This is a genomic window from Streptosporangium sp. NPDC051023 (assembly GCF_040689595.1).
Taxonomy (GTDB): domain Bacteria; phylum Actinomycetota; class Actinomycetes; order Streptosporangiales; family Streptosporangiaceae; genus Streptosporangium.
Window position 1 is genome coordinate 1 of record NZ_JBFBCE010000023.1, and the last position, 57671, is coordinate 57671.

Here is a 57671-nt window from a genome sequence, read left to right on the forward strand (position 1 = left end):
TGTTGTGCGCCCTGCGTTCCGTCTCCCTGCGCGAGGGCAGCCAGCGGGCGGGCGCCGCCGCCCAGGGGTGGGGTCCAGGGCGGGGGTCAGACCCCGACGGTGTCCGGGGAGTCCTCGCGCCTCCCGGGGGACCGCTCACCGTTGAGGCTCTCGCCCTCGATGTCGAGGTTGGGCAGCACCCGGTCGATCGGGCCGGGCAGCCACCAGGCGGCCCTGCCGAGCAGGGACATCACCGCGGGCACCAGCGTCATGCGGACGACGAAGGCGTCGACGAGCACACCGACGGCCAGGGCGAAGCCCATGGACTTGATGATCGGGTCGTTCATGAACACGAAGCCGCCGAAGACGGCGGTCATGATCAGTGCGGCGGCGGTGACGACGCGGGCGTTGTGCCCGAGGCCGTTCACGGTGGCCTGCTGGGCGGTGTCGCCGTGGACGAAGTCCTCGCGCATGCGCGAGACCAGGAAGACCTCGTAGTCCATGGCCAGGCCGAACAGGATGCCGATGAGCAGGATCGGCAGGAAGCTGACCAGCGGCCCGGGCGTGTCGACGCCGAGCAGGCCGGCCAGGTGGCCCTGCTGGAAGATGGCCACGGTGATGCCGAACGTGGCGCCGATCGTGAGCAGGAAGCCCAGCGCCGCCTTCAACGGCACCAGCAGCGACCGGAACACCAGCAGGAGCAGCAGGATCGACAGCCCGACCACGAGCAGCAGGTACGTCGGCATCGCGTCGGCGAGTTTGGCCGAGACGTCGATGCCGATCGCGGTCACACCTGACAGCGCGATGTCGGCGCCCTGGATGCCGCTCACCTTCTCGCGGATGGCGTGCACGACGTTCTCGGTTGCGACGTCGGTGGGGCCGGTCTTGGGGATGACGGTCAGCAGCGCGGTGGTGCCCTGCGCGTTGGCCTGCGGCGCGGTGACGGCCAGCACCCCGGGGGTGGTCTGGATGACGCCCGCGGCCTGCTTGGCGGCGGCACCGGTGGCCTGGGCGTCCTTACCGGTGACGACGGCGATCAACCGGCCGTTGAAGCCGGGCCCGAACCCCTCGCTGATCAGGTCGTAGGCCTCACGGGCCGACGATCCGGCCGCCGCGGTGCCCGCGTCGGGCAGGGCCAGGCGCATGTCCCGGGCGGGCAGCGCCAGCGCGCCCAGCCCGAGGACGGCGACCAGCAGCACCGGGACGCGCAGGTGGGTGACGATTCGGCCCCAGCGGAAGCCGAACCCCTCACTCTCGTCGTGGGACGCCCGCCCGGTGCGCTGCTTGCGCGGCAGCACCCGCGGACCGGCGAAACCGAGGATGGCGGGCAGCAGGGTGAGCGCGACGAGTACGGCGACGGCCACCGTGGCGGCCGCGGCCAGGCCCATGACGCTCAGGAACGGGATGCCGACCACGGCCAGGCCCGCCAGGGCGATGACGACGGTGGCGCCGGCGAAGACGACGGCCGAGCCCGCGGTTCCGGTCGCCCGCCCGGCGGCCTCCTCGGCCTCCATACCCTCGGCCAGGTACTGGCGGTAGCGGGAGGTGATGAACAGCGAGTAGTCGATCCCGACGGCCAGGCCCAGCATCAGCGCCAGGATGGGCGCGGTACTGGTGAGCTCCAGCACGCCGGAGAGGGCGAACAGACCGGCCATTCCGGCCCCGACGCCGATCAGCGCGTTCAGCAGGGTCATACCGGCCGCCACCAGGGAGCCGAAGGTGATGACGAGGACCGCGGCGGCGACCAGGACGCCGAGCGCCTCGGTTGAGCCCACCTCCACCTGGGCCTTCATGACCTCGCCGCCGGGCGCGACCCGCAGACCCCGCGCGGAGGCGCCGACCCGCTCGTAGGCCGCGCGCTGGGCGTCGGTGACCTCGTCCACGGGCGCGGAGAACTGGACCTGGACCAGCGCGTAGCGGCCGTCGGGGGAGACCGAGCGGACCTGGAAGGGATCCAAGGCGGCGAGCACACCGGGTACGGCGGCGGCCTCGCGCACGATCGGCGCGAGGGCGGCTGGATCGAGCCTGCCCCCTTCGGGCGCGGCGACGACGATGGTGCCGGTGGTGCCGCCCGCCTGCGGGAACTGCCGTCGCAGGGAGTCCAGCGCCTGCTGGGACTCGGTGCCGGGCATGGTGAAGGCGTCACTGGTGGGCCCGGCGAAGGCGGCGGCCAGCCCGCCGAGCAGGGCGAGCAGGAGCAACCAGACGGCGAGCACGCGTCCGCGCCTGCGGAAGGAGAACCGGCCGAGCCGGTACAGCACAGAAGCCATGGGAAGTGGGGTCCGTTCAGCGGAGTTCGAGGTGGTTCACGAGACGGGCTCACGGCCCGGGGTCGGGTGGTTCGGAGGGGCGCGGCCGGGTCCGTGGTGCTTCGAAGAGTTCACGGCCCGGGGCGGGGTGGTTCGGGGCTGTGGTTCTAAGGGGGCTCGCGGCCCAGGGGGGGGCGAGGCGGTTCAGGGACGGGCGGGCTCACGGCCCAGGGTGCGCAGCGCGCTGTGGATCATCTCGGCGCGCAGGACCTCGTCCGGCAGGTCGAGGTCACCGGTGACGGTGATGCAGACGGCACCCAGGACCATGTAGGCGGCCACCGTGTCCGCGGGTGCGGCCGAGCCGCCGGCCAGCGCCGTCAGCAGCCGCCCGACAGCGGAGGGGATGGCGCCCAGCGCCGGATGGCTGGTCATCGCGGGGAGGTCCTGGAACAGGATCTTCAACTCCAGCCGGAAGCGCATGGCCAGATCCACGTAACCGGTGACCGCCGTCCACGCGGCCGGCTCACCGTCCAGGCCGGTGAGCTGGGTGTCCAGCGCGGCCAACTCCTCACCGGCAGGGGTCAGCAACTCGGTGAGGATCGCCTCCTTGCCGGCGAAGTGATAGAGCAGCGCCGCCTTCGAACACCCGGTCACCTGGGCGATGTCGTGCAGCGAGGTGCCCTTGTAGCCGCTGTCGGCGAACAGTCGTAGCGCCGACCGCAGGATGTGGTCGCGCAACGCGGAGGGAGGGCGTGCCATATTCCGATGATAACTATCCGATCGGTCAGATCTGACCGATCGGACAGGAAATGAGAGCGTCCGGGGGTTTCTCCCCCGGGAGGCGGGGGAGTTTCGTGAAGAATGCCCGTTTCGAGAGCCGGTGTGATGCCCGCCGACGGTGTTCGGGGCGGCCCGTGCCGAGCCGTCCGCGGCGATGTGTGCATAGCCGGCGCGGCTGTCGCCGTTCGGCGCGACGAGGTCGGTATGGTCGGCGGTGAACTCACACCGACGGCGACCACGCCCGGTGCCGGTCCCGCTGTCGTTCGTCGTCCGGCCCGTCCGGCTCTCTTCGCCGGTGCCGGTGAGGCCGCTGATCCCGGCGAAGGCGGTACTGCCTGCCGTTCGACGCCCGCTCAAGCGCGAGCGTCACCCGGAACCCGGGTTCACGGGAGGCGCGACCGGGGGTCCGGCTTCGAGGGAACCTCGTGAAGTCAGCACGCCGCCGGTGGGTGCGGCGTGCCGGGGGGTGAAGGCCGGGTCTCTACGTCCGGATCGGGAAGCCTGCGTGGGGGACGGGCTTCACCGTGGCGTGGAGGGCGGGGCCGCTACGTCCGCGTCAGGAAGCCGGTGAGGGGGACGGGCTGCCCGAGGGGAACGGGGGGAACGGGCCGCCGGGCCAGTCCTGGCCGTCGTGGACGGCGTCGGGGTCGACCCCGAGGGTGATCGAGGCGCCGATTCCCCTGGCCAGGTGCCTCGGGTCGTACTTCAGGCTGAGCATGCCGTCGGCCGGGGTGTCACCGGTGTAGAGCATGTCCTTGGCGTTGGTCGTGCGGGGCTTGCTGTTGGTCGAGTACGGCTTCGTCAGGGCGACGGCCTCGATGGCCTTCTCGGGGAAGTAGAGCTGGCCGGTGTGGCAGTCGTCGCCGCCCACGTAGGCGCCGTGCTTGAAGACGCCGTTGACGTGGACCTTGGTGTGGATGTGGATAGCCCGGCCGATGTACCAGCCGGGGAAGACGGTCCTGAAGGTGACCCAGCCGTCCCGGTCGGTCATCTGGAAGCCGCGGAAGTAGGTGGTGCTGCTGTCGGGCTCGGCGTGCATGCCGCCGCCACCGGGAGGAGCGGTCGGGGAGCCGGTGGGGGAACCGGTGGGAGGGGCGGTGGGGAAGGCGGTCGGGAAGCCGCCGCCGTCGCCGGACGACTGCTTCTCGTAGCTGGAGTAGATGCCCAGGGCGTCGCAGTGCCAGATGTCGACGGCCACGTTGCGCAGCGGCCTGCAGTTCTCGGAGTCGACGACCCGGATGCGGAGCAGCACGGGAACGCCCGGCTTGTGCTCGGTGATGTCCGAACGGTACTTGTCGTAGTCCAGGTAGTAGGGGCCCTCGATGGTCTCCTTGGTGAGCTTCAGGCAGGCGTTCCCGGTCCCGGAGGGGGTGGGCGTCGGGGTGGGGCCGTTACCGGTCGTCGTGCTCGCGGACGCCGTCGCGGCCAGGTAGCCGCTGCCCAGACCGGCTACGGCGATGCTGGCTCCGCCCGCGAGAAGGATCTGGCGACGGTTCGGTTTCGGTGTGCTGGTTTCTTCCATGCGGAGGAACATTAGGGGCGTTATGTGAAAAAAGTCTAAGAAAGAGGGTGGGGTTCTGATGTGCCGTAATGGAACTGTGATCATCTGTCGGCGAAGGTGCCCTCAAAGGGCATTAATCGGATTTAATCCCCAAAAATAGGACGATTCAGACAAGAATGATTACTTTGTGTCAAGGGCAGAGTTTCTCCGGTGACAGTGTGACGAAGGCCGTAGGTGCTGGGAACGGGAGTGGCCCCGCCGGTCCTCGGAGAGGAGGGCGGGGCGTCGTGCTCCGGATCAGGCGCGCTTCCAGCGCCACTGCCCGTTGGGGTACTGCGAGCACCTGTACCTGCGGTTGGTGGCCTTGGCGTAGCCGTACCTGCCGTGCGCGGCGGCCGGGCAGTAGGCGCCGGGGGTGACGCAGTTCCAGTGGTCGCCGGACCGCTGGTAGGTGCACGAGGCCGTCGCCGTGACGGTCGCGCCCTGGGTGACGGCGGCTGCGGGAAGGGTGGCCGCAGGGACGAACGCGGAGGCGACGAGGGCGGCGGAGACTACGAGACGTCTGAGCAAGGAGCGCTCCCGGCTGTGGGGGATGAATCCCAGGGAATGTGAACGATGAACACATGAGAGACGAACGGCGTCCATCCACGGGTTGACCTACGAGAGTGTCCTTATCCGGACAATTCCCGATCATCGGCTCTCGGGCGGAGCCGGGCCCGGAGCGTCGGCGGAAACGCGGGAACGTTGCGGGAACGTGGGAACGACGCGGGACACGGAAATGCGGAAACGCGACAGCCCGGTCCGGACGCGAGGGTGGGTGGATCCTGCCGGGCGTCCCCGATCGCGTGGACCGGGAGGCGTGCGCTCACGGTCGGGTCGTCGGCCCTCCTGGCACCGTCGATCCCAGGTGGCGCGGGCAGGAGGCACGGGTCGTCCTTGGTGAGCCTGCGAGTCGGGACCCCTCGGCCGGATTGTCTGATAGATGAGGATATGTTCGGGGCGCCGGAGTTCCTGTGATCCCGGCGTCCGGGGGATTCGCAGGGGAGTGACCGCTGGTGATGGATGACTTTCGCGTGACGCTTGAAGAGCTTGCCAGGGACTACAACCAGCAGGCCCAGCTTCTACGGGACATGCACGGCAAGCTGGACGAGCTGTCGGTGACCGCGCAGTCGGGCGACCGGATGGTGGCTGTGACAGTGGGCCCGCGTGGCCGGGTGCGGAGCATCGAGCTCGATCCCCGGATCTACCGGAAGCTGTCGCCGTCCGAGCTGTCACAGTCGCTCATGGAGCAGATCGACGCGGCCACGGACGAGCTCTCCGCGCGGATGCGGGAGCTGATGGCGCCCTTCGCGCCGGAGGGCCTGCCGTACGACGAGATGTTCGGAGAAGGGGTGGGTTTCGAGTCGTTTCTTCCCGACCCGCCGAACCCGCCGTCGCGGGGGCATGGATGAGGGCCTGCGCGGTGTGAGCCGGGTCAGCTCTCGGCAGGGACGATCTTGAGGTAGCCGTTGCTCCAGAAGGTCAGCCCCTCGAACGCCTCCTGCGGACTGGCCCGCCTGGCGCTCGCCATCTGCTCGATCATTTCCTGGATCTCGGGCGGGCTGGCCGTCAGTTCGCCGGTCTCCGTCAGTTCGATCGTCCCCACGACCGTGTCGGTGCTTACCTCAACGACTTTTAGCGTTGGTCCTGTCATAACTGAAGTCTCCGTTCTGTAATCGGTGCTGATCTTTGGAGTCCGACCCGATCGCTCCTATGGGTCGAGAGGGTTTCTCTCGGGGCGTGTGATCACTGTTGGGGGCCGGGGCATCGGCATCGTCACCCCCGTCCCCCCCGCATTCTGTTCGATCATGTCAAGCTGACCGAGCATGTTCTCGTACCAGTCCCATCGCCCCAAGCTTTGGAACGCCGTTCTCACCCTCCAGGACGTGAGCGCCGCCCTGACCCCCTGAACGTCTTCCGGACTGAGCGAGTTGGGTGTCCAGGCGTAGGGCGGCGCATCCTCGGTCACGTGATCCAAGGGACGAACGAACTGCGTCCCGAACCTCCCTCTGGGCTGCCAGTCCATCGGGGGGACGAACGTACCGTTGTGATCGATGCCGACGATTTTCCCCTCAGGACTCACGAGCCAGTTGGAATTGTGGCGATCATTGTTGCCGACCAGTACGTCGAGCAGGCTGATGCGCATGCCACTGGCTGTCAGATGAGGCCGCGATATTCTCTCGTCCGCTGAGAGAAGGAAATTGAATTTCCCCTCCTTGAACTCCATGTAGACGACGTTCTCGTCGGCTCGGTAGACCCGGGGGACATCTGCGCCGATGGCCACCCCCACCAGCGAGGCCAGCACTTCGGCGTCGGCCTCTTCCTTGCTCTCCATGACCTTGCGGATGATGTGGGAGCCGTCGTTGAACGTCCATTTCTCCACCAGCAGGGACCAGGTCTTCTTACTGGTGCCCAGTGTCCGGCCGCCCAGCGTCACGGGTCCTCCGTCGATGCCGGAGTGAAGCGCGCCTGCCAGCCACCCCGGGCGCGGGCCGCCCCAGTGCTCCGGTGCAGAGGCCGCTTCGTTCAGGAAGTCCGCCATGCGGATCTGTGCGGTTTTCTCGTCCCAAAGGCTTGGCTGTGCCCTCTCGTCGGGGGGACGCAGCCACGGCGTCTTCGCGTCGGATCCGTCGTGGTTCGACTCCGACGACCGGGGAGGATCCGCGGGGGGAGGCGCTCCGTCCCCGGGTTCTCGCGGTGGGACGGCGCCGGACGCGGTGGGATCGTGAGGGACCGAACCCGCCGCTGGATCACGGGGGATCGGGGCGGGGGTGTTGCGCGGCCCGGTGGAATGCGAGGAGTCGTCGCCCACGTGGGCGGCGGCCCTCGACGGCTCCGAGAGCGGATGGGGGTTGAGCAACCTCTCGATGGCACCCGGTGGAGGAACGATGTCGGGGCGGGCTGCGACGAGGACGTCAGGGTGACCCGTGCCAGGGGTGCCGGGGTGACCGGAGGTGCCGGCGGGAGGGGTGGCGGGGGTGTCCGCTCGTGGTTCCGGGTGGGCCGTGCCGGGGGTTTCGGGGTGGCCTGCGACAAGGGTGTCGGGTGGCGGGGGCGTCCGCTCGTGGTTCCCGGTGGCATGTTCCAGAGGGGCGGGGTGAGCGGCGGCGGGGGCGTCGGGGTGGCTCGTGCCAGGAGTGTCGAGGTGGGCGGGGGCGGGGGCGTCCGCCCGGGGGTCGGGATGGGCCGCGGGAGCGGTTTCCGTGTGGACCGGGATGTCCGCCTCGCCGTTCCTCGGCTGACCTTCCGGAAGCCCGGCCCTGTCCCCCGAGGTCACTCCTGAGCCGTCGAGGTGGGACGGCGTCGCGGGATCGGGCCGTACGGAGTCCTGGGCGGCGGTGTCGTGGTGAGCGGAGGCGATGCCCGGGTCGGCCGCGCCCTGATGGGCGGGCGGCCCGGCGGGATCGCCCGTGGCCGGACGGGCCACGGAGGGAGTCGGGTCGTTGGCGGGATGGGCGGTCGGCGGGGACAGATCGACGGTGCCGATGTGGCCGTCGCCCAGGGCGGTGAGGTTGCCCGTTTCCGGGAAGTGGCCGACCCGTGCGGCAAGAGAATCGGGGCCGCGATGACCGGTCGGGGCGATGAGGTGGCCGTCGGCGCCTCCGAGGAAGCCCGAGGTGACGCTCTTGGCGAGGTGTTCCCAGTCCAGTTGGCCGCTCGCCGCCAGCATCGGGATGCCGGCGGCGGTGTTGGCCACCATGCTCTGCGTCGCCATGCCCAGCGCCGAGCCGTCCAGGAAGGCGGCGGCCTTCTCCCTTCCCGACATCGCCACGCGTTCCACCATCTCGCTGGTGATACGCGCGCCGCCCAGTTTGCCGATCGCCGCGGCGAACCCGGTGAACGTCAGTCCCGCCAGGGCGCCCCCGGCCAGTGACGTGCCCGTCTTGGTCCAGTCCCAGTCCTCGCGCCGCCCGCCTACCATCTGGACGCTCTGGATGAGCACGTCCATTCCGCCCATCACCCCGCTGAACAGGGCGATGTTGCGCAGCAACCTCATGGCGATCTGCCGCACGGTCATCTGTGTCAACCTGCACGCCATGGGCACCAGGGCCAGCGACCGTCCCCCCGAAGGGACCGCCATCCTGAGGAAGTAGAGGATCTGCGCCGCCAGCAGGAACAGGGACAACAGGATCATGTACTTCGCGTACTCGATCTCCAGGCCGATGGTGTTGAGCTGGTCGCCCGCTTTCTCACAGGCCTGCTTCAGGCGGGGCAACACGAGCGGGTCGACCGTGGTGAACGTCTTCCAGTACTCCCCGAAGGCGTCCGAGGCCGCCCCATCCATGCATTCGCGCGCGTCGAGACAGGAGACATGGCCGTCCTCGATCAAGGTCGTGATCGCCGCGGCGACCTCCCGGTAGGCGTCGGCCAGCCGGAAACACCCCTCCTCGTCACCCTCCGGCCAGTCCATCCCGACGATCCAGCCGACGTAGGGCCGCACTATCGGAGGGACCAGCGTCTCAAGACGGTTGTCCACCCCGGGTCAAGGCCCTAGTGTGCTTTGCCGCTCGGCCTCCTCGTAGCACGACGCCATCGTGTCGAGACCGGCCTTGATCTCGTGCAGCGCCTCGGACGTCTCGCCCAGCCGCTGCAGGACGGCTTCCATGAGCGGCGTGTATCCCTTCTCGAACTGCCTGCCGTAGTGGTCCTCGCCCCAGGGAGAACCCGCGGCGGCCAGCGCGGCCTTGAGCCGCGCCTTGGCGTCCTCAAGGGTCTTGGCGTGAGAGGTGAAGGCGGTGGCACGCCGCCGGAGAGCCTGCGGTCGCACCTCGTAGCCGTTGTAGGTCGTCATCTGGCTCCGTTCGGGTGTTCGCGGCCAGGTTCGCCGGGTCGCGGACATCGGGACACGGGCGTCGGGGCACGGGGCCGTCAGCCGCTTTCCGGGGGTGGCGACGGCGGCAGGAAGGCGGTCTGGGAGAGGCGGGCGCCCTGCTTCCTGTCGACGAAGTAGCCCCGTCCCGGTGGGAGCGGGTGCGCGCGGACGTTGCCGAACAGGAAGCCCTCGTCCTTGTTGCCGGACAGGATCACGGCCGGGCTGGCCATGTCCTTGACGCGCTGGACGATCGGGTCGAACATCGCCCTGCCGACGCCGCCCATCGCGCGGGACATCACCAGGTGCAGCCCGATGTCGCGGGCCTGCGGCAGCAGCTCCGCCAGCGGCAGCAGCGGGTTCGACGAGGTCGCGACGAGGTCGTAGTCGTCCACGACGATGTACAGGTCGCAGCCCTGCCACCAGTTCCGCGCCCGTAGCTGCTCGGGGGTGAGGTCGGCGGGAGGCAGCCGCTTGAGCAGCGCGTTGCGGGCGTCGTTGATCAGCGCGGCCGCCGCCGCGCTTGAGGCGGCGTAGCCGATGCGGTGCTCGGTCACGGCGGAGTCCAGCAGCGACCGCCGGTAGTCGATCACGATCATCATGGCCTCCTGCGGCGTCTGCCGCGCGACGAGGCCCTCGGTGATGAGACGCAGCAGGTTGGACTTCCCGCTCTCGGTGTCGCCGACCACGATGAAGTGCGGGTCGGCCTCGAAATCGAGGAGGACGGGCGACAGGGTGGCCTCGTCGATGCCGATCGGGATCCGGTTGGGCCCGGTCCGTTCCGCGTCGGGCAGCGTCTCGGCGGGCAGCACCGACGGCAGCAGCCGTACGGCGGGCGCGGGCGCTCCCTGCCAGGCGTCCCTGACCGCGTGGACCAGGGCGCGCACGCCCGCCGACAGGTCGTCGGCCTTCCTGACGCCGTCGATCCTGGGCAGTGCCGACAGGAAGTGCAGGCCCTCCTTGGTGAGCCCGCGTCCGGGGACGCCCTCGGGTACGGCCAGCGACGACTTGCGGTTGACCTCCGACTCGTAGGCGTCGCCGAGCTTGAGCTCGATCCGGGTGCCGAACAGGTCCCGGATGCCGGGACGGAACTCCGACCACTTGTTGGTCGCGGCCACCACGTGGATGCCGTACCCCAGGCCGCGCGCCGCCAGGTCGGTGATGACGGGTTCGAGCGACTCGAACTCCTGCCGGATCGTCAGCCAGCCGTCGACGACGAGGAAGACGTCGCCGTAGCCGTCGCCCTCGATGCTCCCGTCGGCGAGTCGCTGCCGGTAGGTGGTGATCGAGTCGATGCCCTGCTCGGTGAAGTCGCGTTCCCGCTGCTGGAGCAGCGTGGCGAGCTCGGCGACCGTCCGGCGCACCCGGTCGCCGTCCAGGCGGCTGGCCACCCCGCCCACGTGCGGCAGCGCCTCGAGCGAAATGAGCGAGCCGCCGCCGAAGTCCAGGCAGTAGAACTGCGCCTCGCGCGGGGTGTGGGTGAGGGCCATGCCGGTGACCAGGGTTCGCAGGACCGTGCTCTTGCCGCTCTGTGTTCCCCCCGCGACGCCGACGTGGCCCGCCGCCCCTGACAGGTCCATCCAGAATGGGTCGCTGCGCTGCTCGAACGGCTTGTCGATGACGCCGACGACGGCGTGCAGCCTGCCCCGGCCGACCCATCCGGTCGTGGCCAGGCCGAGCTCCGGGGTGATCGACAGCGAGGGGAGCAGGTGGGCCAGGGTCGGGGGCTCGCCCAGCGGCGGCAGCCAGATCCGGTGGGCGGGAGGGCCCTGACCGGCGAGCCTGCCGACGACCAGGTCGAGCAGGCTGACCGAGCCCCGTTCGACGGGCGTCTCGCCCGTCGTCAGCTCCTTCGGTGGCTCCTCGACGACGGGCACCGGGGAGAAACCGGGACCGTACTCCACGATCTGGCGCACCCCGGCGGACCCGCCCCGCCCCGTGGAGCTGAGGGGGTCGACCTGGTGGGGGCCGGAGACGTAGGCGGCCTTGAACCGGGTCATCCCGGTGGTCTCGAACTTCAGGTAGCCGTTGCCCGGAGCGGACGGCAGCTCGTAGGCGTCGGCGACGCCGAGCACGACCCGGCTCTCCATCGCGGAGAAGGTGCGCAGGCCGACCCGGTAGGACAGGTGGGTGTCGAGGCCGCGAAGGCGTCCCTCCTCAAGACGCTGGGAGGCCAGCAGCAGGTGCACGCCGAGGGAGCGGCCGAGCCGCCCGATCATCACGAACAGCTCGATGAACTCCGGCTTGGCGGTGAGCAGCTCGCTGAACTCGTCGATGACGACGAACAGCGTGGGCATCGGCCGCAGGTCGGCCCCCTGCTCGCGGGCGCGCTCGTAGTCGCGCAGGGAGGCGTAGTTGCCCGCCGCGCGCAGCAACTCCTGACGGCGGATCATCTCGCCGTGCAGCGCGTCGTACATCCGGTCGACCAGGGGCAGCTCGTCCTCGAGGTTGGTGATGACCGCCGAGACGTGGGAGAGGGTGTCCAGGCCGAGGAAGGTCGCGCCGCCCTTGAAGTCGACGAGGACGAAGTTCAGGATCTCCGACGAATGGGTGATCGCCAGACCGAGCACGAGCGTGCGCAGCAGCTCGCTCTTGCCCGATCCGGTCGCGCCGATGACCAGGCCGTGCGGCCCCATGCCGCCCTGCGCCGACTCCTTGATGTCCAGCTCGACCAGGCGCCCGTCGACGCCGAGGCCGATCGGCACCCGCAGCCGGTTGCGCCCCGCCCTCGGCCGCCAGGTCACCGCCGGGTCGAGCAGGGTCGGATCGCCGACCCCCAGCAGGTCGGTCAGCGAGGTGTTCACCGCCAGCACGTCCTGCGCCTCCCCGCTCCTGGCGGTCGAGGCGCGCAGCGGGGCGAGCTGCCTGGCCAGGCCCTCGGTCCGCAGGAAGTCCAGCTTGTCGGGATCGCCGAGACGGGTCGAGCTCTGCTTGCCCGCGTGGTCTATCTTGATCATGAAGAAGCCGTCGGGGCGCACCTCGAGGCGCAGCGTGTTCTTCTCCTCGATCGGCCCGGCGGAGCCGGACAGGTCGATCACGGTGACGCCCTGGATGGCGTCCGTGCCGAGTTGCGAGTCGTGCGGCACGTGCCCGCCGTCGAGGATCAGCACGTGGTACGGCAGCGCGTCCGGCGAGGGGCCCGGCTTGAAGCGCGCCCGTTCCTTCAGCGTTCCGCCGAGCAGCCGGTCCAGCTCGGCCAGGTTGTCGGCCATGAGCCGCACCTGGCCCGCGGCGTCCGTCTCCTCGGGGTGCAGCGCGTGGGGCAGCCACTTGACCCAGTCCCACTGGGCCATCCACTCCTCGTCCGCGCACACCATGATCCGCATGTCGTCGGGGGAGTGGAAGACGGCCATCTGGGCGATCATCGCCCGCACCAGCTCGCGCACGGCCACGGGGTCGCCGGTCAGGTTGATCCGCGCGAAGGAGTGCAGGGCGACGGCGACCGGCAGCTTGGCCACCGTCGAGTGGGCTCTGATGAACCTGCGCAGCGCGCCCGCCGTCAGGGCGTCCAGGTCCTCGACCGGTTTTGAGTCCGGCGGGATGAGCTGGATGGCGAGCTTCTGCGCGCCGGTGCCGAGCCGTACGGTGCCGAAGTCGTCGTCGCGGGGCCGCCGCTCCCACAGCCGGGGGCCCAGGGCGACCCACCACAGCGAGTCGGGGGACGGGCTGCTCCATTCGAGGGCGTCACGCTGCTGCCTGGCGGCCCGCCGTACCTTCTTACGGACCTGGGAGAGATAGCGGAAGTAGTCTCTGCGCAGGCCGTTCAGCCGGTTCTTCCGCTCGCCCGCCTGGCGGCCGAGCTGACCGGCCGTCATGCCCATCATGGAGACGGCGAACAGGCCGCTGGCCACGTACATGATCGGGCTCGAGTTGCCGCCCGCGGTGAACATCAGGCCCATCCCGGCGGCGCCCGCGACCATCGGCAGGTAGGTGAGTATGCCGGTCAGTCCCTGTGGCTGGACCTCGGGGATCTCCGGCGGGGATTCGAGCAGAATCTCACCCCGCGGCGGCTTGGGCGAGGGACGGCGCTCGGGGCGCCGTACGACGACGATGCTCACCTGGAAGAGCCTTCCTGGTTGGTTTGTACACATCTGCGGCGAAAGCGATTGCCGACGGATGTCGCGCGTGATCCCTGCTCTCCCCGCTACCGTATCCGGCATATCGGTGGTTTCCGTGATGCTTCGCGATGCTTGCAACCAAGAGGGAGGACGACCGTGAGGTCGCTGGCTCAGGCCCCCCAGGGGGCCGTCACACCGGGTCTCCCAGCTCAGAGCGCTGCTCCGCTGCCTCCCCTGTGCCATATCACGATCGTCGCCCCTCACAGGAAGGCCGATCTGGCGCTGCCCGCGGACATTCCGCTGCCGCACGTCCTGCCCGGTCTGCTGCGTGCGATGGGCGAGGTGGGAGGTGACTCCGCCCCCGCTCCCGGATGGGTGCTGCAGCGGCCAGGCGGGGCCCCGCTCGACATCGGGCAGAGCCTGGGCGCCCTCGGGGTGCTCGACGGGGAGGTGCTCTACCTCAGGCCGCGCGAGGCCGTGCTGCCCCCCGCCATGTTCGATGACGTGGCCGACGTGGTCGCCACGGGTTTCAAGGAGGGGCCGGGCGGGTGGGGTGCCAGGCACACCCGCCTGCTCGGGGTCGGGGCCGCGACCGCGCTCCTCGTCATCGGAGCGCTGGTCCTGCTGTTCTCCGGTCCGCCGTGGCGGGTCTCCGCGATTTTCGCCGGGGTGTTCGCCGTCCTGCTGACCGTCGCGGGCGGCATGCTGTCCAGGGCGGTCGGCGACTCGTCCGCGGGGGCGCTGATCGGCTGTGCGGCGCTGCCGTACGCCTTCCTCGCCGGGCTCCTCGCCCCCGCGGGCGCGGCCGGCCTGGGAGGGCTCGGCTCGGCGCATCTGCTCGCCGCGTTCGCGACCACGGGACTGGTGGCCACCATCGGCGTGCTGGTGATCGCCGACGGCGTGCAGGCCTTCCTCGGCGTCGCCATCGCCTCCGCGACGGGCGCGCTCTGCGCGGCGGCCGTGATGCTGTGGGCCGCGTCCCCCGCGGGGGTCGCGGCGGTCGCCGTCGCGGTCCTGCTGGCATGCAGCCCGCTGTTCCCGATGCTGGCCTTCAGGTTCGCGGGCCTGCCCATGCCCTCGATGCCGACCAACTCGGAGGAACTACGCGCGGACAATCAGCGAGTCGACGGCCCGTCCATCCTGGAGCGCGCGGGCCACGCGCAACGCTACGCGACGGGATTCGTGGCCGGGGTCGGCCTGGTCGCGCTGGTGGCCCAGGTCTGTCTCGCCTTCGACACCGACTGGGTCGCCATGGCCACCGCGCTGACGCTGTCACTGACGCTCATCATGCGCGCCCGCGTCTTCCAGGGGACGGGCCAGCGGCTCTGGCTGCTGATCTCCGGTCTCTTCGGTCTCGCGGTCGTGGCGGTCTCGCGGACCCTGGCCATGGGCGTGGGCGGGGCGGCGCTCGCGGTGACGATGGGCCTGCTGTGCGTCGCGTCGCTCTCGGCGGGCATCGGCCTGTGGCTGCCCTCCGGCAAGCCGTCCCCGTTCTGGGGCAGGGCGGGCGACATCGTGGAGATCCTGCTGATCGTCGCACTCTTCCCCCTCGCCCTCGGCGTACTGGACGTCTACTCCTGGGTCAGAGGCCTGGCCGGCTGACCCCGGCGGACGAGCGACGAGGGAAGACATCGACCAGAGGAAGCCCAAGCCCTGAGACGCCGAAGGCGTCGCGAATAGGCAGGGCGTCGCAAGAGGACAGGGAGAGCGGTTATGGATTTTGGAGACTTCGCCGGCATCGATGTGGAAAAGCTGCTCAGCGGCAATGGTTCACAGTTTATGCAAATGGAGGAGTTGCAGAAAGAATTGTCCTTGCTGGTCGGGCGCGCGCAGGACGAGGACGGCTTCGTCACGGTCGAGTACGCCACCGAGGGGCTGCGGGAGCTGGAGCTGCACCCCAAGGCGATGAGACTGAGTTCGGGGGAGCTGGCCGAAAGGATCAAAGAGGTCGTTCGCGAGGCGGCCGAGGACCTGCGCAAGCAGGCCGAGCTGGCCATGGACAAGGTCTTCGGGGAGGAGGAGAACCCGATGAGACTGCTCGGTGACCCTGAGTCGATCATGAAGCAGGTCCGGGACGCGGAGCGCGTCTACGACCGCACCTTCGAGGACGTCATGGGAGAGCTCGACCGCATCCGCCGCCGTCTCGAGATGTGATCACGCGGGGAGTGGAAGGCGCCCGATGGTTTCGGTCCGCCGCCGCGTCCGATATCCATGCGTGATGGTGAGGTCGCACACGGCTCCGGCCTGCCCGTTTACTTATCAGATGTACAATATTTACCATTCCGTAATATAGATACATGTTATCTATGTGGCTCTTGATGACTAGCATGCCAAATGATGACGTTCGTCGAGGTGGTCCTCTTTGTCCGTTTATGGGGTCTCTGTGAGCCTGTGCGGCATTGTGGACGTATGGCCCGCGCGGGGCGTGACACCACTACGGACAAACAGGTCCCATGTCACGGAGGTGGCCAATGCCGGATTTTTTCAACGCGAGCATTCCCCAGATGGAGCTGGCGGCCGCTGAGGTCGAGGACACCGCTCAGCGCATCCACGGTATGCGCCAGAGGGTGGGTGAGTACACGGCCGCGCTGTTGCGCACTTGGAGGGGGCCAGCGTCCCAGAAGTACGGGATCGCAATGCACGCCTGGGACGAGGAGGCGCAGAAAATCCTCACTAGTCTGCAGGAGATCGCCGCGAAGCTGGGGCAGAGCTCCATCACCTACTCCAGCGTTGACGAGGACGTAGCGGGCGGTGCCGGGATGGTCGACTCGCTCATCAATGGCGCCAAGTGACCTGACCCATCCCGACTGCCAACCGAGAGAAGGAGAGCACGATGGAGAAGATAGGTGTTAATTTCGAGCAGATGGCGAGGGCTCAGGATGATTTGCTGCTGCTCGTCACTGCCATGGACGAGGCGACCGACAGTCTCGTCGCCAAGATCAGATCGTTGCTGAGCGACGATAGCTGGAACGGTGGCGCGGCCGAATACTTTGAAACGCACAGGAGTAGGTGGGATGCCTCCGAGCGGGAGATGGGGCGCCAGCTCCATGAGGCCGCGAAGGCCCTCGGCGTCGCCAACGAAAGCTACCGGCTGGCTGAGATGAACAACCAGAAAATCTGGAGCGAGCACTGACATGCCCCATGCCTGACCAGGTGTCTTTCGGTCGCCGCCGCGCGCGGTGGCCGAGCCCGTCCGGCCGGTGTACGGCTCACCTGGCCTCCGGAGGGAAGAGATGAGCACATCGGAGTGGCCGAGCCTGGACGACGTGGCGCACGTCGCCGAGTTCGACACCGACCAGATGAGGAATATCGCCAACGAGCTTGAGGAGTACGTCGCGAGCCTGTCGGGCCCGGCGTTCTCCGAGGGCTACACGACGGGCTCCCTGGAGAGCGTCGGCACCAGCGCGAACCTGACCGAGGCGGAGCTCGGGAAGTGGTCGACCGCGCAGACGTTCACGCGGACCGTCGGCTCGACCGGCAACGCCGCCCTGGACGGCAGGGCCGCGGTCCTGGGGCGCGTCTACGGGGAGTTCGTCGCCCAGTATCACGAGGTCATCGCGGCGATCAGGGCGAGCGCCAAGGAGTACGACGCCGCCGAACACGCCAGCGGCGGCGGGGACGACACGGGCGGGTAGGGGGAGAGGTCGCAGTGGACAGTCGGCAACGGACGGTGTGGATCCGCTCGGAGGCGGAGCCGCAGAGCGGTGAGGTCGCCGCCTCCTACAGCGAGATCGAGGCATGGCTGAAGAGCACCTCGCCCGCCCAGATCGAGGACGCCGGGTTCGGCTTCGATCACGGCGCGTCCGTGCTCGAACTCGTCACGGGCGCCATGCTGACCAACGCCTCGAAACTCGCCGGGGCCTGGGGCGGTCCGGCCGCCGTGGAGACCCAGCGGGCGCTGCGGATGCTGCACACCACGGGTTCTGAGCTGGCCGCCAAGATGCGGCAGGTCTCCCATGTCCTGCGGATGTACGGCGGGGTCCACCTGCCCGAGGCGCGCAAGAGGATGGAGCAGCTGGAGGCCGCGCGTCCCAAGGACGAGGAACCCTCGGACGCCCAGCGCACCCAGCAGGCCAGGAGCGTGCTGAGCACACTGAACGATCAGATCGTCGGCCTCTACCACCAGGTGCCGGAGAACTTCTCCTACGCCCTGCCGGTCGCGGAGACCCAGGGCCCCGGGGGTTACACGCCCACGGACTACTCCTCGGTGGGACAGCCGACGGGCTCGCACTACGGCAGCGGCACGTCCGGGCAGAACGGCTACACCGGGACCGGTGGCGGCGACTCGTCGGGCGGTCAGGGAGGCCGGGGAGGCCAGGGCGTGAACGACCTCGGGCTGGTGAGCACGGATCCGTCCGGGGCGAATCCAGGCGGGTTCGACCCGAACGGCCTGAACACCGGCGGCCTGGGACCCGGCTCCGTCGACGGGCATCTGCCCGGCCAGGACGGCGCGGGGACGGGTGGCCACAACGGCCTGAACCCCGCCTCCCTCAACCCGGGGTCGGTCAACGGCCTGGACCCCACGGGGTTGTCCGGCTCGGACGTCGGCAAGACCAGTCTCGCGGGCCTGAACGACCAGACGGCGTTCGGCACGGGGACGCAGGGCCCGCTCAACGTGGTGGGAAACAACGGGCTGGGGAACAACGGCCTGTCCTACGGCAACCTTCCCGGTAACGGCGCGTCCGGCACCGGGCTGCCGACCGGCGCGGGCGGGTTCGGCGCGGGCGGGTTCGGCGCGGCGGGGGCGGGCGCCGTCCGCGCGGGGGCCCTCGGCGCCTCCCCGATAATGCCGTTCGTGCCGCCAAGCGCGGGAGGGGCCGGGGAGGAGAAGCAGGAGCGGGAGAGCAGCAGCAAGCATCCGGAGGACGACGAGGTCTGGGGCAGCGGTGGCGAAACCACCCCCCCGATGATCGTCTGACGTTCGTGATCGCAGCCCCGGCGGAGCGCCGGGGTCTTTGAGGAGTTCCGGCGGGCCGCCCGCCGCGAAGGATCCCGGCGGGTGCCGGTCGTGAGGAGTGAGAATGGCCGATTCGCCGCTCAATGGGCTGTCCTTCGGAAACCTGGGGCCCGCCAAGGTCGTCTCCTTCACCGAGGGCAAGCTGAAGCAGCTCGGCGCCGACTTCGGCAAACGCGCGGGTGACATGGGCACCCTGGCGGATCGCACGGGCGCGATCGACATCGCCTCGCCCGCCTTCGGCGTCCTCGGGATGGGCCTGCACTCGGCACACGACCAGGCCCGCGACAACGCCGCCGAGGCGCTCAAGGCAGGCAAGGCCGCCATCGAGTCGTGGAACAAGGCCCTGGCCGACTCGGACGAGGCCTACAAGGAGGCCGACAAGAAGAGCACCGTCAGGACAGAAGTGCCACTCGGCGGTGGTCTTCCAGGCGGTGGTCTTCCTGGCGGTGGTCTTCCTGGCGGTGGTCTTCCTGGAGGCGGTCTTCCCGGGGCGGGGGATCTCGGCGGCCTTCCCGGAGGAGGCGTGCCCAACGCCGGTGATCTCGGTGGTCTCGACACTCCCGGTACAGGCGGCCTGCCGGACCCGACGCTCCCCGGAGCCGACGGGACAGGCCCGAAGCTCCCCGACCCCTCGGGGACGGATCCCAAGCTACCCGACCCCAACGCGCTCGACCCCTCGGCGATGAATCCGAAACTGACCGACCCGAGCGCCCTCGACCCCAGGACCGCGAGCGCGCTCGATCCGAACGGCGTCACCGGCGACCTCGGCAAGCAGAACCTCGGACTGCCCGACCCCACGAAGACGGCCCTGTCGGGCTACAACCCCGGCGACCTGACGGCGGGGCAGTCCAGGCTGCCTGGTCCGACCACCTGGACGGGCGACGGGCAGGGCCCAGGGATCTCCACCAACGGCGCGTACGCGGGCGGAACGGCGGGCGGGTCCCTGTCCGGCGGCGCCCTGCGCGGAGCGGGGGCCGGAGCGATGGGTGCGGGCGGCATGCCGATGATGCCGATGGTGCCGCCCAGCGGCGGTGCCGGTGAGCAGGGGAAGGAACGCGACAAGATGGCCGGGAGGGGGGAGGACGAGGGGGTCTGGGTCGGTGACGAGGACATCGCCCCGCCGGTGATCGGCATGGAGACGTGATCCCGTCTCCGGGTCCCGCGGGCGCCGGGACGGTTGCGCCCATGAGGTTCGGCGGTCAAAGGAAGGGGCTTCGCCATGGCGTACGAGAGTGACAGATGGCTGGTCATCACGGCGGCGGCCACGACGCTCGCGGCGGCGACCTGCCTCAGACGCCCCACCGCGTGGGCCATCGCCGCCGCGGTGGCTCTGCTGGTCTCCAATCCCGGGGACATGCAGAAGGCGGCCACGGAGTGGTGTAATCCCCAGGAGAACGGCGCCGTGGATCTGGCGGCGCTCAAGAGCCAGTTGGAGGGCCTGCTGGCGCAGGTCAAGCAGGAGGGGCACTGGGAGGGGGAGGCCTGCGAGGCGTTCAGCGCCCAGGTGAAGGACTTCAACCTCCTGCTCGACAAGTGCAAGGTCTACCGCCAGGGCATGTGTGACACCCTCGACCAGACCGCCGAGTTCTATCACGCGGGCGTCCTCTTCGCCTGCGGCGTGGCGGGGGCGATGACGATCATCACGATGATCTACTTTGCCTGCAAGCTCTCCTGGCTCTCCCTGTCCGCCGAGGCGTGGGTCATCGTCGCGCTGAAGAAGGTCGACGACGTCGTCAAGGCGGTCGTGAAAAAGAAAATGATGGCCATCGGGGGGGCCGCGGCCCTGATGTTGCTGCTCAACTCCTTCCAGCAGGACCAGCGGAGGCTGTTCTACGGATTTCAAGCCGCGCCGGGGGAGCAACCCGACTTCTCCCAGGTCGGTCTGCAGTACGACTCGACCGGCGGTCTCATCCCGAAGGTCGACATGTCCATGCCCAAGATGCCGCAGACGAAGGGGTCGATCATCCCCGGCATCATCTGACCCGCGCGCGGTGCGGCCTCCGGGCGAGGTCGTCCTCGATGTCGGTCACGATCTCCGCTGCCCCGTGCTGAGCGGCCCCGCAGGCGAGGCCGCTCAGCACGTCACGAGGTCGGCGCGCTCCCCTGCTGGGGCTGTACCGTCCCCGTCGGGCTCGCCTGCGCCGGTTTCCTGGCCGCCTCGGGGTCGAGTGCCGGGCCTTCGGGGATCAGGTGCACCAGGTGCGCGGGCAGCGGGGCGACGTCCTCCATCGTGTACCCCAGGCTCGTCAGCGCGTCCGTGGAGGTGACGGCGTGCCGCCGTCCCTGGTCGCCGACCAGGTAGAGCGACTGGAGCGCGTCCAGCCTGCCGTTGCCCGGCAGCAGCCCGATCAGGGCGCCCTTGCCGTACGGGAGCACCACCTGGTCGACCACGTCCTGGTTGAACCAGCCCTTGGGCGGGGGCGGGACCGCCACCGTGCTGCCGATCGTCAGCAGCGCCTTGGCGGAGCCGCGCTCGGTGTCGGCGTAGACGGCGCAGACCGGGTCCGTGGGGGGCGGTGTGACGATCCGCGGCATGGCCTGGGGGAGGTCTCCGCCGCCCATGTGGGTCGCGGACCGCCTGGCTCCGGTCGCGGTCGCCGGGTCCAGCTCGATCGCCTTCACCGGCGCCTGGCCGTACGCCTTCTTGCTGGCGGGGTTCTGCAGCAGCAGGGCGGCCTGCGCCGGGGTGAGGGGGGCCAGGCCGTCGGACAGCAGGACGTACCACTTGGCGGTTCCGCCCGCGACCGGCGGGACGGTGAACACCCTGCCGACCACGGACCTCCCCCCGTCCGGCCCGCTCGCCGCGCGGCCGAGGCCGGGAACCGAGGGGCTCCGGAAGTCGGGTCCCGTGGGAAGCGCGTTGAGCCAGGCGAGGGGGACCTGGCGGGGCTGCTCCTCCGTCAGCGCCCGGACGCCCTCCGCCGATATCCGCATCCGCTGGTTCGACCAGAGCAGCCAGGCCTGCCCGTTCTCCTGGACGAGCATGGCCTTGTCCTGGCCGATCGGGCTCCCGCCGACGCCGAAGCCGCCGACCAGTGAGGTGTACGGCCTGCGCTCGCCGTTCGTGTCCGTTGCCTCGATCACGCAGGCGGACCAGGGGGAGCGGACCAGGTGGTCGTGGGCGGGCAGCGACTCGGGGACGCCCGCGATGCCGACCAGCGTGCCGCGCGGATAGCGCGAGAGCGAGGCCGCGCTGACCGTGCGCACCTTCACGTCCTGCTGCCCGACCAGCAGCCTGGCGGAGGCCATGTTGACGACCGGGATCATCTTCGCCTGGGAGGCGCTGTAGACGAAGGTCGCGCCCGTCTCCTCCTCCACGAGCACGGTGCCCGGATCGGTGAGGGCGGTCGCGCCGCCGGGCCATATCAGGCCGATCACGCCGAAGGCGGCCATCACCAGGACCGCGACCAGGACACTGCCGAACATGGCCACGTTGTGCCTGCGCATCGGTGACTCGGGCAGGTCCGGCTCTCCCTGGAGCAGGGCCGTGCCCAGGCGCTGGGTCATCAGTTTGTAGGCCTGGTAGAGATCACGCCGAGTCTGCATCCCACCCCCGTTTCGCCGGATGCGTTCCTCGACAGCATAGAAGAATGATCTTGAAAATGGTCCCTTTTGTGGTGAATGTGATCGATGATCACTGTGATGTCTCCGATCATCGAAGGGTTCCGAACTAATGTGATCGACATGCAGCCATCAGACCCCGGCCCGGCATGGTGACCGTGCCGCCTTCCGGTTCGTTCGAGGAGCGCCTCTGGGCGGCCTTCGAGGCCGGCCAGACCGCCCTGTGCCTGAGCATGCTCAGAGAAGCCGACTTCGTACTGCCGATCACCGAAGCCGCGGCCCAGGGCGCCGAGCCGGTCGCCTGGCCGACGGCCACCGTCGCCGAGCAGACCTGGATGCTGGCCTACACCTCGGCCGAGACGATGACGCTGGCCACCGGCGGCGTCACCCGGTACCACCGGATCACCTCACTGGTGGAACTGGCGGCGGGCTGGCCCGACCCCCGATGGGGCCTGGCGATCAATCCGGGACTCCCCGTCGGCTTCCTCCTGGAGTCCGGTACGGTGGCCAGGCTCGCCGTACCCACGCTGGCCCAGGATCTCGCGCTCGCCCCCGAAGCCGGTGTCCCCGTGCTGCAGAAGCTGCTGCGCCCGGCCGACATCCACGACCTGCTGTCCGGTGGCGAGCCCCGGGTCTCCGGCTACTGCCACCACGCCCTGGACGTCTCGCACATCGCCACGCCTGTCGTGCTCGCCGAGGCGCTCTGCCAGCCCGACATGCTCACCCCCGACGGCGGGCTGAACCTGCTGCGCTGGCGCCCGGCAGGCCTCGGGCTTTACCGCACGCCGTACGGCGGGGTGGACGAGGCGGGCCGCGCGGCGGTGGCGGGCTGGGTGGTGGAGGAGCCGCCGTTCGTGGGGCTTGGCCTGGTGCCCAACGTCGACCAGGTGATCCGTGAGTACAAGGTGTACGGCGTCGGGCTCACCCACGGCGCCGAGATCTGGGAGCTGACCGCCGAGGGGACCGAGCATCGGCGCGCGTTCTACCACGGAGACCTGCGGCGCTGGCTGCTGGTCGGGACCCAGGCGGACATGTCGTGACCTGGCACCTCTATCGCGCCCGCTGGCAGGGCGCCGACTATCCCGCCAGTCCCGAGCCGTCGGCGCTGGAGACGTGGGTACGGCTGCGCCGTGACGAGCCCGCCGAGGGTTTCCAGGAGGTCGAGCCGGGCTGCCACGTCCGGACCGTCCCGGCGGCCGAGTGTGAATCGGTGCGCTTCGTGACCACGGTCTGCCGGTGGCGTGGAGCGGAGTTCCATGTGCACGACGAGCGCGAGGGCGAGCTGCTGCTGGAGTATCTGGGCGGCTCCGCGCCCGAGGCGCTGGCACTCGGCCTGGAGCGGATCGAGCGTGGCGTCTACCGCCGCTGGGTTCCACGCGCCGAGGTCGGCGAGCTCAGGGAGCATGAGGTCTCGCTTGACCTGTGAAGCCAGCCCCAAGATCGGTGATTTTCTCCACACTCTTGTCGAATGATGTTCATGTGACGGAAACTAAAGAGAAACATCAGCGGAACCACGGGGGCCGGTGCGCATGATGAGGGGGATGGCATGGAGGCATTCGGGAAAGCGGACACCGCCGGGCTGCAGGCTTATGCCGACGAGTTACGCGCGACCTTCATGCGACTCCAGGACAAGGGCATCGAGCTTCACACCAGGGCCAAGTCCATCCAGGTGACCGAGAAATCGCGCGACGGTCTGGTGTCGGTCACCGTCGGCGCGCGCGGTGAGCTGATCCGGCTCGACATCGACCCTCGCATCTACCGGCGCCCCGACGCCCGCGCCCTGGCCGACACGATCGTCAGCACCACCCAGCGGGCGGCGGCCGTGGCACGGGAACGGATCATCGAGATCTTCGAGCCGCTGATCCCCGCCGATCAGATGAAGACCCACCTCGACGGTGACCTCGAATCCCTGATGGCCCAGCTCGCCGACCAGATGGGCGGCAGGCGATGAGTGGCGCCGACAACGGTCTCAGCATCCACGACGCGGTGTACCGGGGCGTGTCGGAGTGGGACACCACGGCCCAGGACATGAACCGGTCCTACTCGCGACTCATGGCCAGGATCGTCGAGCTCAACGCCGCCGCCCCCTGGGGCGACGGTGCCGAAGGTCTCGCCTTCCGGGAGTCCTACATGCAGGGGGGCGGGCCCAACGTCCTTCTCTCCAACGGTTCCCACGTCGTCCAGCAGATCATCGAGGCCGGCCCGAGGCTGCTGCGGACCTTCGACAACTCCTTCGGCACCGACGCCGCACACGCTCAGGATCTCGCCCAGGGCACGGCACGCCCGACCTGACACGCGCTCTGAGGTGCGCCCGCCGAGGCGCGCGAGCGGAGCGGGCCAGGGACGGAGTCACGGAACGGGGGCAGCATGGCTACGAACACCGGCAACACAGGCACCACCATCGTCGGGCAGGGCGGTCGGCCCACCCGGCAAGGCGTGGTCCGCATCACCAACGACGTCAAGCCCGTCTGGGAGACCGAACTCCTGCCCGACTGGGTGGTCTACACGCTGCTCCCGATGCTGTCAGCCGGGCAGAAGTGGCCGGAGAACGTCAGCGAACGCACGCTGTCGGAACTGGCCCAGGCGTGGGAGGCCATGTCCACCGAGCTCACGCCGTTCGCCGAGCCCGCGGGTAAGGCGGTCCGCACCGTCGTCACCAACTGGCAGGCCCCCGCCACGATCGACTTCGTCAACCGGGTCAGGGCCCTGTACGGCCAGCAGGGCGGTGTGGCGGGGATCTCCCGAGGCGCGAACTCCTACGCCGCCCAGGTCAGCGACTACGCCGTCGAGACGCAGTACTCCAAGATCTCCATCAACGTGGCGTTCTGGATCACGGTCGTCGCCATCAGCATCACGCTTTACGTCGCCTTCTTCACCGCAGGGGCGACCACCCCGCTGATCGGCCCGTACGCCGTGGCGGCCCGCACGGCCATCGGCCGCATCCTCGCCCGGCTGGCCGCCGCGGCGGGCCGGGGGGCGGGCACCGCCGAGGTGACCCACATCGCCTCGCTCAGCGGCGCGAACGGTCGCGGCGCGATCACCCGGCTGCTCATGTCGCCCCTCGGAAAGGAACTCGTCGAGGAGATCGGCGAGGAGTTCTTCATCGACGCCGCGACCCAGCTCCAGCAGATCCAGATGGGCACCCGTGAGGACTGGGACTGGAAGAAGTCCGGTGCCGCCGTCGTCGGCGCGGGCTCCGGCGCCGCGTTCGGCATGGCCGCGGCCGGTCCGATCTCCCGGATCACCGGGAACGTGCCTGGTTTCGGGGGGCGGATGCTGACCTCCGGCCTCAGCAACGTCGTGGCCTCGCCGATGGGCAGCTTCGTCGCCAACGGCGTGGTCTACGACCAGTGGGGCAACCCTTTCACGCTGGACTCGATGACGGGCGCGTTCGCCGGTGCCCTCGGACGTCCCGCGATCGGCAAGGTCGACTCGATCAGCCCGTTCAATCCCGATGTCTTCACCGCGCTCGCCCACCCGACCACCTTCCTCGCCGCGCACGAGGGCGCGGGCACCGGCGGTACGGCGGACGGCTCCGCGGGAGGTGGCCCCGGCCCCGCCGTCGTCGTCGCTCAGAACGGCACCGGTTCCGGCGGCGGCCCGGTCGTCATGAGCACCGGCCTCCCCGGCGGCGGAGCCGGGTCCGCTGAAGGCGGCGCGCAGGGCGCTACTCCCGCCTCGGGCGGCGCCACGCCCCCGCGAGGCGTCCAGACCGATCCGGGTATGACGGGCGGCCCCCGGCGGCCGGGAACCGCGCAGGGCACGCAGGGTACGCAGGTCACACCGGCCGCCGCGCCGGAAGGACCCACCACGGAGGAGCCCCCCCAGAGCGGCATCACCCCTCCCCCCACCGCGCCGAACCTCCAGACCGGCGGCACCCCGGCACCGTCAGGCCCCCAGAACGGCACCCCCTCGGGCACACCACCCCTCGCCGCACCGGGTGCGAACGTCCAGACCGGCGGCACCCCGGCACCGCCGGGAACCCCGGACGGCGCCGCCTCCGGCACGACCACCCCCGCCGCCTCCGGCACTCCCGCCGCGGCGGACGGCCACAACGCTCCCGGCGCGCAGGCCGCGCAGGCCGCGCAGGCCGCGGCCGGTACCGCCGCGCCTGACGGGACGAACGCCTCCCTCCAGGCCGCGCCGGACGTGAACGGGCAGAGCGGCACCGGCCCGCAGGTCGCGCCGGTCTCCGCCGCCACGGCCGCGCCTGACGGGACGAACACCTCCGCCCAGGCGGCGGCCGCGACGGGCGGTCAGTCCCCGGCGAGCGCGCCGGGCGGGCGGGCCACGGTGAGCCCCGCCACGATGCGGCTCGCCGAAGCGGCGATGACGGAAAGCCTGGAGTCCCTGGCCCTCGAAACGACGCTGATGCGGGGCGGCCAGATGCGGCTGACCGGGACGGATGGCAGCACCGTCCACGTCCCCGTCTCCGCTCTCCGCAGCGTGAGGCGGCGACTGGCGGTCCGGGCCCGTGACGGCGTCGGCCCGCACCGGCTGCGAGCGGAGGCGGCCGCCTGGCTGGGCGTCGAGATCGCCCGCACCGAGGGCAGACGGCCGCTGGAGGGCGCCCTCCAGGCGCTCCACGTGCTGGCGGAAACCTCCCCGGAGAGCGCGGATGCGGCCCTGCTCGTGGCCATGGAAATAGTGCAGGACGTTCCGGCCGAGGTGGACCACTCCCAGCTCACCGAGGGCGCGAGCCTGCTGGTCGCCGCGGCGAACGAGGCGAACGAGGCGAACAGACCGGCGAGCGCGCCGGTGGACGAGCACGAGGCGCTCCGCCCCGAACGGCAGGCGGAAACGGCCGGGAGGATCGCCAGGCAGGCCACCGAGCTCGCCACCCGACTGGCCGAGACCGCCGCGAACCCGGCCGGACCGGGCTCGACCCCCTCGCCGGTGTCCGCGGTGCTCACCGAGCTGACCGCGCAGGCACAGGAGTTGGCCCGGTCCATGGCGGCCGCCGAGGCGGGCCTGCAGGAGCGGCGGGGGGCCAAGTGGGACAGTGCGAAGGCGGCGGAGAAGCGCGCGGACAAGGCCGTCAGGGACGTGGAGGAAGCGGAGGAGGCGGCGAGGCAGGGCAGGAAGAAGCCCGGGCATCGGGACCGCAGGGCACCGGAGCGGCACCGTCAGGCCCGCGAGGGGGCCCTTTTCGATCGGGAGACCGTGGCACGCGAACTGCGGATCTCCACGAGGTACGAAGCGGCGGCCGAGCGGGCCGAGGCCGTCCGCGAGGCCGTCGAGAGGACGGCCGACGCGCTGGGGAGACTGGCCGCCGAGCAGCGGCCGGGCCCGGCGGCGAGCCTGGCCGCCGAGGCCGCCGAGCTCGCGCGCCAGGCGAACTCCCTGCTCACCGAATACCAGGAGGCGTTGCAGGAGGCACTGCCGTCGCAGGCCGCGCAGGCCGCCGCTCTGGCGGCCGGACTGCTGCCGCACCTGACCGGTCTGGCCGAGCTGGTCAACAGCATCCCGGGTGACCCCGGATTCACCCCCGCCTCTCTGGACAACAAGCTGAAGGCGCAGCTCCACCAGTTGCTGTCCAGCGACGGAGCGGTGCTGAGAGTGGACGGCGGCGAGGTCCGGATCAAGATGACGATGGAGAATCTCGTCGAAGTCCTTGGCGAGGAGGTGAAGGCCTCCGAACTGATGCTCGGCCGCATGCGGCAGGGAAACCAGGCGGTTTCGGTCAGCCTCGGCCGCAGCACCGGCACGGGGACGGGGGTCGACGTGCCAGGACTGCTCGGAAATCTGCTCAAGGTGTTGCCGGTCGATCCCGGGACACGGATGTCGATCGAGGCGGTGCTGGCCCACCTCTCGCTCGGGGGCGGTCACGGCCTTGGCTCGGGGACGTCGACCGGCGGGAAGGCCGCGTCCTACGTCACGGGCGGTGGGGTCACGGACAACCGTGGCGAGTCGTCGATGTTCAGCGCGGACGCCCGGTACGAGGTCGAGTTCCGCCCCCGGGGAGAGACCGGGTGGCGGACGGTCGGGGAGGTCGCCGACGGTACCCCCGGCGACAAGACGCACGCCGAGATGTACATCTCGCACGCCCATGTCGAACACGGTCCGGAGAACACCGTTCAGCTCCGCTTCGACGAGGGGCGGACACCACCGGTCCCGGAACTCGCGGTCATCACCATGACCGGCTTGGAGGAGGCCAACGACCTGCTTCTGGCGGAGCTGGGCCCCACACTCGCCGGAGTGGGCAGCATGGCTCAGCACGAGCTCCGCACCGCGGTCGTCGAGGAGTTGCCGAACGACCTGCCGAGGCTGCTCAACAACCCGGACGGGGTACGCCGGACCCTCACCCAAGGGGGGAAACCGCTGGCGGAGGTCCACATCACGGCCGAGCTCAGGTGGCGGCCCGTGGGGAACGGGCAGCTACAGCTGGACGCGAAGGCCATGGGAACGGCCAGCACCAAGCAGCTCGGGGAGAAACTGGGCGTCTCGTTCTCCGAGGTGGCGGGCGGGCAGGGAAACAGCCGGTCGTGGAACGTGAACGCCGCGGCGGGCGCCAAGTTCGGCGACAAGGCCTTCGGCCTGCCGGACCTGGGCGCCGTGGATCTGTCGGACGTCAAGGGCCTGTCGGCGAAGGCCGGTCTCAACGGCTCCCACGGAAGGTCCGGCTCCGGGGGGGTGAACATAGGCGGCACGTCGATCATGGTGAACGTGGCGCGCGAGTCCGGGCACAACCAGGCCTACACGTTCGACGTGGAGACCACGTTCACCGTACATGTCCTCAGTGAGGACGGCCCGCGTGATCCGATCGCGAGCACGCTCGGGGTGACGGCGCAGATGTCGGAGAGTGACGCGTACAACGCGGGATTCCCGGCCGACGAGCTGATCGCCCAGGACGAGTTCGGGCAGGAGCGGCGGCACGCCGACGGCTCACCGGCGCTGCGGGACGACGCCCTGCCCGAGGCTCCGCCCGGCCGGAAGGGCGAGCCGCCGTCCTGGCAGGGAGAGGGCCAGGGCAAGGTGCGCACAACCGGGATGGGGGATGTCGAGCTGCTGACCGGCATCGCCGAGATCCGGCAGGAGGCGGAGACGGCGCTGCGCGGGATGGGCCTGCTGCCCGAGACGGTCAACGGAGAGCCGGTCTTCTCGTCGGACCCGCTGCTACGGGCCAGTCAGGTCGCCAACATGGAGGAGCTGGAAAAGCAGCTGTCCGATCTGCGGCTCGCGACCGACTACAACGAGCTCGTCAGGCAGGGGGTCCTCATCCGCGTCACGAACACGCGGAGCGGTCACCGGCCGGAGCGCACTCTTCTGCGTGTCCGGAGCAAGCGAGACTGGGGCAGCAGAACCTATGTCTCGCACACGCCCGGCAAGAAAAAGGTCAAGCTGTACATCGCCTCCGACACCGGGTCGAGTTCAAGGGGGCAGGGAAGCGGCTGGTCAGGGGGCCTCGCGGTCGGTGCGGGCTACGGCTCAGGAGACGGGGAACGCTCCGCCTCCGGCGGCGCGGGTTACGGGAGGAACAGGGGCCGCAATTTCGGCGAGAACGAAGGTCTCACCACCAACTCGGTTCTCCTGGTGGAAGGCCTCACCACCACGGCGTCCAGCGTGGAGAGGAACGAGGTGACGATCGAGCACCTGACGGAAGACGGAGCGGTGCTGATCGCCTCCGGTGAGGTGTGGGTGGAGCATCGGATGGCCGCTGGCATGCATGACGCGGTCGGTTCCACCGGGCCCTCGGCCGAGTTCCGGACACCCGGCAGACTCCTGGACAGGGCCAGGCCGTGGGCCATCGACCCCGGCGTCCAGACCGACCTGCTCGATGAGCTCGCCAAGAAGATGGGCATCCCTCTGGGCGGCGACGTCTATTACGACCTCGCCCAGTTTCTCGGCGACGCCAGTCTCCTGTCCCACACCACGTTGCTGCAGACTCCGTACGAGATCGAGTTCATCATGGAGTCGGAGGGGGCCAGGCCCCGCCGCTGGTCGGTCTCGGTCTCCGGCCACGTAGGTGAGTCGCGACACGTCACCACCGGCGAGCTGGTCGACGGCGACATCAACCTCACGCTGGGCAGTCACGGCAGCTCCTCCGGTAAGGGGAGCGGCGGGGCGGTGAACGCCTCCGTCTCGGGAAGCGGCAGTCAGAAGGTGGAACCCACGGGCGGCGCGGGCGTCGACGGGTCCCGGTCGAACAGCCGTTCCGCGTCGGAGTCGGATCTGGGTATCTCGGGGCTGGAGGGTCTGGGTATCGACACCGGCGACCAGGCCCTGTTCAGCGCGAACCTGACCACCGTCGTCACCGTCAGCGAAGTGGGCACGGACAAGACCGAGACCGTCACGGCGACCGACGGCACGTACATGTACCTGAAACCCGAACGCGACGTGCTGGACCTGTACGCGCGGGGGGAGGTGCCGCTGCCGCTGAGCGAGGTGGCCGACGCGGTGGAACGGTTCCTGCACGGTCATCTGGAGCTCAGGCGTGCCACGCAGGGAGCCCTGGTCGCGCGATATCTTCAGGACGTCAGGGCCGCCCGTCTCGCCGGCGCCGATCTGGGGCTGGCCGCCTGGCACACGCCCCAGGTACTGCTCGGCCGGCTCATGGAGCTGTTCGGCGGCCACGACCCCGCCATCCAGCTGACCGACCCCGGCCGGAGACTGGCCCTCCTGCTGGAGCAGGAGGCCGAGCGGGCGGCGCACCCGGAGCCGGCGGAGCTCGCGAGCTCCGTCCGGAACCAACTGGGCCAGTCCTGGCCCGAGGAGATCGTCCTGCGCCACGGGGAGGACGGCCCGCAGACCGACCTGTACCACGCGATCCTCCAGGCCGTCGAGGCCTACGCGCCGGGCACCCTGGCCGCGCAACCGGCGTGGCGGCGCGGCCTGTTCAGTGGCTTCGCCGGTCGGAACTGGCTGGGCGGGAAGCTGAGCGGCATGCTCGGCAAGCTCGGATACGTCCATTCCCCGATTTCGGGAGCCGTGCAGCAGGGGGCGATTCCTCCCATCCGGCTGCAGATGGACTTCGGAGACGGGCCGGTCGAGCTGCTCGCCCACTACACCGATCGTGGCCTGATCGTGCAGCGCTATCTCTACTCCCAGCACAGCGCGTCGGAGTCGTCCGGAACGTCGTACGGGGGCAACGTCGGTCTCAGTGGTTCCGCGGGCAACGCCGACGTCAGTTTGGGCATGTCGGGCTCGGGAGGAGTCAGCTACAGCCAGTCCGATTCGGCCAGCCGTACGGAGCAGTGGACCGAACTGCAGCGGATCTTCACCTTCGGCCTCGACGAGGTTCGCCACGAGCTCAAGGTCACCGTCACGGTCGGAGCGGAGAACGACTCCCGCGCGCCTGTCGTGGTCGAGCTGAAGGGGCACATGACCCGGCTGGTGCCGTCGGACCTGGTGCTGACCGAGCAACCGCAGCGGGTCCCCGACCCCCGGCCGATGGTGAAGCTGCCGGACACCTTCATGGTCGACGGCATGCAGACGGACGAGCTGCCCGCGGCGGTGCGGACGCTGCTGGCGGACAAGAGGCTGCTCGGCGAGAACGCCGAGGAGGTGAAGGAGACGGTGGAGCGCGTCCTGTCGGAGATGCGACAGGCCCCCACCTTCCGGCAGATGCTCGAGAAGGAGGGGGCCATGACGATCCGCTTCACCGACCCGAGCAGGCCGGGCAAGGTGGTGGAGCTGACCCTCCGGGCCCGGCCGCAGGACCTGCACGTCACCGTAACCGGCCGCAAGGACACCGAGATCGGCCAGGTGCTGCGGGTTCAGCAGACCGTCGAACGGACCAGCACCTGGAGCCGGAAGTTCTCCTTCGGCAGGAGCACTCGATTCCTCGGACTGAGCAGGTCACAGTCCGCAGGGCGGGAGATCTCCATAACGGCCTCGATCAGCAGCGGGAATCGCACCGAGCTCAGCCGCTTCCAGAAGGGCACCGCCGCCAGCGTCGAAGTGCCGGTGATCTTCGACATCACGGCCGAGGTGAAGACCGAGGGGAGCCGAAAGGCCGACCTGCGGATCGAGGTGCCGGACGCCTCGACCGGCAAGGCCGACCTCACCATGTTCGAGCGTGATCTGGAGAAGATCGAAGCCGGGCGCAGCGCCGAGGGGCGGCGTCGGCATGGCTGGGAGAACCTCGGCGAGCCGGAGGTCACCCGCACCACCGGCACCGACCGTCCAGGATGGCGGGCGAAATGGCGGGGCAGGCCGCGGGCCGTACCCTCACCCTCGCTCGACCTGGACGCGCTGATCGCCGAGGCGAGGACCGTGGCGGGGACCGAGGGGAACGCCGGTTCCGCCGTCGCTCCCGACGTCCTGCACGAAGGAGTCGTCGAGACGGCACGGTGGAGTCTGCTCGGCCGCTGGACAGCCGGCACGCCGATCCTGCTCACCGCGACGGCGACCGCTCCGGGGCAGATGAGTTCGGTGACCCAGGCCCGGCTGCTGGCCCGCGAGCTGCGTACCGAGGTCCGCCTTGAGCTGCGCGAACCCGACGGTGCCACGCATCACTACCGGGCCACCCGGGACGGCGTGCTGCACAGTGGGATGTCCGACGGTGACGCGCTGCCCGACGGCGGGTTCGCCTCGGCGTTCGCCGTGCTCCCCGCCGAGCTGGTGACCCGCGCCGACCAGGCCGGTGTGGACCTGCGCGCGCTGTACAACAGCTCGCCGGGGGAGAACGACTTCACCAAGCTCGTCCGCGACGCACTGGCCGCGCGCACCACACCCGCCACCACGTCCGCCACCACACCCGCCACCGCGCCCGCCGCCGTGCCCGCCGCCACGCCCGACACTTCGTCCACCGCGCCCGCCGCCACGCCGCAGAGCTCCTCCGGCACGGAGACGCAGCAGAGTCCTTCCGCGCCGGAGCCGCCACAGCAGCCGAACACGACGCGACCGAGCGGTGGGACCTACCAGCCGAGCGGTACTGGCTCGGCACCGACGCGGGCGCCGTCCGCGCCGCGCCAGGGCGTGATCCGCCGCTTCCTGCTGGCGCCTCTGATGGGTGCGCGGAGCTCATACGTGTCGGCACGCTACAGCGAGCACCGGCTTCTGTCGGAGCGGTGGCAGCAGACACGTGCGGCCTACGAGTCGCACCCGTCCGAGGTTCAGGAGCAACGGCTCGGCGAGCTGGAGCGACAACTCAACAAGGTGGCGGCGGACCTGCGCCAACGTGGTCAGGCTCCGCCGGTGCCGCCCTGGGAGGTCGAGCCGGCGGCGCCGGAGCCGGGCGGCAGGCTGGCGAGCCTTCTCAACCGGCCCAGCGGTGAGCCCCTCCCGCCCAGCCACTGGGAAACCCAGTTCTGGCGTCGGATGGCCGGAATCTCCAACACCACCGGCTGGATCCCGCCGGAGGAGGAGGAGAAGGAATGCGTCTGCCCGCCCGACGGGCCATGCTTCTGCGGGCGGCGACCGGTGCCGAACCCCGGCGACACGTCACAGACGCCCGGTTCCGGTTCCTCACCGGCCCCTTCACCCTCCCCTGGCGGCGCCTCGCCGTCACCGTCGGCACAGCCGTCGCCCCAGGGAGGCGCCTCGTCGTCACCGTCGGCACAGCCGTCACCTCAGGGAGGCGCCTCGGCGGCGCAGCCGAGCTCCCCGGCACAGCCGCAGGGCTCGCCGTCCCCGGGCGGTCGTACCGTGACCACTGACAACAGCACGCTGTGGGGGATCTCCGAGCAGGCGTACGGCGACGGCCGCTACTGGAAGGACATCTGGGAGCGTAACCGGGATGTGATCGGTCCTGACCCCGACTCCCTCCCGGCCGACCTGGAGCTGGTCGTCCCCGAGCGTCCGCAGTCGCCGTGATCGGCCGCGCACTCCTCGTATCCGGTCTCGCGGACCGAGCGGTTGGCGCCGACGAGGAGCGCCGGCCGGGAAGAAGGGATTCCGATGCCGTTTTCGGTGGCGCGGAGCGGGGATGAGGCGCATCTCTACCTCGACCTGCACCCGTGCGTGTGCGGTTCGGCGGACACGGCCTGGGAGAGCGAGCGGGGGAGCGTCGACGGGGAGCCGGTCACCCGTTACTCCGGCACGTGCCCCGGCTGCGGCGCGGAGCGGGAGTTCCTGTTCGGCCTGCCGGAGCGCGAGGTGCCGCCCGTGCGGTTTCCCACGTTCGGCGGCCGGGAGCCGTCGCAGTTGCTGGACGCCGGGGAGTGGATGTGGGTGGCCGACCTGACGGCGGGCAACGTTCCGGCCGACGAGCCGCGTGAGGCGGAGCAGGCGCCGGCGATCGCGCTGGCGGCGGTCGAGGAGGTGATCAAGTTCATTCCTCCAGGGGAGGACGAGGTGCCCGAGCGCGCGTTCTGGTCCGATCGCGGGCGGCGGATGCGCGACGCCGAGGCGTCCAGGTTCGTCCTTGACCGGTTGCTGATCGTCCGGAACACCTACCGGGACGCCGCGCGGTAGCGAGCCCGGCGCCGTGCCGTACGGGCCGCCGTGCGTCCCGTGGCCTCCCGAACGCGGAAGGGCCCTTCCCTGACGTGTGGTCCAGGGAAGGGCCCTTCTTTTCGGGTCTCAGGGGTGGAACCGAGTCATCCGCAGTTGCCCCAGTCGGCGCTCGTGTTACCCGACGGGCCGCCGCCGGTGAAGCGCACGCACTTGCCCTTCGCGGAGAAGATCACCGGGCCCGCGTAGTACTCGTAGTTGCCGCGGTCCGTCCTACTCTCGCCGTTCTGGACCTCCAGGGTGGCCCAGACCGAGGTCGCCGTCCCGACGTCGGTGGTCTTCATGGTGACCACGCAGTTCGAGCCGGTCGAGGAGTTGTAGAGCTGGTAGACGGTACCGCCGTTGAAGGACGCCGAGCGCTGCACGTAGAAGCCCGCTCCGCAGACCTTCTGCGGGGTGTACGGGTTGCTGCGCTGGGTGGGCGGCGAGGTCGGCCTGGGGGCCGGTGGCTCCTCGGTGGCCGGCTTGGCCGTCGAGGGCTCCGCGGACGGCGCGAACGTCGGCTTGGCCGTCCCCTGCGAGATCGGCTGCTCGATGCCCTGCCTCGTGGTCCTGGCCGGGGTCGGCCGTACGGTCCGGGTGGGAGTGGGAGTCGCGGTCGGCTTCGAGGTGGTGGTCGGTTCGGCAGCCGCGGTCGGCTTCTGGGTGGTCGGCTCAGCGGCCGCCGTCGGCTTCTGGGCGGTCGGTTCGGCGGCCGCGGTCGGCTTCTGGGTGGTCGGCTCGGCGGCCGCGGTCGGCTTGGTGGTCGACTGGAGCGCCGCGGGCGGCGTCGTCGGGGGCGCCGCGGTCGGTGTCACGGTCGCCGTGGGCACCGGGGAGGCGGACGCCGACTGGCTCGGCGCGGGGCTGCCCGGCTGGCTGTCGCTCGGCGTCGGGGTCACGGTGACGGTGACGGTCGGCGTCGGCGTGTGGGCCGGCGTCGGCTCGGCGGTCGGGACCGGGGTCGCCTTCTTGGACGGCTTCGCGGTCGGCGTCGCCGAGGCCTGGGCGCTGGCCTGCGCGGTCGGCGTCACGGCCGGAGGCACGGGCGGGTTGGTCAGCGGGGCCGTGGTCGCGGGCACGGTCGGCACGGTGACCGGCGGGCTGACGAACGAGGTCAGCGTCGGGACCGGAGGCTCGACCGTCGGGTTGTCCGTGGCCAGCCTGAGCGGGCCGACGTCCGGAACCTGCGGATCGGGCGTCGTGCCCCACGGCACGGTCACCTTGCCGGACGGGTCGTCGCCCGTGCCCTCCTGCCCCTGGCCGCCGGCGCCGTTCGTCGGGTTCGGGTCGCCTCTCTGTGACTGGTCGACCAGCGCCAGGGGGCGGTCCGCCGCCCCGTCCGCGGACGCCCGCTCCACGTTGTTGAGCGAGGTGTAGTTCCCCGCGGCCCAGATGCCCGCCCCCGCCAGTACGGCGACCACGCCGACACAGGCGGCCAGCAGGAGTCCGCCGGGCTTCTTCCTCTCCGCCGATGAGGCCGCGCCCTGCAGCACGATGGGCGGCTGCGCGGAGGCGACGGTGTCCTTGGGCAGCGGCGGCGCGCTCCAGCCGGAGGGCGTCGCCGGCTGCGGGGCGGCGGCGTCCTGCTGCTGGGGTACGGCCCGCGCGACGGCGTCCCCGGTGACGGCGGTTCCCGTGATGGCCGTTCCGGTGATGGCGGGCCGGTCGCCGAGCAACTGCAGCATGGCGGCCTTGGTGTCGGGACGCTGCTGCGGTTGCTTGTCCAGGCAAGCGGTCAGGAGGGTGGTCAGCACGGGCGGCAGCCCGCTGAGGTCGGGGGAGCCGTTCAGGACGGCCTGCGGGTCCCCGCCGAAGGGCGCCCGGCCGGTCGCGGCGTAGGCGATGGTCGCGGCCCACGCGAACAGGTCGGCGGGCCTGCCGGGCCCCGGGCCCGGGCCGCCGGTGAGGTTCGCGTGGACCTGTTCCGGGGCGTGGTAGTCGGGCTCCGCGCCGGTGACGCCGAGACCGGTGTCGCAGACGCGCGGCCCCTCGGCGCTCAGCAGCACGGTGTCGGGGTTCAGCCCGCCGTGGGCGAGACCGGCCAGGTGGATGGCGGTGAGGGCGGTGAGGGTGCCGGCCGCGAGGCGCTCAAGCGCGTCGGGGTCGAGCGGCCCGTCCGCGGTGACCGTCTCGCGCAGCGAGCGGCCCTCGACGTGCTCGCGGACGACGTAGGGGGAGTCGTCGAACCAGCCGACCTCGATGAGCTTTGCGGTGTGCGCGCCGGAGATCCGCTTCGCGGCGTGCAACCGGTTGGTGATCCGCTCCCGCGTCTGAGGGTCGGCGCCCGGGAGGGGAGGGAGGATGCGGATGACCCGTAGGGTCTCCTGGTCGGGAAGATGTCCCAGGTAAACGGTATGGCCGGAGTCGTCGCTCAAGCGTCCGGTGAGGAGGTAGACACCAATCCGTTCCGGATCTTCAGGTGTCAATGGGTTGAAATCACCCATCGGCCATCCTTCCAACTCAACTTTCGATAAAGACTGCTATAAGTCGATCTAGGGCTATCAAAGCAAATCCGGCCAGTGAAGTTCACTCGTTTCACATCTCTTTCACGTCTTATTCTTCGAGCGGGCCCGCCCGCCAGCCCCTGCGACGTCCCATCGGTACGGTGAACCTGCAGAGAGCGGCCAGGATGACCCCCGCGAGACAGAGCAGGGCGACCCACAGCGCGATCGAGATGCCCAGGGTGTCCACGGGGGGCGTGTGCCGTATCGCGTCGGCGGGCAGCGGGACGGGCTCCTGCGGCGCCAGCGCGACCTCGTCCGAGGCCATGATCGCCGAAACCGCCATCAGGGGATTGACCATCCCGGCGCCGGTCCCGGTCCCCGAGCCGCCGTCGGCGGTCCGCGCGATGCGCCAGCGCACCTGGTCCTTGTTCAGCTCCGGGTAGCGGGCGCGCACCAGCGCGGCGACGCCCGACACGTAGGCCGCGGCGAAACTGGTGCCCTTCTCGTCCTCGACGTAGGCCCGCCCCGGCCAGGTGCTGGTGATGTCCTGGCCGGGAGCCAGCACCGTGACGGGGGTCGTGGCGTTGGAGTAGTCGGCCCTGACCCCGTCGCGGCCCGCGGCGCCGACCGAGATGACCCCCGGGTAGGCGGCCGGGTAGGCGGGGGCCGGGGTGCCGTCCTCCTTCTGCACGTTGCCCGCGGCGGCGACCACGACCGCGTCCTTGGCCAGCGCGTACGCGACCGCGTTGCGCAGGTCGGGCTGGTCGCCCGCCTGGATGGAGACGTTGATCACGCGGGCGCCGAGCTGGGCGGCCTTGATGATGCCCAGGGCCAGCCTGCCCAGGTCCCCGGTGCCGTCCGCGGTCTGCTTGATGGAGATCAGCCTGACCTCCGGCGCGACCCCCGCGAAGGGCACCCCCTTGAGCCTGGCCCCGCCGATGATGCCCGCGACCGCGGTGCCGTGGCCGACGCAGTCGGACATGCCGGTGTCGGTGAGGTCGATCGTGGTGGCCCGGGTCAGCTGGGGGTGCGTCGTGTCCACGCCGCTGTCGACGATCGCGACGGTCACCCCCGCGCCCCTGGTCAGCCGCCACACCTCGGACAGGTTGAGCCGCCGCTGGGCCCAGGGCTCCCCGATGCTCGTCGTGCCGCGCTTGGGAGAACACCTGGCGGGGGCCGCCGCGACCTCGGCCGCGGTTTTCCTTACGGCCTTCGCCGTCCCCCCGGCCGCTGCCCCGGCGACCCCGGCGGAGACCGGGGCGGCGGGCATGACGGCGGCCGTGACGGTGACGACGGCGGCGATGACGGCGGCCGCCATCAGCCTCGGCGTCGAGGCGAGGACTCGATCGATCACCATGCGTCCCCCAAGACCGGTGAATACCGGGCAGAACCCTACTCAACTCGATCAAGCGCCGTCACGGCGCGGCGGGATTTTTCCGGCGGGAGGTGGCACCCGGCGGTTCTAAGCTGGCTGCCGTGACCGAGCGAGGCGAGCGGGCCCGCCCGAGGGGCGGCCGCCCAGGTCTCGGCGAGAGTGGCGGGGAGCGGGCATGAGCGAGTATCCATGGGGCGAGGCGACCGCGACGGGCGTCGGGTCGCACCCGGGAGAGGACCACGAGGAGGCGATCAGGGTCGTCTTCGGCGAGCTTCCGGCCCTGCCGTACCTCCCCGAACTGCCCGCCCGCGGCGTCGGCGCCGACATGGTCGGGAGGACCGCCTCGCTGCTGGTCGAGCTTCCCGTCGAGGTACAGCCGTCGGGCTGGCGCTTCGCCGACCGGCCGGGGCGCGACGCGAAGCGGGCACGTGACCATCTCCTACGCGATCTCGACGCGCTGGAGGAGGCGGCCCAGGGGTACGAGGGACCCTTCAAGATCCAGGTGGCCGGGCCGTGGACGCTGGCGGGAGCCATCGAGCTGCGCCACGGTGACAAGACCCTCGCCGACCAGGGAGCGGTGCGCGACCTGGTCGAGTCCTTCGCCGAAGGACTCGCGGCGCACGTCGCGGACGTCCGCAGGAGGGTACCGAGGGCCTCGGAGATCGTGGTCCAGCTCGACGAGCCCGGGCTGCCCGCCATCCTGGCGGGCACGGTTCCGACCGCCTCGGGCTTCGGGCGGCTGCCCGCCGTCGACGCCCAGGTCGTCACCGAGCGGCTCGGCTCCGTGCTGCCCGAGGGCGCGTTCGCCGTCGCGCACTGCTGCGCCCCAGGCGTGCCCTTCGGTGTCCTGCGTGGGGCGGGCTTCAGGGGCATCTCGCTGGACGCCTCCCTGCTCAGGCGGCGCGACGAGGACGCGATCGGCGAGTCGGTCGAGGCGGGGATCGCGTTGTTCCTCGGTGTCGTGCCCGGCGTCGACGCCCCGCTGCTCGACGTCGGGGTGGTCGCCAGGCCCGCGGTCGAGCTCTGGCGCAGGCTTGGCTTCCCCGCCTCGACCCTGGCCTCGCAGGTCGTGCTCACGCCCGCGTGCGGGCTGGCCGGAGCCTCGCCCGCCTACGCCAGGGCGGCGCTGGCCAAGTGCGGGCAGGCCGCCCGCGTGCTGAGGGAGGACCCGGGGGAGTGACCTTTCCGAGGGGCGCCCTTTCGAGACGCCCCTCCATCGCCCCTCCTCCCCGGCGTCCCTTCTCCCGCCGCCCTCCGCCGTCCTCTTCCCGGTGTTCTCTTCCGGTGCGTCCCGCCGCCGTCTCCTGCCGATCCCGCGCCGTTCCCGGCGGAACGGTCCCGCCGCCGCCGCATGCCTGGGCGGGGCTTGTCCATGTGCGGGTAAGGCCGCCGCGCATTGTCGGTGGTCGGCGATAGCGTTTGCATCGATCGTGGTTGACGAGGGGAGAAGCTTGCGATGGGCGCAGAGGTCGAAGGCGTGCCGGTTGCGGCGCTGGAGCGGCACGCGGAGTTGGCTGAGCGGGTCGAGGAGGCCAACTGGCGCTATCACGTGCTCGACTCGCCGACCGTGAGCGACGCGCAGTACGACACGTGGATGCGTGAGCTGCGCGCCATCGAGGACGACCACCCCAGTCTGCGCACGCCTGACTCCCCGACGCAGAAGGTCGGCGCGCCGATCTCCAGCGACTTCGCGGCGGTCGCCCATCTGCAGCGGATGGAGAGTCTGGACAACGCCTTCAACGCCGACGACCTCGTCTCCTGGCAGGCCAGGGCCGAGCGGCTGGTCGAGCGCGACCCCGCCCCCTACCTGTGCGAGCTGAAGATCGACGGCCTGGCGATCGCGCTGGTCTACGAGAAGGGCCGTCTGGTCCGCGCCGCGACCAGGGGCGACGGCCGCGTCGGCGACGACGTGACGGCCAACGTGCGCACGATCGCCGACGTTCCGCACCGCCTCGCGGGGCAGGACGTGCCCGACCTCGTCGAGGTCAGGGGCGAGGTCTACATGCCCGTCGAGGGGTTCAGGAAGCTCAACGAGCAGCTGGTCGAGGCGGGCAAGGCGCCGTTCGCCAACCCGCGCAACTCCTCGGCGGGTTCGCTGCGGCAGAAGGACCCCAGGATCACCGCGCAGCGCCCGCTGCACATGATCGTCCATGGCGTCGGCAAGTGGGAGGGGACGGCACTGCCCTCGACCCAGTCGGAGGTCTACGAGCGGCTCAGGGGGTTCGGCCTGCCGGTCAGCGACCTCTACAAGGTCGTCGACGACCTCGACGGCATCAACGCCTTCATCGAGTTCTACCGCGAGCACCGCCACGACCCGGTCTACGAGATCGACGGCGTCGTGGTGAAGGCCGACCGCATCGAGATCCAGCGCAACCTGGGTTCGACCAGCCGGGCGCCCCGCTGGGCGATCGCCTACAAATATCCGCCGGAGGAGGTCAACACCAAGCTCCTGGACATCCAGGTGGGGGTCGGCCGCACGGGACGGGTCACGCCGTACGGCGTCATGGAGCCGATCGTGGTCGCCGGTTCCACGGTCGAGCGCGCCACGCTGCACAACGGCTCGGAGGTCGTGCGCAAGGGCGTGCGCATCGGCGACACGGTGGTGCTGCGCAAGGCGGGCGACGTCATCCCCGAGATCGTCGGGCCGGTCGTCGACCTGCGCGACGGCACCGAGCGCGAGTTCGTGATGCCGACGCACTGTCCCGAGTGCGGCACCGAGCTGGCCTACGAGAAGGAGGGCGACGCCGACCTGCGCTGCCCCAACACCAGGGCGTGCCCGGCGCAGCTCCGTGAGCGGATCTTCTTCGCCGCCGGGCGCAGGGCCTTCGACGTCGAGGGGCTGGGATACGTCGCGGCCACCGCGCTGACCCAGCCGCTGCCGCCGCAGGAGCCACCGGTCCGCACCGAGGCCGACCTGTTCGACCTGACCATGGACCGGCTGCTGCCGATCAGGTCCGTCGTCCGTGACCCCGACACCGGGTTGCCGAAGACCGATCCGGAGACCGGCGAGCCCAAGGTCGTCTCCTTCTTCGCCAATCAGAGCGGTGAGCCGAGCAAGAACGCGGAGAAGGTGCTCGAGGAGCTGGAGCGGGCCAAGGACCAGCCGGTCTGGCGGGTGCTGGTCGCGCTCTCGATCCGGCACATCGGGCCGCCGACCGCGCAGGCCATCGCCGCCGAGTTCCGGTCGATCGACGCGATCGCGAGCGCCTCCGAGGAGGAGCTCGCCGCGGTCGAGGGCGTCGGCCCGCGCGTGGCGGCCGCGATCCGTGACTGGTTCGAGGTCGACTGGCACCGGGAGATCGTGGCTCGCTGGAAGGCGGCAGGGGTCCGCATGGAGGACGAGCCGCCCGCCGACCTGCTTCCGCAGACCCTGACCGGTCTCACGTTCGTGGTGACCGGCACGCTGGTGGCCTTCACCCGCGACGAGGCGGGTGCGGCTCTCGCGGCCAGGGGCGGCAAGGTGTCCGGCTCGGTGTCGAAGAAGACCTCCTTCGTGGTGGTCGGGGAGAACGCCGGGTCCAAGTTCGACAAAGCGGTCAAACTCGGGGTGCCGATCCTCGACGAGGACGGTCTGCGCGTCCTGCTGGCCGAAGGTCCCGAGGCGGCGGCAGGGGTGGCGGTGACGCCGGAGGAGTAGTCACGGGGACAGCTGGACCAGGGGAAACGGGAGGCGGGGGCCGTGCCGTTGTCGGCGTTTCACATGGTCGGTGACGGAACGTGCGCAATTGGTTCCGCGAAGTGGCCCAGAGGCCGTACTCTCCCATAGTGAACTAATGGGGGTTTTGTTACTCATGGCCGACCCAAACGACACACGCGACACCGGACCGCGTGTGGGCTCACCGCTGTGGACCTATCTCGCCGCCGTCACCACGCTCGGGATCCTCGCCTTCGTGCTGGCGCAGTGGCTGATCAGTCCGGTGCAGTTCGCGCCTCTCGTGCACAGCCCGCTGTTCTGGATGCTGGCGGTCCTGGTCGTGCTGGGCGAGCTGAGGCCGGTGATGTTGTCATCGTCGATGACGGTCGGCGGCACCTATCCGTCGACGATGTTCACCTTCGCCGCCCTGCTCCACTACGGGCTGCCGGTCGCCGTGCTGATGCAGGCGGTCGGCATCGTCGTCAACAACGCGGTCACCCGCAAGGCGTGGCACCGGGTCGTGTTCAACATCGCGCAGACGACGCTGGCCCTCACCGCGGCGGGGGTGGTGCTCATCGTGTTCTGCGGTCACCCGGCCCCGCCGCTCTCCTGGGTGCCCAGAGGGCCTGACCTGTTCGCGATCGGGCTGGCCGGGCTGGCCTACTTCGTGGCCAGAGCGTTGCTGGTCTCCGGTGCGGTCGCGCTGCACGAACGGCGCTCGATCTACCGGGTGATCAGGACCACCATCGGCCACCAGAGCCTCGTCTACGCCGGGCTGCTCGGTCTCGCCCCGCTGGTCGTGGTCGTGATGAACGACTCCCCGGCGCTGGTGCCGCTGTTCCTCGCGCCGATGGCCGCCGTCTACTTCACCGCGACCCTGTCCGTCCGCCGGGACCACCAGGCGACGCACGACGGGCTCACCGGGCTGCCCAACCGCAAGATGCTCGTGATCAGCACGGAGGAGGCGCTCGCCGAGGCGCGAGAGGGCGACAAGATCGGGTTGCTCCTGCTCGACCTCGACCGATTCAAGGAGGTCAACGACACCCTCGGGCACCCGATCGGCGACCGGCTGCTGCAGATCGTGGCGCACCGGCTCACCCACAGCGTACGGCCGGGCGACGTGGTGGCCAGGCTCGGCGGCGACGAGTTCGCGGTGCTGCTGCCCTCGATCAGGGACACCGCGGCGGCCAGGGAGGTGGCCTCGCGGCTGAGGGTCGCCCTCACGGAGCCGGTCAGGCTCGAGGGGATGACCTTCGACGTGGACGCCTCGGTCGGCATCGCCCTCCACCCCGACCACGCGCCGGACTTCGAGATGCTGATGCAGCGCTCCGACGTGGCGATGTACCTCGCGAAGGAGGCGCGCACCGGGGTCGAGGTCTACGTCGCGGACAAGGACCGCAACAGCCCCGAGCGGCTCAACCTCTTCGGCGACCTGCGCAGGGCGCTCGACGACTCCGAGCTGAGGCTCCACTACCAGCCGAAGCTGGACCTGGCCACCGGCCAGGTGCGCGGGGTCGAGGCGCTGCTGCGATGGCGCCACCCCGAGCGCGGGATGATCTCGCCGGGAGAGTTCGTGCCGATGGCGGAGCAGTCATATCTGATGCGGCACCTGACCCGGTACGTCATCGACGCGGCGCTCGAGCAGGCCGCCCACTGGTGGCACATCGGCCTGCACGAGCAGATCTCCGTCAACGTCTCCGCCCGTGACCTGCTCGACTCCACCCTCCCCGACCTGCTCGAGGCGGGCCTGACGCGGTATCACCTGCCGCCGAAGGCGATCCAGCTCGAGGTGACCGAGCGCGTCCTGATGACCGACCAGGCCTACACCGCGGACGCGGTCCACGCCCTGGCCTCCCTCGGTGTGCCGCTCGCGCTCGACGACTTCGGCACCGGTTACTCCTCGCTGGTGCGCCTGCAACGCCTCCCGGTCTCCGAGGTCAAGATCGACGCCTCGTTCGTCCGCAGGATCGGCGAGTCCAGGGACGACGAGCGGATCGTCCGCTCCATCGTCGACCTGGTCCGCTCGCTGGGGCTGCGCTCGGTCGCCGAGGGCGTCGAGTCCGACGACGTCGCGGCCCGCCTGGCCGACATGGGCTGCGAACTGGCCCAGGGCTGGTTGTTCGCCGAGCCCATGTCCGCCGCGGAGACCACCGTCTGGCTCCGTGAACACCGTGGCCAGACGGCGCCCGACCTCACCTTTCTGCGCCCGGCCGAGGTTCTCGACCCGCAGACGGCATAGGGCGGGAAGGGAGGGGACCGTGGCGGAGGGGCGGACTCTCGTCGTTTTCCGCTCGCCTGTCCCCTGAACACGCCTTCAGTGCCCCCTGGGAGGTTGCTGGGGGGTTAATGAGTCGGGCACGTTAGGTCACGAGCCCTAGGATGACAGTGTCCAATTGCCATTCCACGAAACGGGTTCAACGACTCATGTCCGCCATAACCCGCGACGAGGTCGCTCACCTCGCCCGGCTGTCCCGGCTGGCGCTGGCCGATGAGGAACTCGACCACTTCGCCGCGCAGCTCGATGTGATCATCGGTGCGGTCGCCCGCGTCGCCGAGGTGGCGGCCGACGACATCCCGCCGTCCTCGCACGCGCTTCCGCTCACCAACGTCTACCGCCCCGACGAGGTACGGCCAGGCCTGGCGCCGCAAGAGGCGCTGGCCGCCGCCCCGGCCGTCGAGGACGACCGCTTCCGTGTTCCGCGCATCCTCGGGGAGGAAGCATGAGCCTCGTCCACAAGTCCGCCGCCGAGCTCGGCGCGCTGGTCGCGAGCGGTGAGGTCTCGGCCGTAGAGATCGCCCAGGCGCATCTCGACCGGATCGCCGCCGTCGAGCCGCAGATCAACGCCTTCCTCCACGTCGACGCCGAGACGACGCTCGAGCAGGCCCGCGCCGTCGACGCCCGCAGGGCCGCCGGGGAGGACCTCGGCCCGCTCGCCGGCGTGCCGATCGCGCACAAGGACGTCTTCACCACCACGGACATGCCGACCACGGCCGGATCCAAGATCCTTGAGGGGTACCGCCCGCCGTACGACGCGACCGTGACCCGGCGCCTGCGCGAGGCGGGCCTGGTGATCCTCGGTAAGACCAACCTCGACGAGTTCGCGATGGGCTCCTCGACGGAGAACTCGGCCTACGGCCCGACCCGCAACCCGTGGGACCTGTCCCGGATCCCGGGCGGCTCCTCCGGCGGCTCCTCGGCCGCCGTCGCCGCCTACGAGGCCCCGCTGTCCACCGGCACCGACACCGGCGGCTCGATCCGCCAGCCCGCCGCGGTCACCGGCATCGTCGGCATGAAGCCGACCTACGGTGGCTCGTCCCGTTACGGCCTGATCGCCTTCGCCAGCTCCCTGGACACGCCGGGGCCCTTCGCCCGCAACGTGCTGGACGCCGCGCTGCTGCACGAGGCCTTCTCCGGGCACGACCCCATGGACTCGACCTCCGTCGACGCGCCCGTGCCCTCCGTCGTCGAGGCGGCGCGCAACGGCGACGTCGCGGGGCTGCGCATCGGCGTGGTCAAGGAGTTCGGCGGCGACGGCTACCAGGCCGGGGTGCTCGCCCGCTTCCACGAGAGCGTCGAGCTGCTCGAGTCCCTCGGGGCCAAGGTCGTCGAGGTCTCCTGCCCGTCGTTCAGTACGGCGCTGCCCGCGTACTACCTGATCGCCCCGTCCGAGGCCTCGTCCAACCTGGCCCGTTTCGACGCCATGCGGTACGGCCTGCGCGTCGGCGACGACGGCACGCGCAGCGCGGAGGAGGTCATGGCGCTGACCAGGGCCGCCGGGTTCGGCCCCGAGGTCAAGCGGCGCATCATCCTCGGCACGTACGCCCTCTCCAGCGGCTACTACGACGCCTACTACGGTCAGGCGCAGAAGGTCCGCACGCTGATCGCGCGGGACTTCGAGGCGGCCTTCCACCAGGTGGACGTGCTGATCTCACCGACCACGCCGACCACGGCGTTCCCGATCGGCGAGCGCGCGGACGACCCCATGGCGATGTACCTCGCGGACCTGTGCACCATCCCGACCAACCTGGCGGGCAACGCGGCCATCTCGGTGCCGTGCGGCCTGGCGGAGGAGGACGGGCTGCCCGTCGGCCTGCAGATCATGGCCCCGGTGCTCGGCGACGACCGCTGCTACCGGGTCGCCGCCGCCGTGGAGAAGGCCCTCGAGCACCGCTGGGGCGGCAGCCTGCTGTCCAAGGCGCCGGCGCTGTAAGGGCTTCACCGGACGAGTACGGCGACAGCGGGGAATCAGGGGGAAACGGCGGCATGATCACTCGGATCGAGATCGACGGGTTCAAGTCATTCTTGAACTTCGTCCTCGACGTGCCGCCCTTCCTGGTGCTGGTCGGCCCGAATGCCAGCGGTAAGTCGAACCTGTTCGACGCCCTCGGCTTCGTCGCCGACGAGATCACCGGTCAGGGCGGGCTGCTCGCCGCGGCCAGAGGTCTTCCGGCCGAGCAGTTCCACCGGGTCGTGCGGGGGACGCCGGTGCCCGGGTTCGTCGTCTCCGTCGAGACGCTGATCGCCCCGGAGCCCGGCGCGCTGTTGCCGATCCGGTTCGACGCGGGCGCGGAGATGGTGCTCAAGATCCCGAGGTCGAGTGGGGCCGTCGTCAGCCACGTGGCCCACCACCTGCCCGAGGAGCTGCTGGAGCTCATGGTGGAGGACCCCGAGCCTGAGGTCACGCCGCGCCGTACGGTCCAGTCGTGGCGCCGCTACGTCCTGTCGCCGCAGGCGATGCGCAGGCGCTGGTCTCCCGCCGACCGCGGCCCGCTCGCCGCGGACGGCCGCAACCTCGCCGCGGTGCTCGGGCGGATGGCCGGGTCGGCCGCGCTCGCCGACCTCACGGTCGATCTCGCGGGTGTCGTGCCCGACGCGGTCGCGCTGGTGCCCCGCACCGAACGGGACGAGTGCTCTTTCGAGCTGGTGATCGACGGCCAGGGGAGCGTCCCGGCCCCGCTGCTGTCCGACGGGACCCTGCGCGTCCTCGGCCTGCTCGCCGCCCTGCACGATCCCGACCATCCGAGCACCCTGCTGGTCGAGGAGATCGAGAACGGCGTGCACCCCGGGCGGCTCGGCGAGCTGCTCAGGCGGATCCGGCAGCGGATCACGGAGCCGGGGGGCGCGACGCCGTTCCGGCAGGTGATCCTCACCAGTCACTCCCCGGTCGTGGTCGCGGAGACCTATCGCGCCGACCCGGACGCGCTGACCTTCCTGGACACCGTGGTCCGCGTCGATCCCGAGAAGGACAGGGTCTCGCGGGTGACCGTGCCCAAGCCCGTCCAGCCGGACGGTGAGCCGGGCACGTTCGTCTCGCCCCGTCAGGTCCGCAAGTACCTCGGGGCCGCGGCATGAGCCGCCCCCTGGTGCCCGGCCTGGTCGCGCGGGGAGAGGGTGAAGAGGCCTTCCTCGGGATCGTGATCTCCCGTCAGCTGCGTGAGCTGACCTGGATGTCGCCGCACACCGTCGACATCGAGGCGACGGAGGTCGTCTCGTGTGAGCGGGAGCACATGGTCACCGCGCTCGAGGAGCTGGCGGCCGACTGCCATCTGCTCTTCACCCGCGGCGACGAGCGGGAGCGCGGCAAGACCGACGGGGTCCGCTACCACTCGCACTATCTTGTGCCCATCATCGGCCTGGGTGAGACCGAGACCTGGCTGCTGGCCGACCGTGGCATGTGGGCCCGGCTTGAGGGCAGCGACCTCGGCCTGCTGCCCGCCCGCCCGCGTGACGCCGAGCGGATCGCGGACCCGGGCGCGGTCCTGGCCGCGACCGTTCCCCGGCGGGGTAAGCCGGTCGCCGACTACTTCGAGTACGTGGGACGCAACGTCGACCTCGCCGTGCTGGCCCAGGTTCCCGGATACGCCGACTGGGTCGCCGAGACGAGGAACGCATTGAAAGGACTTGGTTACCTGTGAACGAGGAGGGTGATCGACCGATGAGCGCGCGAGAGCCCGCCGCAGCGAGCGGAGTGGCGCGTGAGGTGCGAACGCTCCGCGCAGTCAACGAGGATTGGTGAAGGACCGATGAGCACGGAAACGCTGATGCCGTACGACGAGGCGCTTGAGCGCTTCGAACCGGTGCTTGGCCTGGAGACGCACGTCGAGCTGGGCACGGTTTCGAAGATGTTCTGCGGTTGCCCGACCACGTTCGGCGCCCCGCCGAACACCCAGGTCTGCCCGGTCTGCCTGGCCCTGCCGGGGGCGTTGCCCACGGCCAACGTCGCCGCGATCGAGTCGACGATCCGCATCGGCCTGGCGCTCAACTGCTCCATCGCCGAGTGGTGCCGCTTCGCCCGGAAGAACTACTTCTATCCGGACATGCCGAAGAACTACCAGATCAGCCAGTACGACGAGCCGCTCTGCTTCGACGGCTACCTCGACGTCGAGGTGGACGGCAAGACCGTGCGGATCGAGATCGAGCGGGTCCACCTGGAGGAGGACACCGGCAAGTCCACCCACGTCGGTGGTGCGACCGGACGCATCCACGGCGCCGACTACTCGATCGTCGACTACAACCGCGCGGGCATCCCGCTGGTGGAGATCGTCACCAAGCCGATCCCCGGCACCGACAGGCTCGCCCCCGAGGTCGCCCGCGCGTACGCGACCGAGCTGCGCGAGGTCATGCGCGCGCTGGGAGTCTCCGACGTGCGCATGGAGGAGGGTTCCATGCGCTGTGACGTGAACGTCTCCCTCATGCCGCGCGGTTCCTCCGAGTGGGGCACCCGGACCGAGACCAAGAACGTCAACTCGCTGCGCAGCGTCGAGCGCTCGGTCCGCAGCGAGATCGAGCGCCAGGCCGCGATCCTGGCGGACGATGGCAAGATCGTCCAGGAGACCCGCCACTTCCACGAGAACACCGGCACCACCACCTCGGGCCGGTCGAAGGAGGAGGCGCAGGACTACCGCTACTTCCCCGAGCCCGACCTCGTGCCGATCGCGCCGGACACCGCGTGGGTCGCCACGCTGAAGGCCGCGCTGCCCGAGCTGCCGCGCCTGCGGCGCAAGCGGCTCCAGCAGGAGTGGGGCGTGTCCGACCTGGACATGGAGTCCATGCACAACGTCGACGCCATCGACCTGGTCGAGGCGACCGTCGCCGCGGGCGCCCCGCCCGCCGACGCCCGCAAGTGGTGGATGGGCGAGCTGGCCCGCAGGGCCAACGAGGCGGAGGTGCCGCTCAGCGCGCTGCGGATCACCCCCGACCAGATCGCCAGGGTGTGCGCGATGGTCGCCGGGGGAGCGCTGAACGACAAGCTGGCCCGCCAGGTGCTGGAGGGCGTGCTGAACGGCGAGGGCTCCCCGGACGAGGTGGTCGCCGCCCGCGGCCTGCAGATCGTGAACGACGAGGGCGAGCTGTCGGCGATCATCGACCAGGTGCTGGCGGACAACGCCGCCGCGGCCGACAAGGTCCGTGGCGGCAAGATCGCGGCAGTCGGCGCCCTCGTCGGCGGCGTCATGAAGGCCAGCCGGGGCAAGGCGGACGCGGGCCGTGCCCGTGAGCTCCTGCTGGAGAAGCTCGGCGTGTCCGAGTAGTCCTCACCGTCGTCTCCCGGGGTTAACCGGCCCCTTCGATTCACGGAAAGGCCTCGTCGATCATCCGATCGGCGGGGCCTTTCTGCATGTGGTAATTCGGATTTTTCACAGCAAACATGTATTGACTCAATTATTGACTCCTTGCACAGTGATCACATTCATCCCCCCTTTCTCTCTGGTGCCGCACAGCCCTGAGATCGGAGAACCCCCCATGAAGAGGTTTTTGGCGCTCCTGACCGTGCTCTCGGCCGCCGTCTGCGGGACACTGACCGCCGTCACCCCGGTCCAGGCCACCGTTTCCACCACCGTCTCCGTTGTCTCGGCGCCGGCGATCGACGCCGTCGTCATCGCGAACGGGGTCCGCCTGAGATCGACCCCCGGTGGTACCCGCGTGATCGGCTTTCTCTACTACTGGGATTACGGCCAGATCCTGAACTTCTCGGGCGCCTGGTGCCAGTTCCGGCTCGGTGGCAGGTCGGCCTCCGGGCTGCCCGCGGGAACCACCGGATGGGCCTCCTGCTCCTATTTCGCCACCGAGGACGGTCTGCGCGTTTCGAACACGGTCGTCGACTCCCTGGAGTCCTGACGGTGCCACGGTGAGGGCCTCGCCCCGGGTACGGCGGAGCCTGCGGGCGGTCGCCGTACCCGCGGGCCCGCCCTCCCCGCGAGCCTCACCGGCCCCACCGGCTCCGCCCCGGTGATCCGAGGATGCGGAAAAAGCCTTTCCACGGTGGGAGACGGTGCCACGGGCCCTGATGGGGAGGTGATTTGTTACCCGCCTTGAAGGGTTCCCGCTGGCGGTTGTGGTTTAGGGTTGCCGGAGGTGGAAGCTGCGAAGTAAGAGGAGCCGGAGGCAGTGCGGAACGCCGGAGCGTCGACAGACCCGCCGACGGACCCGTTCGCGGCTGTGCCCCTGCCCTCGCATCCCGTTCGCCCCGGCGCCCGCGATCCCGGACTTCCACCGGGCGGCAGGCCGAAAGGGGCATCGAATCTCCCTCCGGGCGTCTCGCCCGACATCTTCGGCCCGTCGAGCGCGGGCGGGCAGGCCGGGTCCGCCGGGCCCGGGCCCGGATCGCCGGGAATGCCCGGCCCCCCCGGACTGCCACCACCCGCCCCGAAGCCCGAGCCCTGGCGAATGGCGGCCCCGGAAAAAGCCTCCCCGCCGCGCCAGGACTCCGCACCCGGCGGCGACGCCGGATCCCCGCCCAGGAGGCTCTCCGGTTACGAGGAGGCGTCCCCGCGCCGCAGGGGACGCAGGCTCCTCGTGGCCTTCGTTCTCCTGCTGGTGCTCGCCGGCCTCGCCTACGTCATCCCCGCGATCGTCATGGCGGGCAAGATGCTGCCCGGCACCCGGGTCAGGGGCGTCGACATCGGAGGACTCACCGCTACCGAGGCCGCAGACCGGATCAGGGACAGGCTCGCAGGCCCCGCGACCAGCGAGATGACCCTGCGGGCCGCGGGCAAGAAGTACACCCTCGATCCCGAGACGGCAGGCCTGGAGCTCGACGTCGTCGCGACGATCGACCAGGCGCCCAGCGACTTCCCCGCGCCGGGGGAGGTCTGGCACGCCCTCACCGGGATCAACGATCTGAGGCCTAAGGTCTCCGTCGACTCCGAGCTCATGAGGGGCGCCGTCAAGGGGCTGGCGAAGAAGATCGATCTTAAGGTCAGGGAGGGCGCGGTCACCTTCCAGGGCGCGAAGCCGATGGCCGTGGTGCCCAGGGACGGCCGCAGGCTGGAGCAGAAGGCCGCCGCGGACGTCATCGCGCACGCCTTCCTCGGCCCTCCCGGTGACGTGGAGTTGCCGGTTTCGGTGATCAAGCCCAAAGTCACCCCCGAGGCGGTCAAGAAGGCCGTCGCGGGAGCGGGCAAGGCGCTGGCGGGGCCGGTGACCCTGGTGCACAAGGGCAGACAGGCCCAGCTGGCGCTTGAGACCCTCGCCGCCCACCTCTCCTACGAACCCGACGGCGCCGGTGACATACGCCCCGTCTTCGACGCCAGGGCCGTGGCCGCCGAAGTGGAGAGCAGCCTCGTCGATCCCGCACTGGCCCCAAGGGAGCCCACCTTCGAGATCACCGGGAACAGGCCGAAGCTGATCCCGGGGCGCAAGGGACAGGGGATCGACGACGTCAAGCTCGCCGAGGACGTGGCCACCCTGCTCACCAAGGGCGGAGACCGGACGATCCAGGTCGCGCTCACGAGTGTCGAGCCGAAGGTCTCCGACGCGGAGGCACGGGCCCTCGGCATCAAGGAGAAGATCAGCGAGTTCACCACGCCCTACGTCTGCTGCCCGCCCAGGGTGACCAACATCCGCGCGCTGGCCAAGATCATGGACGGCTACATCGTCAAGCCCGGCGAGACCTTCTCGCTCAACGGCGTCATCGGTGAGCGCGACACGGCCAGGGGGTTCGTCCCGGCGCCCATGATCCAGGGTGGCAGGCTGATCGACTCGGTCGGCGGCGGCATCTCCCAGTTCGTCACCACCATGTACAACGCGGTGTTCTTCGGTGGCCTCGAGGACGTCCAGCACGTGGCGCACGAGTTCTACATCTCGCGTTACCCGGCGGGCCGGGAGTCCACGGTCTCCTGGCCGGAACCCGACTTCCGCTGGAAGAACGACTCCAAGTACGGCGTGCTGGTGAAGACCGCCTACACCGACGCCGGGGTCACGGTCGCCTTCTGGAGCACGAAACGCTACGACATCGAGTCGGTCTCCTCCCAGCGCTACAACGTCACCCCGTTCAAGAGCGTGACCGAGAGCGGCCCCGGCTGCATCCCGATGGAGGGCCAGCCAGGCTTCACGATCGATGTCTGGCGGGTCTTCAAACAGGACGGCAAGGAGATCAAGCGGGTCAAGAAGACCACGGTCTACCGCCCCGAACTCGACCTCAAGTGCGTCTCAGGCGGCACCCCCCAAACTGAATAGATCGCTGTGCTGATGGCGATGCCTGGCGGCGTCGCCGGGCTTGGGCGCTCCAGCGTCGGTGTCTTCCTGTGTTCATTGCGACGCCTTCGGCCCGTGGGCGGTTCCGGGGCGTCCCGCAGGATCTAACCGCCGTTCCGTAGGGTGTTGACCTCGGCTTCCCGGTAGCGGCGTTGTCCGCCCGGGGTGTGGATGAAGGTGAGCTTTCCTTCGTCCGCCCAGCGGTTGACGGTCTTGGGATCGACCCGGAACAGGCGTGCGACCTCACGGGGGTCAGGAACCGCTCGGCGGTGCCGTCGAGGGCGAAGGTGCCGTCGGAGCCGATGACCAGGATGGCCGTCATAGGGGATCTCCCGGTGGGTGTGGGGTGGTACGGCGGGCGAGAGGGGGCTCTCCGCCCGCCGTACCGGCTTCAGAACCGTGGGAAGGTGCGGGGTACGGCGGGGCCGTCCCACAGGCGCCGGTACACCTTCGTGAGCGGCTGTCCGTCGCGGTGCCGTCCGCGGTGACGAGATCGTCCGATCATGGCGTCACCTGTCCGGCGACCTGACGGGCGATCTCTTCCTGGTGCTCGACGAGGACCTGGATCTCGTCGAAGGTGTCGGCGTCCAGGTCCGGTTCGGCACCGGCCCGCCGCGCCGCGAGGGGGAAGGGCTCCTGCCGGAAGGCCCAGAACCGGCTCCTGTCGCTGAGGATCAGCCGCCAGCCCGGGATGGTCGGTGAGGGCACGGTGGCCCTACCATCTCGCACGGATCGCACCTCCTTTGCGATCGAGGAACCCCGTATGGCCTGTCCGCCTGCGGGGTTCCGCTTTACGTGACGCTTACCGGTGCCATAGTTGAAGTCACTGGGAGTGTGAGACAAGACACGTTGCGTCGTCACCATGGGGGTGCGACGCATGAGACGGATCGCGAGGGCAGGCGTGACCGGACAATCAACACCGACCACATTGGCGGGCTGGCAGGAGTTCGGCCGTGTGCTGAGGGCACACCGAGAACAGCGTGAGCTGAGCCTGAGGGACCTCGCCGAGCGGATCAGGTGGCATCACTCCGTGATCGGCAAGTGGGAGCAGGCGAAGAACCGGCCGCCGGTCGAGGCCGTCAAGGTTCTCGACGCCGAATTCGGCGCCGGGGGCGACCTCATGGCGCAGGCGCTTCATGCGGCGATGGCCGACGCCGATCAGGCGCGGAAGAGTAACGTCGAAGCAAAAGCCTCAACGCGGGATGAGGGTGAGGAGATGGAACGCAGACGACTCATGCGGGACGCCGCCGCCGTCGCCGTCGGCGGCGCGGTGGCGCCCGTGCTGGCCACCCTGACCAGTGCCTGGCAGGCGTCGGGACCTCGGATCTCCGGGGCGAGCGTGTCACAGGAGATGATCGACGACTGGGAGGACGCCGCCGACGTCCACGCCAAACGGGCCTACATCGACCCGCCCGCCGTCGTCCTCGCCGCGCTCGCCGCCGACTTCACCGACATGGCTCCCCACCTGGGCCGGACCCAGCCTGAGCCGGTACAGAGCGATCTCGCCCATGCCGCCGCGCGCCATGCGGCCCTGATCGCCGGAAAGTGGTTCGACCTGGGAAACCGCCGTGAGGCGCACCGGTGGTGGAGGAAGACACGAACCTTGAGTGAGCAGTCCGGAGACACTTTGCTGGCTGCGTGGCTGCTAGGTCGGGAGGCGGCCTATCGAAGAGCGGATCCAGATGAAGACCTCGATGACGTGCTTCTTGTGGCTCAACGGGCTCATCGTTTCGCCGGAGACCACCCCAGCGCGCCGCTCGTGATCGCCCTTAGCGCTGAGGCTCAGACGCTCGCGATGCTGGGCCGTTACGTCGAAGCGACCACCGCACTACGCCGAGCCGAGGAAGTGTTCTCCCGGCTTCCGTCTCAGAGCGTCGGCCTGGATCCCAACTGGGTGTACTTCGATCGAAGTCTGATCTACACATTCGCTGAAGAGGTCAAGCTGGCGCGTGAAGCGCAAAGCACCGCCGAAGGGCTCTATCCGTCAGCGCACCACGGAGCGGTCACAATCGCTCTGCACAACGCGGCACTGCACGCTCGCACGGACCCAGAGCAAGGCGCACAGCAGGCGCTGAGGCTCGTGGAGACGCTCCCGGTCGCACGGCGGGACGTACGGGTCAAAGCGGCGGCTCGCATCGTGCTGGACGTCGCCCCGGAGAAGGCGCGCGCCCTGCCCGCCATGCGGGAACTGCGTGCCCTGACGATGGGCGACCGGTCGGCCTGAGCCGGACATGACGACGCCCCGCCGGTCGGTGACCGGCAGGGCGTTCGTGCTCCTGGCACGCACGGGACGGTTCATGCCCTCCGTAACCGGTTTGCTGCAAACCCGTATCGCAGCGGTACATCTACGAAGGTCTCCCGGTCCAGACACCGACACTGGGGCGCCCAAGCCCCGCGACGCCGCAGGCGTCGCAAATAAGCACAGATAATGCACGCATGAAAATCTGGGTCCCCTCCGCAGCGGCGGCTGACGTTCTTTGCGATCTTCCTGATGTGGAGTGTGTCGTCTACGACGGCACCGGGCCGGTTCCCGAAGGGGCCGGGAAGGTCGAGGTCTGGGTTCCGCCGCTGGTCCCGCCCGCGCGGATCCCCGAGATGCTCGGCGAGATGCGCGGGCTGCGGTTGCTGCAGACCGTCACGGCGGGGGTCGACGCCTACCTGCCGCACCTGCCGGAGGGCGTCGTGCTGTGCAACGCGCGGGGCGTGCACGACGCGGGCACCGCGGAGTGGGCGGTCGGAGCCATGATCGCGGTGTTGCGGGAGTTCCCCGGCTTCGCCGCCGCCCAGCGGCGGGGCGAGTGGACCTACCACCACACCGGCGCGCTGGCCGACTCGACCGCGCTGATCGTCGGCTACGGCTCGATCGGCCAGGCTCTCGAGCGGCGCCTCGAGGGATTCGAGGTGGACGTCGTGCGGGTGGCCCGTACCGCGCGGGGGAACGTCCACGGCCAGGACGAGCTGCCGGAGCTGCTGCCGGAGGCGGATGTGGTCGTGCTGCTCGTGCCCTCGACCCCCGCGACCACCGGGCTGGTCGACGCGGCTTTCCTGGCGGCGATGAAGGACGGGGCCGTACTGGTGAACGCGGCCAGGGGCGGGGTCGTCGACACCGCCGCGCTCCTCGCCGAACTGGAGCGGGGCAGGATTACGGCCGCGCTCGACGTGACCGATCCCGAGCCGCTGCCCCCTGGCCATCCGCTGTGGACGGCGCCGGGGGTTCTCATCACCCCGCACGTCGCGGGGAGCAGCCCGGCCTCGGGGCGGCGCCTGCTGAAACTGCTCCGCTCGCAGCTCCTGCGCCATCTGGCGGGCGAGCCGCTTAAAAACGTGATCACCGGTTCGTACTGACCGGGAAAGGATTCCCGACCGTGGCTACCTCGTGACCTGGGCTGCGTACGGTGAATTACTGCGAGTCCGAATCACTCACGTGGTTATCGGATCGGTGACGACTCAGACGTTGTCACCATCCGCGTCGGCAGGAGAGCACACACTGATCGTGTGCCGCCGCGACCGCGGAAGACGAAGGACGACGTGTTCGCGATGGCAACGCGAGCGCAGCGAGCAGAGGACCGTTGCGAAGGCGAGACGAATCGACACCGATGGGCAGACGACATTGATCCGCTGGCGTGACCCCCGGGTAGCGCTGACCGCCGCAGCCGTGATGGGTGTGGTGGGGCTCGTTGCCGCCCTTCTCAGCGGTGCCGCCGCCGTGGTCGTCGGCGCGGTCGCGGGTGTCACGGCCGCCGCCGCCGCGGCGGTCTCGCTGTTCGCCGCGGCCCGTCGCCCGTCGGACCGCGGCAGCGCGCTGGCCTGGCGCTGGCTCGCGGGTGGCTCCGCGACCTGGCTGGTCGGCATCGGCGTACGGCCGCTGGCGGACGGGACGCCCTTCGCGGTGACCTTCGCCGACCTGGTCCTGCTCGCCGGCACCGTGATGCTCGCCGTCGGCACCGGCCTGTGCGCGGTAAGGCCCGCGCACGGCCAGGCGCTGTTACGGGATCTCGCCGACGCCTATGTCTGCGCCGCCTCCCTCTTCGTCATCGGCTGGGTCCTGCTGCTCGGCCCCGCCTACCGCGACGCCGGTGACGCGGGCACCTTCGCGGTCACCCTCGCCTCTCCGCTGCTCTGCCTGGTCCTCACCTGCGCGGTCGGCCCCGCCGTCGTGCCCGCCAGGCGGTCGGCCTGGCCGGTCGGGCTGGCCGCGCTGGTCGTGCTGGCGGCCGTCACCGCCTCGGAGACCGTGACCGCGCTGGCCAGGCTGACCGGTGACGCGCCGCCGCTGAGCGAGGTGTGGCTGGCCCCCGCGGCCTTCCTGCTGCTCGCCGCGGTCGCCTGGAGCGACCGTACGGCCCGCGCGAAGGCCTCAGGGGACACAGAGGACACCGGTCTCCTCGGGGACCGGGGAGACACAGGAGAGCCGGGGGACACGGAGACCGAGCAGGAGGCGGCCGAGCCGCTGGTCGGCCAGGCCACCTCGCCGCTGGTCGCGGCGACGCCGCTGGTCCTGGTCGTGGTCGCGGCCGTGGTCGTGCTCCTGCGCGTGCTCGGCGGTGGGATCCAGGGGCCCGTGGTCGTCCTCGCCCTCGTTTCGGTCTCGGTCGTCGTCGTCCTGGTGATGCGCCTGTTCGTGGTGCTGATGGAGACGGGCCGGATGCGGCGCCTGGTCGACCTGGGCGAACGGCAGCTGCACGACCTGGCGGAGAGCACGGGCGACGTGGTCCTGTTGTGCGACTACGAGGGCGTGGTGCGTGAGATCGGCGAAGGCGTCGAGACCACGTACGGCTACCGCCCCGACGAGCTGATCGGCGGCAGGATCTTCGACTACATCCACCCGGAGGACGTCCCCGCGATCCAGGTGGCACTGCGCGCGATGAGCCTGGACGAGGAGCCCGCGGAGGGGGCGGGCACCTGCATGGTCGCCTGTCGCGTCAGGGCCGCGGACGGCACCTGGCGGCCGACGGAGTCGGTGGCGACCCGGCAGATGCGCGGTGAGGAACTCCTGCTGGTGACCACCAGGGACGTCAGCGACCAGGAGGCCCTGCGCAACCAGGTCGCCCATCTGACCTTCCACGACGGCGTCACCGGCCTGCCCAACCGGGCCTACTTCGAGGAACGCACCCGGGAGGTGCTCGCCCGCCCCGGCGCGAGCAGCGCCGCCGTGGTCTTCCTGGACCTTGACGGGTTCACCGCGGTCAACGACTCGGTCGGCCACGCCAGCGGCGACTACCTGCTCGGCCAGGCGGCCCGCAGGCTCCGCGCCGCCGTACGGGCCGACGACACTCTGGCCCGCTGGGGCGGTGACGAGTTCGCGGTGCTGCTCGAGGCGGCCACCGACGCCCAGACGGTGGTCGATCTGGCCGAGCGCCTGGTGCGCACGGTCTCGTCCGAGCCGTTCAGGGTCGCGGACCGCGACGTCGCGCTGACCGCCAGCGTGGGGG

At 70.3% G+C, this 57671-nt stretch carries 40 protein-coding genes and 1 pseudogene (1 of these 41 running past the window's edge); 28 read left to right on the plus strand and 13 right to left on the minus strand.

Annotated features, from left to right (window positions below; genetic code table 11):
• Positions 1–86: 86 nt before the first annotated feature.
• The 4 genes from AB0395_RS17170 to AB0395_RS17185 form a co-directional block, all read right to left on the minus strand.
• Entirely contained in the window at positions 87–2249 is a 2163-nt protein-coding gene (locus tag AB0395_RS17170) for an MMPL family transporter (protein WP_366281580.1), read from the minus strand.
• Positions 2250–2432: 183 nt separating this feature from the next.
• Positions 2433–2987, minus strand: coding sequence for a TetR/AcrR family transcriptional regulator (locus tag AB0395_RS17175; protein WP_366281582.1), 555 nt, complete (start codon positions 2985–2987; stop codon positions 2433–2435).
• A 577-nt stretch (positions 2988–3564) separates the two neighbouring features.
• Positions 3565–4530: an intradiol ring-cleavage dioxygenase gene (locus AB0395_RS17180; RefSeq protein WP_366281584.1), complete on the minus strand. Its 966-nt coding sequence runs from the start codon at positions 4528–4530 to the stop codon at positions 3565–3567.
• A gap of 276 nt (positions 4531–4806) precedes the next feature.
• Positions 4807–5079, minus strand: a complete 273-nt coding sequence (locus AB0395_RS17185) for a hypothetical protein (protein ID WP_366281586.1) — start codon at positions 5077–5079, stop codon at positions 4807–4809.
• Positions 5080–5582: 503 nt separating this feature from the next.
• Between AB0395_RS17185 and AB0395_RS17190 the strand changes: the two genes are divergently transcribed.
• Entirely contained in the window at positions 5583–5960 is a 378-nt protein-coding gene (locus AB0395_RS17190) for a YbaB/EbfC family nucleoid-associated protein (protein WP_366281588.1), read from the plus strand.
• A gap of 23 nt (positions 5961–5983) precedes the next feature.
• On the opposite strand, the gene AB0395_RS17195 is transcribed toward AB0395_RS17190, so the two are convergent.
• From AB0395_RS17195 to eccCa, 4 genes are all read right to left on the minus strand, one after another.
• The gene (locus tag AB0395_RS17195) at positions 5984–6154 is read right to left on the minus strand and encodes a hypothetical protein (protein ID WP_366281589.1); all 171 of its coding nucleotides are present in this window, start codon (positions 6152–6154) and stop codon (positions 5984–5986) included.
• Between the two features lie 105 nt (positions 6155–6259).
• Positions 6260–9025, minus strand: coding sequence for a hypothetical protein (locus AB0395_RS17200; RefSeq protein WP_366281590.1), 2766 nt, complete (start codon positions 9023–9025; stop codon positions 6260–6262).
• A 6-nt stretch (positions 9026–9031) separates the two neighbouring features.
• Positions 9032–9340 (minus strand): WXG100 family type VII secretion target, encoded by a 309-nt coding sequence (locus AB0395_RS17205; RefSeq protein WP_366281591.1) that lies wholly within the window; start codon positions 9338–9340, stop codon positions 9032–9034.
• Between the two features lie 77 nt (positions 9341–9417).
• Positions 9418–13416 carry a type VII secretion protein EccCa gene (eccCa, locus tag AB0395_RS17210; RefSeq protein ID WP_366281593.1) on the minus strand — a complete coding sequence of 1333 codons (3999 nt, stop codon included), beginning with the start codon at positions 13414–13416 and terminating at the stop codon, positions 9418–9420.
• A 156-nt stretch (positions 13417–13572) separates the two neighbouring features.
• On the opposite strand from eccCa, the gene eccD reads away from it, so the two are divergent.
• From eccD to AB0395_RS17250, 8 genes are all read left to right on the plus strand, one after another.
• Positions 13573–15018, plus strand: coding sequence for a type VII secretion integral membrane protein EccD (eccD, locus tag AB0395_RS17215; protein ID WP_366281595.1), 1446 nt, complete (start codon positions 13573–13575; stop codon positions 15016–15018).
• 183 nt (positions 15019–15201) lie between these two features.
• The gene (locus AB0395_RS17220; RefSeq protein ID WP_366281597.1) at positions 15202–15570 is read left to right on the plus strand and encodes a YbaB/EbfC family nucleoid-associated protein; all 369 of its coding nucleotides are present in this window, start codon (positions 15202–15204) and stop codon (positions 15568–15570) included.
• A 317-nt stretch (positions 15571–15887) separates the two neighbouring features.
• Complete coding sequence (locus AB0395_RS17225) at positions 15888–16208, plus strand: WXG100 family type VII secretion target (RefSeq protein ID WP_366281599.1); 321 nt, start codon at positions 15888–15890, stop codon at positions 16206–16208.
• A 41-nt stretch (positions 16209–16249) separates the two neighbouring features.
• Positions 16250–16549, plus strand: a complete 300-nt coding sequence (locus AB0395_RS17230; protein ID WP_366281601.1) for a WXG100 family type VII secretion target — start codon at positions 16250–16252, stop codon at positions 16547–16549.
• 100 nt (positions 16550–16649) lie between these two features.
• Positions 16650–17051, plus strand: a complete 402-nt coding sequence (locus AB0395_RS17235) for a hypothetical protein (protein ID WP_366281603.1) — start codon at positions 16650–16652, stop codon at positions 17049–17051.
• A 14-nt stretch (positions 17052–17065) separates the two neighbouring features.
• Positions 17066–18334, plus strand: a complete 1269-nt coding sequence (locus AB0395_RS17240) for a hypothetical protein (RefSeq protein ID WP_366281605.1) — start codon at positions 17066–17068, stop codon at positions 18332–18334.
• A gap of 103 nt (positions 18335–18437) precedes the next feature.
• Entirely contained in the window at positions 18438–19517 is a 1080-nt protein-coding gene (locus AB0395_RS17245; RefSeq protein WP_366281606.1) for a hypothetical protein, read from the plus strand.
• 75 nt (positions 19518–19592) lie between these two features.
• A complete protein-coding gene (locus tag AB0395_RS17250; RefSeq protein WP_366281608.1) occupies positions 19593–20354 on the plus strand; it encodes a hypothetical protein in 762 nt (253 codons plus the stop codon).
• A gap of 101 nt (positions 20355–20455) precedes the next feature.
• Here the strand turns inward: AB0395_RS17250 and eccB are convergent, their stop codons facing one another.
• Positions 20456–21919 (minus strand): type VII secretion protein EccB, encoded by a 1464-nt coding sequence (eccB, locus tag AB0395_RS17255; RefSeq protein ID WP_366281611.1) that lies wholly within the window; start codon positions 21917–21919, stop codon positions 20456–20458.
• A 164-nt stretch (positions 21920–22083) separates the two neighbouring features.
• Between eccB and AB0395_RS17260 the strand changes: the two genes are divergently transcribed.
• The 6 genes from AB0395_RS17260 to AB0395_RS17285 all read left to right on the plus strand — a co-directional run bounded on the left by AB0395_RS17260 (position 22084) and on the right by AB0395_RS17285 (position 34291).
• Positions 22084–22974, plus strand: a complete 891-nt coding sequence (locus tag AB0395_RS17260; protein ID WP_366281612.1) for an SseB family protein — start codon at positions 22084–22086, stop codon at positions 22972–22974.
• Positions 22971–23360 carry a hypothetical protein gene (locus tag AB0395_RS17265; RefSeq protein ID WP_366281614.1) on the plus strand — a complete coding sequence of 130 codons (390 nt, stop codon included), beginning with the start codon at positions 22971–22973 and terminating at the stop codon, positions 23358–23360. Before AB0395_RS17260 ends, AB0395_RS17265 begins: the two co-directional genes overlap by 4 nt.
• 120 nt (positions 23361–23480) lie before the next feature.
• Positions 23481–23885 (plus strand): YbaB/EbfC family nucleoid-associated protein, encoded by a 405-nt coding sequence (locus AB0395_RS17270; RefSeq protein ID WP_366281616.1) that lies wholly within the window; start codon positions 23481–23483, stop codon positions 23883–23885.
• A complete protein-coding gene (locus AB0395_RS17275) occupies positions 23882–24226 on the plus strand; it encodes a hypothetical protein (RefSeq protein WP_366281618.1) in 345 nt (114 codons plus the stop codon). Before AB0395_RS17270 ends, AB0395_RS17275 begins: the two co-directional genes overlap by 4 nt.
• 75 nt (positions 24227–24301) lie before the next feature.
• Positions 24302–33691 carry a hypothetical protein gene (locus tag AB0395_RS17280; RefSeq protein ID WP_366281620.1) on the plus strand — a complete coding sequence of 3130 codons (9390 nt, stop codon included), beginning with the start codon at positions 24302–24304 and terminating at the stop codon, positions 33689–33691.
• Positions 33692–33775: 84 nt separating this feature from the next.
• Positions 33776–34291, plus strand: a complete 516-nt coding sequence (locus AB0395_RS17285; protein ID WP_366281622.1) for a hypothetical protein — start codon at positions 33776–33778, stop codon at positions 34289–34291.
• A 125-nt stretch (positions 34292–34416) separates the two neighbouring features.
• Here AB0395_RS17285 and AB0395_RS17290 read toward each other — a convergent pair whose 3' ends face one another.
• Together AB0395_RS17290 and AB0395_RS17295 are read right to left on the minus strand one after the other, a co-directional pair.
• Positions 34417–36756, minus strand: coding sequence for a serine/threonine protein kinase (locus AB0395_RS17290; protein WP_366281624.1), 2340 nt, complete (start codon positions 36754–36756; stop codon positions 34417–34419).
• A gap of 109 nt (positions 36757–36865) precedes the next feature.
• The gene (locus tag AB0395_RS17295) at positions 36866–38113 is read right to left on the minus strand and encodes a S8 family serine peptidase (protein WP_366281626.1); all 1248 of its coding nucleotides are present in this window, start codon (positions 38111–38113) and stop codon (positions 36866–36868) included.
• A gap of 193 nt (positions 38114–38306) precedes the next feature.
• Between AB0395_RS17295 and AB0395_RS17300 the strand changes: the two genes are divergently transcribed.
• The 10 genes from AB0395_RS17300 (at position 38307) to AB0395_RS17345 (ending at position 52221) form a co-directional block, all read left to right on the plus strand.
• On the plus strand, positions 38307–39311 hold the full coding sequence (locus AB0395_RS17300; protein WP_366281628.1) for a methionine synthase: 1005 nt from the start codon (positions 38307–38309) through the stop codon (positions 39309–39311).
• 276 nt (positions 39312–39587) lie between these two features.
• Complete coding sequence (gene ligA, locus AB0395_RS17305; RefSeq protein WP_366281630.1) at positions 39588–41768, plus strand: NAD-dependent DNA ligase LigA; 2181 nt, start codon at positions 39588–39590, stop codon at positions 41766–41768.
• Between the two features lie 154 nt (positions 41769–41922).
• Positions 41923–44004: an EAL domain-containing protein gene (locus tag AB0395_RS17310; RefSeq protein WP_366281631.1), complete on the plus strand. Its 2082-nt coding sequence runs from the start codon at positions 41923–41925 to the stop codon at positions 44002–44004.
• Between the two features lie 185 nt (positions 44005–44189).
• Positions 44190–44489 carry an Asp-tRNA(Asn)/Glu-tRNA(Gln) amidotransferase subunit GatC gene (gene gatC / locus AB0395_RS17315; protein WP_366281632.1) on the plus strand — a complete coding sequence of 100 codons (300 nt, stop codon included), beginning with the start codon at positions 44190–44192 and terminating at the stop codon, positions 44487–44489.
• Positions 44486–45976 carry an Asp-tRNA(Asn)/Glu-tRNA(Gln) amidotransferase subunit GatA gene (gatA, locus tag AB0395_RS17320; protein ID WP_366281633.1) on the plus strand — a complete coding sequence of 497 codons (1491 nt, stop codon included), beginning with the start codon at positions 44486–44488 and terminating at the stop codon, positions 45974–45976. The genes gatC and gatA overlap by 4 nt, the downstream gene beginning before the upstream one ends.
• 53 nt (positions 45977–46029) lie before the next feature.
• The gene (locus tag AB0395_RS17325; RefSeq protein WP_366281635.1) at positions 46030–47118 is read left to right on the plus strand and encodes an AAA family ATPase; all 1089 of its coding nucleotides are present in this window, start codon (positions 46030–46032) and stop codon (positions 47116–47118) included.
• Positions 47115–47681, plus strand: a complete 567-nt coding sequence (locus AB0395_RS17330; RefSeq protein WP_366281637.1) for a hypothetical protein — start codon at positions 47115–47117, stop codon at positions 47679–47681. The genes AB0395_RS17325 and AB0395_RS17330 overlap by 4 nt, the downstream gene beginning before the upstream one ends.
• Positions 47682–47789: 108 nt before the next feature.
• Positions 47790–49295, plus strand: coding sequence for an Asp-tRNA(Asn)/Glu-tRNA(Gln) amidotransferase subunit GatB (gatB, locus tag AB0395_RS17335; protein ID WP_366281639.1), 1506 nt, complete (start codon positions 47790–47792; stop codon positions 49293–49295).
• A 211-nt stretch (positions 49296–49506) separates the two neighbouring features.
• Positions 49507–49881 (plus strand): hypothetical protein, encoded by a 375-nt coding sequence (locus tag AB0395_RS17340; protein WP_366281641.1) that lies wholly within the window; start codon positions 49507–49509, stop codon positions 49879–49881.
• Positions 49882–50430: 549 nt separating this feature from the next.
• Complete coding sequence (locus AB0395_RS17345) at positions 50431–52221, plus strand: VanW family protein (protein WP_366281642.1); 1791 nt, start codon at positions 50431–50433, stop codon at positions 52219–52221.
• 122 nt (positions 52222–52343) lie between these two features.
• Here the strand turns inward: AB0395_RS17345 and AB0395_RS17350 are convergent.
• Together AB0395_RS17350 and AB0395_RS17355 are read right to left on the minus strand one after the other, a co-directional pair.
• Positions 52344–52490, minus strand: a pseudogene (locus tag AB0395_RS17350) (BldC family transcriptional regulator); the annotation flags it as partial.
• Between the two features lie 250 nt (positions 52491–52740).
• Entirely contained in the window at positions 52741–52968 is a 228-nt protein-coding gene (locus AB0395_RS17355) for a hypothetical protein (protein WP_366281644.1), read from the minus strand.
• A gap of 148 nt (positions 52969–53116) precedes the next feature.
• Between AB0395_RS17355 and AB0395_RS17360 the strand changes: the two genes are divergently transcribed.
• The 3 genes from AB0395_RS17360 to AB0395_RS17370 form a co-directional block, all read left to right on the plus strand.
• Positions 53117–54463, plus strand: a complete 1347-nt coding sequence (locus AB0395_RS17360; RefSeq protein ID WP_366281646.1) for a helix-turn-helix transcriptional regulator — start codon at positions 53117–53119, stop codon at positions 54461–54463.
• 212 nt (positions 54464–54675) lie between these two features.
• Entirely contained in the window at positions 54676–55584 is a 909-nt protein-coding gene (locus tag AB0395_RS17365; protein ID WP_366281647.1) for a 2-hydroxyacid dehydrogenase, read from the plus strand.
• A 313-nt stretch (positions 55585–55897) separates the two neighbouring features.
• On the plus strand, positions 55898–57671 hold the 5' portion of the coding sequence (locus AB0395_RS17370) for a GGDEF domain-containing protein (RefSeq protein ID WP_366281744.1). 917 nt of this gene lie beyond the right edge of the window; the window shows 1774 of its 2691 coding nt (coding positions 1–1774); the start codon lies at positions 55898–55900; its stop codon lies off the right edge, out of view.

Coding starts and splice junctions, on each gene's coding strand:
- AB0395_RS17280 (WP_366281620.1), top strand. CDS start 24,302: ATGGCTACGAACACCGGCAACACAGGCACCACCATCGTCGGGCAGGGC.
- eccB (WP_366281611.1), bottom strand. CDS start 21,919: ATGCAGACTCGGCGTGATCTCTACCAGGCCTACAAACTGATGACCCAG.
- AB0395_RS17220 (WP_366281597.1), top strand. CDS start 15,202: ATGGAGGAGTTGCAGAAAGAATTGTCCTTGCTGGTCGGGCGCGCGCAG.
- AB0395_RS17235 (WP_366281603.1), top strand. CDS start 16,650: ATGAGCACATCGGAGTGGCCGAGCCTGGACGACGTGGCGCACGTCGCC.
- AB0395_RS17300 (WP_366281628.1), top strand. CDS start 38,307: ATGAGCGAGTATCCATGGGGCGAGGCGACCGCGACGGGCGTCGGGTCG.
- AB0395_RS17275 (WP_366281618.1), top strand. CDS start 23,882: ATGAGTGGCGCCGACAACGGTCTCAGCATCCACGACGCGGTGTACCGG.
- AB0395_RS17360 (WP_366281646.1), top strand. CDS start 53,117: ATGAGACGGATCGCGAGGGCAGGCGTGACCGGACAATCAACACCGACC.
- AB0395_RS17260 (WP_366281612.1), top strand. CDS start 22,084: ATGGTGACCGTGCCGCCTTCCGGTTCGTTCGAGGAGCGCCTCTGGGCG.
- AB0395_RS17330 (WP_366281637.1), top strand. CDS start 47,115: ATGAGCCGCCCCCTGGTGCCCGGCCTGGTCGCGCGGGGAGAGGGTGAA.
- AB0395_RS17365 (WP_366281647.1), top strand. CDS start 54,676: ATGAAAATCTGGGTCCCCTCCGCAGCGGCGGCTGACGTTCTTTGCGAT.
- AB0395_RS17345 (WP_366281642.1), top strand. CDS start 50,431: ATGGCGGCCCCGGAAAAAGCCTCCCCGCCGCGCCAGGACTCCGCACCC.
- AB0395_RS17175 (WP_366281582.1), bottom strand. CDS start 2,987: ATGGCACGCCCTCCCTCCGCGTTGCGCGACCACATCCTGCGGTCGGCG.
- AB0395_RS17310 (WP_366281631.1), top strand. CDS start 41,923: ATGGCCGACCCAAACGACACACGCGACACCGGACCGCGTGTGGGCTCA.
- AB0395_RS17285 (WP_366281622.1), top strand. CDS start 33,776: ATGCCGTTTTCGGTGGCGCGGAGCGGGGATGAGGCGCATCTCTACCTC.
- AB0395_RS17230 (WP_366281601.1), top strand. CDS start 16,250: ATGGAGAAGATAGGTGTTAATTTCGAGCAGATGGCGAGGGCTCAGGAT.
- AB0395_RS17270 (WP_366281616.1), top strand. CDS start 23,481: ATGGAGGCATTCGGGAAAGCGGACACCGCCGGGCTGCAGGCTTATGCC.
- gatA (WP_366281633.1), top strand. CDS start 44,486: ATGAGCCTCGTCCACAAGTCCGCCGCCGAGCTCGGCGCGCTGGTCGCG.
- AB0395_RS17340 (WP_366281641.1), top strand. CDS start 49,507: ATGAAGAGGTTTTTGGCGCTCCTGACCGTGCTCTCGGCCGCCGTCTGC.
- AB0395_RS17325 (WP_366281635.1), top strand. CDS start 46,030: ATGATCACTCGGATCGAGATCGACGGGTTCAAGTCATTCTTGAACTTC.
- gatC (WP_366281632.1), top strand. CDS start 44,190: ATGTCCGCCATAACCCGCGACGAGGTCGCTCACCTCGCCCGGCTGTCC.
- ligA (WP_366281630.1), top strand. CDS start 39,588: ATGGGCGCAGAGGTCGAAGGCGTGCCGGTTGCGGCGCTGGAGCGGCAC.
- AB0395_RS17245 (WP_366281606.1), top strand. CDS start 18,438: ATGGCCGATTCGCCGCTCAATGGGCTGTCCTTCGGAAACCTGGGGCCC.
- AB0395_RS17295 (WP_366281626.1), bottom strand. CDS start 38,113: ATGGTGATCGATCGAGTCCTCGCCTCGACGCCGAGGCTGATGGCGGCC.
- AB0395_RS17225 (WP_366281599.1), top strand. CDS start 15,888: ATGCCGGATTTTTTCAACGCGAGCATTCCCCAGATGGAGCTGGCGGCC.
- AB0395_RS17290 (WP_366281624.1), bottom strand. CDS start 36,756: ATGGGTGATTTCAACCCATTGACACCTGAAGATCCGGAACGGATTGGT.
- AB0395_RS17170 (WP_366281580.1), bottom strand. CDS start 2,249: ATGGCTTCTGTGCTGTACCGGCTCGGCCGGTTCTCCTTCCGCAGGCGC.
- AB0395_RS17250 (WP_366281608.1), top strand. CDS start 19,593: ATGGCGTACGAGAGTGACAGATGGCTGGTCATCACGGCGGCGGCCACG.
- AB0395_RS17180 (WP_366281584.1), bottom strand. CDS start 4,530: ATGGAAGAAACCAGCACACCGAAACCGAACCGTCGCCAGATCCTTCTC.
- gatB (WP_366281639.1), top strand. CDS start 47,790: ATGAGCACGGAAACGCTGATGCCGTACGACGAGGCGCTTGAGCGCTTC.
- AB0395_RS17205 (WP_366281591.1), bottom strand. CDS start 9,340: ATGACGACCTACAACGGCTACGAGGTGCGACCGCAGGCTCTCCGGCGG.